Source organism: Lawsonibacter celer, assembly GCF_014281125.1.
Classification (GTDB): Bacteria; Bacillota; Clostridia; order Oscillospirales; family Oscillospiraceae; genus Lawsonibacter_B; species Lawsonibacter_B celer.
In genome coordinates this window covers 228632-286302 of sequence record NZ_JACOEA010000001.1, presented here as the reverse complement: position 1 = coordinate 286302, position 57671 = coordinate 228632, and the positions used below count along the sequence as shown (strand labels likewise).

The window sequence follows — 57671 nt, the reverse complement described above, 5'->3', positions numbered from 1 at the left end:
GAGCCGTGGGCCAGGATCTCCTCCTCCGTCAGCGAAAAATACTGGGGACAGGTTTCACAGGTGATCTGCACCCCCTTGCGCTTATAGCGGCGCACCAGGCCCACCGCCTTTGCGGTGGAGATATGGCAGATGTGCACCGCCGCACCGGTCTCTTCCGCCAGCATGGCGTCCCGGGCCACCATAATCTCCTCCGCGATGGCGGGCCTTCCGGGCAGGCGCAGCTGGCGGGAGATCCGCCCCTCGTTCACCGCGTAGTTTTTTACCATGTCCGCATCTTCACAGTGGGAGAGGATGGTCAGCTCCTGCCGGTGGGCCAGGATCAGAGCGTCCCGAACCAGGTTGGCGTTTTGCACCGGCATCCCATCGTCGGACAGGGCCACCGCGCCCGCAGCCTTCAGCGCCTCAAAATCCGTCAGTTCCTGGCCCTTCTCGCCCCTGGTCACCGCCCCAATGGGCCATACATGCACGCCGCAGGCCTGCGCAGCCTTTTGCCGGATCCACTCAATCTGTTCCGGACTGTCGGCAGCCGGCTTGGTATTGGGCATGCAGGCAATGGAGGTAAATCCGCCCCGCGCCGCCGCCAAAGCCCCGGTGGCGATGGTCTCCTTATACTCAAATCCTGGCTCCCGCAGGTGGACGTGCATATCCACCAATCCTGCGCACACCACCAGTCCCCGGGCGTCAACCACCTGGGCCCCATGCTCTCGAATATCACTGCCGATGACGGCCACCCTGCCGTCCTCCACGAGAATGTCCATTACGCCGCCGATGCCCCCCACGGGGTCGACCAGCCGACCTTGGCGTATGAGCAGCTTCACTTGAACACTCCTTTCTAAACCGCGGAGATCCCCGCGCCGCGGCGGAATCTCTGCATAGCAAAAGGGCTTGGGTCTCCCCCGCCCCTTTCTGTCAGCAAACAAACTTTGTCCGTTACATTATATATGGAATCGCATTTTTTAGCAACGGATTTTTCCGGATTTTCGGGCACAATATCACTGTCAGTCAGAAAGGAGTGCTGGATATGACCAAGACGACATTTTGGGAAGGCATGGGCCTGGGCGTGCTGGCAGGCGCTGCCATCGGCATTGTAGTGGCCGCCAAACGGCCGGATGCCATGCGGGACATGCGGAGGGCCGCACGCCGGACGGCCTGCAAGGTGGACCAGTTCAAGGACGATCTGGCCGACACAATGGGTCTGTAACCAAAAAGAGGCGCGGCACAGGCCGCGCCTCTTGACCTTTCCCCCTTCTGGCCTTATGATAAGAAACAAAGTACAGGAAAAAGATAAGGTCAGGAGGAATTTTCTTGCTCACTCCGATTCTGGATCACTCGTCCAAGCAGCCCCTCTATGAGCAGATTTACCACCATATCCGGGGAGAGATGGAGGCTGGCCGCCTCCGTGCCGGAGAACGGCTGCCCTCTAAACGGGCGCTGGCGGCCCACCTGAAAGTGGGCGTTATTACCGTAGAGGGGGCGTACAGTCAGCTGCTGGCTGAAGGGTATCTTCGTTCCGAGCCCAAACGCGGTTTCTTTGTCCAGCCGCTGGAGGCCCTGCCCACGTCCCCTCCGGCCTGCCGTCCGATTCCGTCTGCCGCGGAGCTGGCGGTTTCGCCCCCATTTCAATATGACTTTTCCACCAGCCGGGTAGACACCGGGCTTTTTCCGTTTGCCACCTGGGCGAAGCTCATGCGCGAGGTGCTCTCCGCCCGGGAGGCTGCGCTGCTCTCCTCCACCCATCCCCAGGGCTCGCCCGAGCTGCGCCGGGCCATTGCAGAGCATTTATACCGTTTCCGCGGAATTCAGGCAGATTCGGAACAGGTTGTGGTGGGGGCCGGGTCCGAGTATCTGATCGGCCTGCTGGTGCAACTGTTGGGCCGTGAGGGCGGCTACGGAGTGGAAAACCCGGGCTATACAAAGCCGGCCCGGATCTTTGCCAGCAACGGCGCCCAAGTGGTCCCGCTCCCGCTGGATGGACAGGGCCTGCGGGTGGATGCCCTGGAGGCCGCCCCGGTCCGGGTGGCCCATGTGACACCCGCCCACCACTTCCCCATGGGCATCATTATGCCCGTGACCCGGCGCAAAGCGCTGTTGGCCTGGGCCATGGAGTGCCGGGAGCGCTATATCATCGAGGACGACTACGACAGCGAATACCGCTTCTCCGGCCGCCCCATTCCCGCCCTCCAGAGCCTGGACGGCGGCGAGAGGGTCATCTATTTAAATACGTTTGCAAAGAGTCTGGCCCCTTCTCTGCGAATCAGCTATATGGTTCTTCCGCCCCATCTGCTGGAGCGCTACCGGAGGGAACTGCGCTTCTATTCCTCCACAGTCCCGGCTTTTGAACAGTATGCCTTGGCTCTGTTTATGGAGCGGGGGCACTTCGAGCGGCATCTCTCCCGCACCCGTATCCGCTATAAAGCCCGGCGCGAAGCCCTGCTGGCCGCAGCCAAAGAAACCGGCCTGCTGAAGGTCGGGGCTTTTTCCGGAGGCGACGCGGGGCTGCACCTTCTGCTCCGGCTGCATGACTGCCGCTCAGAGGCCGAACTGGCCGCGCTGGCCGCCAAGGCCGGGGTAGGAGTCGCCCCGCTGGACGGCTGTTATCTCACACCGCCGCCCCCCAATCAGGACCCCTGCCTGATCCTGGGCTATACCCGTACCCCGCCGGAGGCTATGGAACCCGCCCTGCGCCGGCTTAAATCGGTCTGGAATTTTTAGCCGTACCAGTGCGGATTTTTCCAGTATGACTGCCCCGCCCGCCGTACATGCTAAGGGCGAGGTGACCAAACAATGAGACATCCCTACGCGGATTTGTATTCTCTTTTCCGCCATGAGCCGCGGGCCGAGGAGTACTTTAACCGTCTGCCCGACTATGTACAGGACCAGATCACGGCCCGCTACCGCTCCGTGGACTCCCTGGAACGCCTGCACGCCTTTGCCGCCCAATGCCAGCGGGGCCCTTCTGCGGAAGAGCCCTCCCCCATACCGGAGATCGGCCGGCAAACCTATCTGCCGCCCCCCTTGTGGCTGTAAAGGCTAGCCCCGCCCTTTCCCCCGAGAGGCGGGGCTTCACTTTGCCCTCTGTTCCGTCATTTCTTACAATTTTAAATTGTAAATTTTATGTGAATCTTACAAACAACCCCTTGCACTTTACAAGAAACTATCGTATACTGGGTCCACAATACAGAGAAAGGAGGAATGTACAGTATGGTATGGTACAAGGGTATCAGCTCCTTGGATGTAGACGACCTCATCTTTGGAAGCGATGACCAGGTCATCCGCAGTGAGCGGTAATTTGGTTTCCGAAAAGGCCACACCGAAGGGTGTGGGTTTTTTGTTTTATAAGACTTAAAAAAATCTTAAGCAAATTACCGTGGCGGCGGACAGAAAAATGTGGTAGCCTAGCGTTGGAATCAAAATGGGGTGAACGCTCATGAAACGACTCAACCGGCTTCTCATTTTTCTGTCCGCCGTTCTGCTGCTGGGCGGCGCAATCGTTTTGTGGCGGACAGGCTTCTTTCAGGCCATGTCCTCACTGGCCGCCATGCGCGACTATATTGACCGCTTGGCTCCTTACTCCCATCTGGCCTATTTTCTTATCCAGCTGCTCTCGGTGATCCTCGCGCCCATCCCCAGCAATATCACCGCCCTGGCCGGGGCCATGCTCTTCGGAACCTGGCCCGCTTTCCTCCTCACGACAGCCGCTGTCTGCGCCGGCTCCATGCTGGTATTCGCCCTTGCCAGGGTGCTGGGCCGCTCGTTTGCCGATCAATTGGTCAGTCAAACCATTTCCGCCCGGTATCTGGACGTCATTCGCCGCAAGCGGGATGTGTTTCTCTTTTTGGCGTTTCTCTTTCCCTTCTTTCCCGACGACCTGCTGTGTATTCTGGCCGGGCTCACCGATCTCCCTTCCGGCCGCTTTTTTCTCATGGTTCTGCTGGCCCGGCCATGGGGCCTGCTGGCCGCCTGCGCGCTGGGCGGCTCGGCCCTGTCTCTGCCTCTCTGGGCCATGCTCCTGCTGGGCGCGGGTGGCCTTGCGCTGTTCCTGATCGTACTCAAATATGGGGACAAATGGGAGGCCGCCTTGTTGGCCCGTTTTGGAAAGTAGGGGCCTGACCACATTAGATCTGCATTCCGGAGCGCAGCAATCAAAAAACACCCCGGCTGACGCCGGGGTGTTTCTGTGTTGCGATGGTTAGTTGCAGCAGGCTTTGAAGTCGCGATATCCATCGCCGCAGGGGCACATGCTGTTGGGCGGGAAGAACTCATCAACCGGGAATCTCACGTGGCGGAAAATCTCACAGGGATCTTCCTCACCACCGCAGGCACATTCCTTCTCCGGCATGCAGTAGTCATAGACCGGCATCAGCAGTTGGGAATCCCGCTCCAGGCGGATGATGGAGAACTGGCCCAGCGTAACGTAGATCCGCTTGCCGTCGTTTCCAAAGCACAGGTCACAGCCAAAGCAGGCACAGATGCAGGGCGGAATCTCAGTCAGCTCACAGTCGCATGGACGGCACTCGCAGACATCTACCAGCTTCATGTTGAGCACGATGGGGTCTACCGCCTCCACCACAGCGGTGGGCAAATTGCTCTTGCGCATATTCTGCTCATCCAGGGCTTCGAACGCGGTCTCAGAAGAGAATACCTTCGCGGAGCCCTCGCTTCCGAAGAGGATAACCCGTTTGTCAAAGACGCACAGGCCGGTAACCTCCACCGGGCGGGCAGCTCCGACAAAGGCGTCGGCGGTGACGCGGTAGAAATAGCGCACATCTACGGTGTAAAAACCACGGTTAAAGCCGATGGGCTCCACATCAATGTACACATACAGCAGCTCGGCCTTGCCGGCCTTGATGCTGATCGCCCGATCAATGGCGCACTGGGAATTCTGGGTGGGGTAGAACCGCAGATCCTCGATACAATCCTTATCTTTACAGGAATCGTAGATCTTTTTCGTGTGTATGCACACAGCCTCGCGGATGCAGTCGGTATCCTGCACGGGGCCGGGCACGACCTTATCAGGCATTGCAATACCTCCCGATAGTTAAGATGCAAAAGGGCGCCTACCGTTCATCCGGGTATGCTCCCTTCCGTTCCATTCTATGAGAGGGCGCGGGTTTGGTGCGGACTACAAGAAGCGCCCGGTCATAGCGGCCGGGCGCTGAACACAGCTTTTCCTATTCAAATGCCACACTGCTGTCCAGCGGGACAATGTTGACATATGTATGGCCAACACCGAATACAATGGGATTCCCACTCAGATCTGTGTACTCCAGCTGTCCGTCCGGATAGGACTTGCTCCACAGCAGATCAATCACCTTTCCGCCGCAGGCAAAATAGCCTGTGCCGCCGCTGGACAAGTCCACCGTGATGTGCCCATACCGATCTCCCGTATTCCGGCAGGCGGTCTTGATCACCACCACGTTGGTCACAGCCACCTGCTCGCCGCTCTCTCCGTCCACATAGGGCGCTCCGTACTCTTCCACCCAATACTTGCGGCTGTCCGGGTCATAGAGAAACACGCCGGTTTTATAGTTGGAGAAGGGCACGGTGATTTTCTCCGCAGATGCCCCTCCCGCCGGGGTGCCGTTTTCTGTAAAGGACATGTCATAGACGTATCCCTCCGGGTGCTCCTGCCGCAGAGCGGTATAGCCGGCAAACCGCTCAATGATGGCGTTACCGGTGGTGACCACCGTATGCTCCAGGCTGTAGTTCTTCCGCCGCTGGGGGTCGCGCCACATCAAATTGCCGTTTTCCGTATTGCTCATATAAGGGCCGCGCACGCCGTCCAGGGAGGCAACGCCCCATTCCTTGATTTTGGCGTAGGCGTCCTCGCTTCCGCCCGCGTGGATGTAGATCGCGTCATGCCCCAGGGCCAGCTCCATATAGTAAGGCCGCGCGGAGCGGATCGAGCCGATGCGCCCCACTCCCTCTACGCTCTGGTATACCCCCAGCATCCGGGTGATACCACCCTCAGCGGGTACCTCATAGAGAATATCTGCCTGAGACTGGCCCAGCTGCGGCAGGGCTTCCCGCAGGTTGTTGAGCATGATGGCCACCGGGCGCTTGTGGAGCCACGCCTCGTCCATGGGCTCTCCGGTCAGCGGATTGACGGGTCCGTCATAGACCTCCGGCTCCGACGTAGGCTCTGCAGACGGCTCAACCGGGCTTTCCGATGCAGGCGCGGAGGTCTCCGGCGGCACGTCCTCTCCCCCGCTCCTGCCGCAGGCGGACAGCGCCAGCAGAAGTGCCAGGGCCAGAAGAATCAGTCTTTTACGCATAGCGGTATGCCTCCCCGTCCTCAATTTCTTCCATCATACGACAGCCCAGCGTCTCCTGTCAAGCGAGGAGAAGCTGCCTTCCTTTTTACTTTTGGACTGACGGGTTCTAACTCCGTCATTTTCACTATGCATTGATGAAAGCAGAAAAATATGATAAAGTAAACCGAACGATAAATCCCGATTTGAAGGAGGGTAATTCTTGTGTCTGACTGGCGACTTAATGGACAGGGAGAACATCTGTCTAATAGAACGCTTTATAAGATTACTTTCCCTATATTTTGGGAAATTGCGTACAGAAGTAAAAATGTCTTTTTTCAAAAAATCGAACGATATGCTAAACTGTTTGTTGAAACCACAAATTGCGGCCACGAATTTCTCGAAGGAGATAAAATTCAACACTTTTGGCATGCGCATTGTGAATTCTGTTGGGAGAAGGCATTAACAGACAAAGCTTGTACATTCTATTGCACGGAAGATATGGATTATTGGATATGTGAAGAATGCTTCCACGATTTTATAGAAAAGTTCAACTGGCAGGAAAAAGCGGCAGAAGATTTATTTCCCAACTTAGCATTATAATAGCAATTACTTAACGACTTCCAATTTATCAGGCTGTTTAGTTCTTAAATCAGTCCAAAGGCTAAAAGGGAGGAAACTGCCCCTTGTGATTTCCACGGGTTTTCGGTATAATGCGAAAGGAGACCATCGCATTTGGAAGGGAGCAGCACCCATGGCCCGATACGGCTTTATCCACGACAAACTGGACATCAAATTTCTCATTCTTTACCTCATGGCCCGTGCGGCGGCCCCAATTGATTTCCCTACCCTCACCGATCTGACCATGTGTGACGACGGTGTGGACTACTTTGAGTTTACGGAAGCAGTTGCAGAGCTGGTGGAGACCGATCATTTGACGCTGGAAGATGGGCTGTATTCCATCACGGATAAGGGCCGCCGGGACGGCGCGGCCTGCGAGAGCAGTCTCCCCTACTCCGTGCGGCGCAAGTGCAACGGAAACCTTGCCAGGCTCAACGGGGTTCTGCGCCGCAACGCACAGGTGCGTGCCCAGGTGGCCGCCCGGGAGGGCGGCGGCTTTGACGTGCGCATGACTCTGGATGATGAGAGCGGAAACCTGCTTTCCCTTTCCCTCTTCTCACCTTCACAGGAGCAGGGTGAGCGTCTGGCTGCCGCGTTCCGGGAGCGCCCGGAGCGCATCTATAATGAAATTCTTTCCTCTCTCCTGGAAAGCGGGGAATCGGAAGCTGGAACCTGAAAAACCTCCGCAGGCATAAGCCTGCGGAGGTTTTTTTACAGCAGAGGGGCCAACACCCGCAGCACGGAGCGCAGCAGCTGGCGCCCCTGGGAATGGCGTCTGCACTCCTCCAAGGTAATCTCCTCGCTCTTCTCCTGTGTGAGCAGGAAGTCCCGCTTGATCTCCCGTATCACCGGGTCTCCGAAGAGAAGCACGCCGTCCTCAAAATGGAGAAACATACTGCGGTAATCCAGATTAATGGTCCCCACCGTGGCATAGCGGTCATCCACGACAAAATTCTTCGCATGGACAAAGCCGGGCGTGTACTCGTAGATCTTTACGCCCGCATCCAGCAGGGGTTCATAGTGCGCGCGGGTGAGCTCAAACACCAGTTTCTTGTCCGGAATATGCGGGGTGATAATCCGCACGTCCACGCCGGATTTTGCCGCGTTGCGCAGTGCGGTGTTCACGCTGTCGCTTACCACCAGATAAGGCGTCATAATATACACATAGCGGTGGGCCTTGCTGATGAGATTCAGGTAGACCGTCTCTCCCACCGGCTCATTATCCAGGGGAGAATCCGCATAGGGCTGGACATAGAACCCCCGGCCCAGCTCCGCCTCAGCGGGCAGGCGCTCCGGCCGGAAGCGGCTGAATTCCTCATCGGTCTCCCGGTTGTACTCCCACATGGTCAGAAACATCACCGCCATGCTCCAGGCCGCCTCCCCCTTCACCATGACGGCGGTATCCTTCCAGTGGCCAAAGCGTAGCTTCCGGTTGATATATTCATCCGCCAGATTGATTCCGCCCGTAAAGGCCGTGTGGCCGTCAATGATGCAGAACTTCCGGTGGTCCCGGTTGTTCATGCGGATGGACAAAATTGGTTTGAAGCGGTTGAACACACAGCAGGGAATGCCGGTTTCCCGTTCCAACCGCTTGGCGTAGTTCATGGGCAGAGTGCGCAGGCTGCCCACGTCGTCATAGAGAATGCGCACATCCACGCCGGAGGCGTGCTTTTCCTTGAGTACCTCCAGAATCGAATTCCAGAACAGGCCCTGGCCGATGATAAAAAACTCGATGAAGATATACTTCTCCGCCTTTTTCAGCTCCTCCATCAGCTTGGGGAAGAGATCGTCTCCCAGGGGAAAATACTCCGTGTAGGTGTTGGTATACACCGGACACCCGGCGTATTGCTCCAGATAGCGGGCCTGGGTGACCGCGTCCTCGCCGTAGACGAAAAGCTGTTCCGCCTTACAGTCCGGCTCCAGCTCCTGCAACATCTTTCGGTTGCCCCCCCGGAGTTTGCGGCGCATCCGCCTGGACACCCGGTTTCCGCCGCAGATCAGGTAGACCAGCCAGCCGAACATGGGGAAAATCAGGATGGGAATAATCCAGCCGATCTTATAGCCCGGATCCGTCTGCCGGCTGACAATGATCAGCACAGCCAGAATCGAGAGCACCACACACGCCCAATATACATACATGTAGGCGCTGGAATAGAGCACGGCCGTACCGATCAGAAACGCCGACTGGAGAATAATCAGCACCGCGATAATCACCGCTCGGTTGAGCACCATAGAGGTAATGTTTTTGATGTTGAATCCCTTACGCTTCACTGCTTCACCACCACATTCTCATCGCCCAGCAGCTCTCTGAGCTCCGCGATCAGCGCCCTGTGCACCACGCATACCGTTCCAAACAGCTTTCCAGTGTCTTCACAGCGTACCTTCAGCTGCTCCTCCCCCGGAAACATGGTGAGAATCAGCTTGATCTTCTCCCAGCGCGGGTCATTCAGGCTGGGAATCCGAATGTAAAGGCGTTTCGCTTTCTCGCCTTCTCCCCCCCCCGTGCCGGGCTGCCCGGTCAGGGCGCTGATGGGACGGATGCGGTCGCACATAATCTGCGGGGCTTTCTCGTCCCGCACGGAGATGCGCCCGTCTGCTAGGATGGGCATCCCCTCTTTCAAATAGGGTGCACACTCGGCCAGAACCCGGGAAAACACCAGCATCTCTATGGATCCCGTGTCATCCTCCACTGTGGCGTAGGCCATCAGGGTGTTGTTCCGGGTGGTCTTGGTCTTGGACGCCGCCACCACACCCGCCACCGTGACCCGCTGGTCATCATGGTAGATCTCCGGCCCGCCCTCCCGGTCAAAGTCCGACAGGATCGAGCCAACGGGAGCTGCTCTGTATTGTTTGGCAATTTCCCTGTATTCATCCATCGGGTGGCCGGTGAGGTAAAGGCCGGTGGTCTCCTTCTCCATGCGCATCAGCTCCCGGCGCGTATACTCCGGGATGTTTTTCAGCTGCATCGCCGGGGCAGACTGAGGCTCGTCCCCGCCGCCGCCGAAGAGATCGTACTGCCCCTCCAAATTCTTACGGCGGGTCTGGGCAATGGAGTCCACCACCTGCTCATAGGCGTCCAGCAGCTGAGAGCGGTAGGCGCCCATCCCGTCAAAGGCCCCGCACTTGATCAGGCTCTCCAGCACCCGCTTGTTCATGTCTGCGTCAAACAGCCGCTGGCAAAAGTCCGGGAAAGATGTAAAGGGTCCGCCCTTTTCACGTTCGGAGAGCACGGCGTTGATAAAGCCGCGGCCCACCCCCTTTACGGCCACCAGGCCAAAGCGGATCCGCTCGCCCGAGACTGTAAAATCCGCGCCCGACTCATTGATATCCGGGGGCAGAAGCTGGATCCCGCACTCCTTGCACTCGGCAATATATTCGGCCACCTTTTCGCTGTAATCCAGAACAGAGGTGAGCAGAGCGGCCATATATTCCCGAGTATAGTGGCATTTAAACCAGGCGGTTTGATAGGCCACAATGGCGTAGGCCACCGCGTGGGCCTTATTGAAGGCATACTGGGCGAAGGCCTCAATCTCGTCGTAGATGTCTTCCGCCACCTGGGCTGGAATACCGTTGGCCACACAGCCGGCAATCCCCCGCTCCGGGTCGCCGCGGACAAAGGAGGCGCGCTCCTTCTCAATCTGGGCCCTTTTCTTTTTGGAGATGGCCCGGCGTACCATGTCTGCCTGACCCATGGTATAGCCGCCCAGCTTGCGGAATATCTCAATGACCTGCTCCTGATAGACGATGCACCCGTAGGTGACGGAGAGAATGGGCTCCAGGCTGGGGTGCTTGTACTTCACCTTATCCGGGTTCTGCTTGCAGGCAATGAAGCGCGGGATGGAATCCATAGGGCCGGGCCGGTAGAGGGCGATAATGGCGGTGATGTCCTCGATGTTCTGAGGCTTGAGGCCCACACACACGCCGGTCATACCCGCCGACTCCATCTGGAACACACCGGAGGTGCGCCCGTCGGAGAGCATCTGGAACACTTCAGGATCGTGGTCCGGAATAGCACTCAGTGTAAAGTCAGTCTGCTTTGCACGCACCAGCTTCACCGTATCGTCCAGGATAGTCAGGTTGCGCAGGCCCAGGAAGTCCATCTTGAGCAGGCCCAGCTCTTCCAAGGTAGTCATCACATACTGGGTGACCACCGATTCGTCATTTTTCGCAAGCGGCACATAGTCCACCACCGGCTTGCGGGTAATGACTACGCCCGCAGCGTGGGTGGAGGCGTGGCGTGGCATCCCTTCGATGGCCTTGGCCGTGTCAATAAGGGTCTTGATGCGTTCATCGCCCTCATAAGACTCCCGCAGCTGCTTGGAGAGCTTGATCGCCTCATCCAGGGTGATATGGAGGGCGCCCGGACCGCTGGGCACCTGCTTGGCCACCGCGTCCACATCGGCGTAGGGCACATTCAGTGCCCTACCCACGTCACGGATGGCGCCCCGGGCAGCCATGGTGCCGAAGGTAACGATCTGAGCCACATGGTCGGCGCCGTACTTGTTCTGGACATATTCGATCACCTCCTGCCGCCGGCGGATGCAGAAGTCGATGTCAATATCGGGCATGGTAACCCGCTCCGGATTCAGAAAGCGCTCGAAATACAGGCTGTACTTCATAGGGTCCACATCGGTGATGGACAGGCAGTAGGCCACCATGCTTCCCGCGGCCGAGCCGCGGCCCGGGCCCACAGGGATATCCCGGCTCTTTGCATAGCTGATGAAGTCAGAGACAATCAGGAAGTAGTCCACAAAGCCCATCTGCCGGATCACGCCCATCTCGTATTCCAGGCGTTCCATGTAGTCTGCGGGGGCATCCGGGTAACGGCGGACAAAGCCCTCCCGGCACAGCTTTTCAAAATAGGCGTCCCCGTCCTGATAGCCCTCGGGCAATTTAAACTCCGGCAGGTGGTGAACGCCGAACTGGAACTCCAGATTGCAGCGCTCTGCAATGCGTACGGTATTCTCCACCGCCTGGGGATAGTCCGGGAAGAGGGCGGCCATCTCCTCCTCCGACTTGATGTAGAACTCCTCAGTCTCGAACTTCATCCGGCCTGGGTCATCCACAGTCTTGCCCATCTGAATGCACATCAGGGTGTCCTGCATTCTGGCGTCCCCGCGGGTGAGGTAGTGGGCGTCATTGGTCACCACCAGGGGAATACCGGTCTCCTGGTGGAGGCGCAGGATACCCTGGGCGGCCTCCCGCTGGGCGGGGATCCGGTGATCCTGAAGCTCCAGGTAGTAGTTCTCCGGTCCGAAAATCTCTTGCATCTCCAGGGCGTACTCCCTGGCCCCGGCATAGTTCCCCCCCAGAATGAGCCGTGGTACCTCTCCGGCCAGGCAGGCAGACAGGGCAATAAGGCCCTCACTGTGGGCCTTCAGCAGTTCTAGGTCCACTCTGGGCTTGATATAGAATCCCTCAGTAAAGCCGGCGGATACCAGCCGGCAGAGGTTATGATAGCCCGTTTCGTCCTTGCACAACAGCACCAGATGGCGTGCCTCCGCATCATACTCGTGGACTCGGTCCGTACGCCGCCGGCCCCGGGGCGCCACATAGACCTCACAGCCAATAATGGGCTTGACGCCTTCCGCCTTGGCCGCCTTATAAAAGTCCACCGCGCCGTACATCACCCCGTGGTCTGTGATCGCCACGGCGGTCTGTCCCAACGCCTTGACCCGCTTCACCAGGCCCTGGATACGACAGGCGCCGTCCAGCAGGCTGAACTCTGTATGCACATGCAGATGGACAAAGGACATGGGGGACCTCCTCTTCTTTCTCTTGGGTTACAGATAGTGTTTTACAATGGGCAGGCTGTCCAAAAAGTCGACGGCCTGCCGCAGCCGCGGCACCGGCTCCCAGTCATAGGGAACCACGATCACGGTCCGCCCTTTTTGCTTCAGGCAGATGGCGGTTCTGTTCAGTGCCGCCCCGCCCGGCTGCCTGGCGGTCGTCCAGGTACGGCGGAGTATGGCCTCCATTGCAGCATAGGAATAGGTATGCCTCGAAAAAAAGGTGTGCTCCGTAACCCTGTCTGCGTAAAAGCAGATACAACGGCGGGAACGTAGGCGGGCCCAGGACAGCACGCCGGCCAGTGCAGCCGCAGCCAGTATGCACAGGGACCAGGCGGTCATTAACATTCCAGTGACCCCCAACACCACCAGGAAAAAGCCGGAGCACAGTGCCAGGTATGCCGTCCCCCACACGGGCGGACGGAGCACGATCGGAAACGGACCAGAATCCATGGCGTGCTACTTCAGCGTGTAGGTCTGATCACACTTGGGGCAGGTGATCTCCCCCTCCAGCCGCGCTTTCAGGGCCTCCTGAATGAGCACCTTGCCGCACTCCGGACAGCGGAGCTTGGCCGTGGCCATCACACATACCACGATCCCCGCCAAAAGTCCTAGTGCGAAAAGTAGAATCAGCCGCGTCAGAAGGCTGAGTATAATCAAAACCGCACAGGCTGCGGTACACCCCCAAAATAAATCTTTCCACCGTTTGCTCAGCGTTATCATATTCTTCTCTCCTCTCGCTTCCTGCTGCCCCATTTCTTTGACCTCCTCAGGTAATCGGAATTCGCCCTGCGGGAACGCCTGCGGCGTTCTGCGCGCCAAAAGGCGCGGCTCTGCACCCCGCCCCCGGCCGCTACTGGTCCGCCAGCGCCATCAGCTTGCGCAGCCGGTGGTTAAACGCCGACTTGGTCACCGGCGGGGTGCAGAGGGCGGCCAGCTGGGAGAGGGTGAGCTCCGGGTGGGCCATGCGCAGGTCCACCGCCTCCTTGAGCTTGTCCGGCAGCTCCAGCAGTATGCCACGCTCCTCCAGCACGCGGATGGCCTCCATCTGCACCTGGGCGGCATCCACCGTCTTATCCAGGTTGGCCGCGTCGCAGTTGACCCGGCGGTTGACGCTCCCCCGCAGATCTTTCTCCGCCTTGGCGTTCATCAGCTCCATGGCCGCCAGGGGCGCGCCGATGGCGGTGAGGAAATCCTCAATCGCCTCGCTCTGCTTAAAATAGGTCACATAGTTGGCCTTACGGGTGGTCTCCTTGGGATGAAAACCCGCCTCCAGCATCAGGGCGTGCAGCTCCCGGCTGATGTGGTAGTGGGGGGTCGTCAATTCCAGATGATAGCGCTTGGCCGGGTCCGTAACCGAGCCCCCCGCCAGAAAGGCGCCCCGGAAAAAGGCGGTGCGGCAGTGCTCGTCCTCCAGCACAGCGAAATTGATGTGGTGGGACACGGTCTCCTCCGGATCATAGCCGAAGGCGTCAAAGAGCACCCAGAGCTTGTCCCGGTCCGTGAGGGCGAAGGTGCGCTTCCCTTCGCCTCCCTCCGGCCTGCGGTCAAACTCCACCCGAAAGGCCTTTCGGAAGAGGATGGGCAGCCGTTCGGCAAAATCCGCCGATTCGGTGGTAATGCGCACCTCACGCCCGGAAAACTGATTGCAGTAGAGCAGCACCCCGTAGGCCTCCGCCTGGGCACAGCACCGGCGGGAAATCGCCGTGCGGCACAGCTCCCGCTTTGCCTGAGAGGAAAATGACACGGTTCTCCCCCTTTTCAATAGATTCTGGTGTCTGCCCGCTCCCGATAGATCTCCATGACGGCCTCTGCCAGACGGGCGACGGAGTGGCGGGCGTAGTCCTGGGTCTCCGAGGCCAGGGGCCGGGTGAGCACCTCCACCCCCAGCGCCTCAATGGCGGCCCTGTCCACCACAATGGGTGCGGCATCCTCCTCCCGGTAGCGCTCCAGCAGGCCCGCCCGCACCGGCGCGGAATTACACAGGCAGATGTCCACCAAATGCGGCCCCGAGTGCTGCAGCAGCGCCCGCACATGATCGGAGGCGGTCATTCCCTCCGTCTCCCCGTCCTGGGTCATGATGTTGCAAATGTACATCTTCAGCGCCTGGGAGGCGCACACCGCCTGGGAGATGCCATCCACCAGCAGGTTAGGGATCACACTGGTGTACAGGCTCCCCGGCCCCAGAAGGATCAGGTCGGCCTCCTCAATGGCGTGCACCGCCTCGGGCAAGGCCTTCGGGTGCTCCGGCAGCAGGCGCACGCTTTCAATCCGGCAGTCCTGCTCCTTTTTAAAGGCAAAAATTTTGGACTCACCCAGCACGTTTGCGCCGTTTTCAAAGGTGGCCTCCAGGGCCACGTCGGCGTTGGTCACCGGCAGGACCCGGCCGGTGATGGCCAGGACCTGGCTCATCTTCCCCACCGCCTCGTCAAAGGAATCGGAGACGCCGTTGAGGGCGGCCAGAATCAGGTTGCCGAAGGACTGGCCTGTAAGCCGCCCTGACTCCTTGGGAAAACGATAGGACAGCAGCTGCTGCATCACCGGCTCTGCATTGGCCAAGGCCTCCATGCAGTGGCGGATGTCTCCCGGAGGGGGCATGCCCAGGTCCTCCCGCAGCATGCCCGACCCGCCCCCGTCGTCTGCCACGGTGACGATCGCAGTGATGTTCTTGGTATGGACCTTCAGTCCCCGCAGCATGGTGGACAGCCCGGTGCCGCCGCCGATGGCCACCACCTTGGGGCCCTGCTCCCAGCGCTTCCCGGCGGGATTGCCTTCACTCATCCGTCTGCCTCCTTACGCCCGGGTCATGTCCCGGTGGTTCTCACTGGCCGGATAGCCCTTCTGCCGGATAAAGTCCGCCAGGGCGCGGGTAATGGCCACGCTGCGGTGCTGCCCTCCGGTACAGCCCACGGCGATCACCAGCGCCGCCTTGCCCTCGTCCACATACCGGGGCAGCAGAAATCCCATCAGGTTCTCCAGGTGGGTCATAAAATCTCTGGTCTGCTGATAGCCAAAGACAAAATTGTACACGCCCTCGTCCAGTCCGGTCTGACTGCGCAGCTCCGCAATGTAGTATGGATTGGGCAGAAAGCGCACGTCGAACACCAGGTCCGCCTCAATGGGGATGCCGTATTTAAAGCCGAAGGAGATGACGTTGACGCTCATGGCCGGCGCGGCCCCGCCTCCGCCGAAGAGCCGGAGCACCTCCCCCCGCAGCTTGGCGGTGGAGAGGGCGGTGGTGTCGATAATGTACTCCGAGCGCTGGCGCACCGGCGCAAGCACCGTGCGCTCCTGCCGCACCGCCTCGTCCAGGGAGCGGACGGTCTCCGCCAGGGGGTGTACCCGGCGGGTCTCCTTATAGCGCTTGATGATGGCCTCCACGCTGGCCTCTACAAAGAGGATCTGATAGTCGCAGCCCATCTCATGGAGGGCGGAGAGGGCGTCAAAGAGCCCATCAAAGGTCTGCCCGCCGCGGATATCGGTGACCAGGGCCACCCGCTCATAGCGGCCGGGCGCGGCCATGCACAGCTCGGCAAATTTGGGGATCAGGGCCGCCGGCAAATTGTCCACCACGTAGAACCCCATATCCTCCATAAAGGAGGCGACCTTGCTCTTCCCCGCCCCGGACATGCCGGAGACAATGATAAATTCCATCTGTTTTCCCTTCCCCGCCGGGCGGCCTACCGCCCCAAAAGCTTGACTTCCGGCTCCAGCGCCACGCCGGTCTGCCGGAACACAGTCTGCTGAATGTGCTCGATCAGCCGCAGCACATCCCCGCAGGTGGCCCCGCCCCGGTTGATCACAAAGCCCGCGTGCTTTTCCGACACCTGGGCGCCGCCCACGGCGCAGCCCTTCAGGCCGCACCGGTCGATCAGCGCGGCGGCAAATTGCCCCTCCGGCCGCTTGAAGGTGCTGCCGGCGCTGGGATACTCCAGGGGCTGCTTCTCCTTCCGACGGGCGGACAGCTCCTCCATGCGGGCGCGGATGGCCGTCGGGTCCCCCGGCCGCAGCCGGAGGGATGCGCCCAGAATCAGGCGGCGGCCGTCCGAAAAGGTGGAGCGCCGGTAGGAGAAGTCCTGCGCCTGCCCCCGTACCTGCTCCAGCTCCCCGGAGGCGGTCAGGCAGACGGTGGAGACCACCACCTGCTTCATCTCCCCGTCGTAGGCCCCGGCGTTCATGGTCACCGCGCCCCCCAGGCTTCCGGGAATGCCGTGGGCAAATTCCAGGCCGGTGAGGGAGTTCGCCAGGGCAAAATTGGCCAGCCGGGAGAGCAGCACTCCGCTGCCCGCCGTGACGCCCCCCGCGCCGTCGGTTTCCAGGCGATTCAGACCGTCAAAGGTTTTTACCACAAATACCTCCGCGCCCTGGTCGGCAACCAGCAGATTGCTGCCGTTGCCCATGAAAAAGGGGGGCAGCTCCAGCTCGGCGGCGGCACGCACCGCCTGGGCGGCCTCTTCCTCGCTCCTCGGCAGTGCCATCAGCCGCACCGGGCCGCCGATCCGGAAGGAGGTATGGCGGCTCATCGGCTCCTGCTCCCGCAGCTCCAAGCCCGGAACTCGGCGGCGCAGCATCTGGATCAGTGTTTCAAATCGGTCCATGGCGGCCTCCCAAATGGAAAATACTTTGATTTTTTATTATACCAGATCCAGTCGGAAAATAGAATAGGGCAGGGCAAAAAAGCGGCCGTCTCCGGACGGCCGCTCTTTCTATTCGGCAAGGCCAAAGGCGTCAAACTGGTCACGACTGCCCCGAAACACATTCAGGTCAATGCGCCCCTCGCTGCCATAATAGCCCTCCAGCCTGGCCGTGTGGGAGTACTGCCAGAAGCGCCACCCTGGCGTCAGCGGAAAGACCAGTGGGCTGGAGCACCAGATGGGATAGCCCGCGTAGTCTCCGCCCGCCAGATAGCGGTAATAGGACCGGTAGGTGACATACAGAATGGGCTTCACCCCGTAATGTGCCTCCAGGCGCGCCAGCAATGGGTCTAAAATCTCCTTCACCTGGGCCCGCTCCGGAGGATTCTTCAGGTAGTCCCCATAAAACTCCAGGTCGATTACCGGGGGAAGCATTCCTGGCTCAACGGGTACCTCGGCGATAAAGTTGTCCGCCTGGGTCTCGCCCGGGCTGTCATAGCTGAAAAAGTGGTAGGCTCCTGCACGGACGCCCGCCTGACGCGCCCCCGCCCAGTTGGCCGTAAACTGCCGGTCCTGGAGGCCCGACCCCTCTGTAGCCTTGATGAACGCGAAGTCCACCCCCTGCCCGGCCAGGGCAGACCAGTCCACCACGCCCTGATAAGAGGACACGTCCACGCCAAAGACTTCCCACTGCTTCGGATCGGCCTCGTGGGGCAGGAGGATGAGCCCCCGCCAGCGCAAAAACGCCAGCGTCCCCAGCACGATCAGTGCTACGGCCAGAACGGCCAATACCACCCGCCGGAAAACCCGTAAAGCCCGCTTCACCCCCATCCCCCTTTCCCCTGTATTCCGCTGTAATCATACCCACCTGCGTGGCCTGTAAGACAATTGGCCGCAGGAATCATCGTCTCTTCCATGGGCCTATTTTACCACCGCTGTCAATCCGCTGGGTACAAAGGCAGCCGCACAGGCCAAGACCGTGCGGCTGTCAGCTTGTTTTATTCCAGATTGGTGTATCCCATCAGATATGTGTCCACGGCCCGGGCGGCCTGCCGACCCTCCCAGATGGCCCACACCACCAGGGACTGTCCCCGGTGCATGTCGCCTGCGGTGAATATTTTGGGCACGCCCGTTGCATAGTCGCCCGCCTGGGTATGCACCGCGGCGCGTGGGGTGAGCTCCACGCCGAAGGCCTCAGCCACATAGCTCTGCGCCCCCAGGAAGCCTGCGGCGATGAGCAGCAGGCCGCACTCCAACGTCTGCTCGCTGCCCTCCACCGGGCTTAGATCCGGATGGAGCCTCACCGTCTTGACCGCCTTGATATTCCCCTTTCCGTCTCCAATCAGCTCGGTAAGCGTGGTCTGGTAGATGCGGGGGTCGTGGCCGAACACCGCGATCGCCTCCTCCTGGCCGTAGTCGGTCTTACAGACCTTGGGCCATTCCGGCCAGGGATTGCGCTCCGCGCGCTGATCCGGGGCCTTGGGCATCATCTCCAGCTGCACCACGCTCTTGCAGCCGTGGCGGATACAGGTGCCCACACAGTCGTTGCCCGTGTCGCCGCCGCCTACGATGACCACGTCTTTTCCCTTGGCGGAGGGGAAGGTACCCGGCGCCAGGCCGGAGTCGAGCAGGCTGCGGGTGGTCTCCTTCAAAAAGTCCACGGCAAAGTACACGCCGTTCACATCCCGGTTCTTTACCTTCAGATCCCGCGGGTTGGAGGCGCCGCAGCAGAGCACCACCGCATCGAAGCCGTCCAGCAGCTCCTGCGCCTCTTTTTCCCGGCCCACATCCGTACCGGTGACAAATTCCACTCCCTGGGCGGCCATCAGGTCCAAGCGACGCTGGACAATCCGCTTTTCCAGCTTCATATTGGGTATACCGTACATGAGCAGGCCGCCGGGGCGGTCCTCCCGCTCAAAGACGGTGACGGCGTGTCCCCGCTTGGACAGCTGGTCGGCGCAGGCCAGCCCGGCCGGGCCGGAGCCCACCACCGCCACCTGCTTGCCCGTGCGGGTCTTCGGCGGACAGGGGGCGACCAAGCCCCGCTCCCAGGCGTCCTCAATGATGCCCAGCTCATTCTCCTTGATCGTCACCGGGTCTCCGTGGAGGCCACAGGTGCAGGCTGCCTCGCACAGGGCGGGACACACCCGACCGGTGAACTCCGGAAAGTTGTTGGTCTTCATCAGGCGCTCCAGGGCGTGGCCGAAGTTGCCAGTGTATACCAGGTCATTCCACTCGGGAATCAGATTGTGCAGCGGGCAGCCGGACACCATGCCGCCCAGCACCGCGCCGGACTGGCAGAAGGGCACGCCGCACTCCATGCAGCGGGCGCCCTGGCGGCGGCGGTCCTCCCGGCCCAGCCGGGGGTGAAACTCATCATAGTGCCCGATGCGCTCCAGGGGCGCCTGGGCCGGGTCGCCCTGGCGCTGATACTCTAAAAATCCAGTGGGCTTTCCCATCCCTCACTCTCCCTTTCTGGTGTTGACGTAAAAGGCCTCGACCTCAGCTTGCGCGCGGGTCATGCCCTTTTCCTCATATTGGGCAATGGTGCGCATCATCCGGTCGTAATCGCGGGGCAGAATTTTTTTGAACAGGGAAAGATAGCGCTCAAAATCCGCTAAAATTTCCATGCCCCGCCGGGACCCGGTGGCCGCCACGTGCCCCTGGATGAGGGCCTTGAGCTCGGCGACGTCGTGCTTTTCCGTCACCAGCTCCATGGACACCAGCGCCTTGTTCAGGCGCATATACAGGTCTCGCCCCTCGTCCAGCACAAAGGCCACGCCGCCTGACATACCCGCGGCAAAATTCTTGCCTGTGGGGCCCAGGACCACCACCCGGCCGCCGGTCATATACTCACAGCCGTGGTCGCCCACGCCCTCTACCACCGCCGTGGCACCTGAATTGCGCACACAGAAGCGTTCCCCGGCCACGCCGTTGATGAACGCCTTGCCGGAGGTGGCCCCGTAGAGGGCCACGTTGCCCACAATGATATTCTCCTCCGGCTGAAACGCGCTCTCCCTGGGCGGATAGACCACCAGCCGGCCGCCGGAAAGGCCCTTTCCGAAGTAGTCGTTGGCGTCCCCCTCCAACTCCAGGGTCAGTCCCTTGGGGATAAACGCGCCGAAGGACTGCCCGCCGCCGCCGCTGCATTTGATGGTGAAGGTGTCGTCGTCCAGGCGATTCCCGTGGAGGCGGGTGATGTCCGAGCCCAGGATGGTCCCCACGGCCCGGTCGGTGCTGGACACCGCCAGCTCGACGCGGCGCTTCTCCCCCTTCTTCAGGGCGGCGGAGAGCTGCCGCTCCAGCAGGCGCAGGTCCACGGTCTGATCCAAGTGGAAGTCGTACCCGTCCTCCGGATCAAAGTGGCGCTTGGCCGCGCCCGCGTAGGGGTTGTCCAGGATGGCGGACAGGTCCACCGTGGCCGCCCGGCCGTTGACCGCCGGGACGCGCTGCTTCAGCAGGTCTGTGCGGCCCACCAACTCCTCTACGGTGCGCACGCCCAGGCGCGCCATGTGCTCCCGTAGCTCCTGGGCGATGAAGCGCATGAAGTTGACCACATACTCCGGTTTGCCCCGGAAGCGCTTGCGCAGCTCCGGGTTCTGGGTGGCCACGCCCACAGGGCAGGTATCCAGGTTGCACACCCGCATCATCACACATCCCATGGTCACCAGAGGCGCAGTGGCGAAGCCGAACTCCTCCGCCCCCAGCATACAGGCGATCGCCACGTCCCGGCCGCTCATGAGCTTGCCGTCGGTCTCGATGACCACCCGGGAGCGCAGGTCATTCTGGATCAGGGTCTGGTGGGTCTCCGCCAGGCCCAGCTCCCAGGGCAGGCCCGCATTGTGGATGGAGGTGCGCGGCGCAGCGCCGGTACCGCCGTCATAGCCGGAGATAAGCACCACCTGGGCACCCGCCTTGGCCACGCCGGCGGCGATGGTGCCCACGCCCGCCTCGCTGACCAGCTTGACAGAGATACGGGCCTGCCGGTTGGCGCTCTTCAGGTCGTAAATCAGCTGGGCCAGGTCCTCAATGGAGTAGATGTCGTGGTGGGGCGGCGGGGAGATCAGCGTGACGCCCGGAGTGGAGTGGCGGCACTTGGCAATCCAGGGGTAGACCTTGCCGCCGGGCAGGTGGCCGCCCTCACCGGGCTTGGCCCCTTGGGCCATTTTAATCTGGATCTCCTTGGCGCTGACCAGATACTCGCTGGTGACGCCGAAGCGGCCGGAGGCCACCTGCTTGATGGCAGAGCTGCGGGCAGGGTCGGCCAGGCGGTCGGGCTCCTCGCCCCCCTCGCCGGAGTTGGACTTGCCCCCCAGCAGGTTCATGGCGCGGGCCAGGCACTCGTGGGCCTCCTGGGAGATGGAGCCGTAGCTCATGGCTCCTGTCTTGAAGCGCTTTACGATGGAGTCCACGCTCTCCACCTGGTCCAGAGGGATGGGTGTGTCCAGGTACTGCATCTCCAGCAGACCCCGGAGCGTGTGGGGCTTGGTCTCGTCGTCCACCAGGGCGGTGTACTGCTTGAAGAGCCCATAGTCACCCCGGCGGGTGGACTCCTGAAGCAGATGGATGGTCTGGGGGTTGTACATATGGTCCTCCCCATTGGCCCCGGCCCTGGCCTTGTGGGCCCCTCTGGAATCCAGGGTCAGGTCGGTGCCCAGGCCCAGGGAATCAAAGGCTCTGGAATGGTTGCGCTCCACCATCCGGGCGATCTCCTCCAGCCCGATCCCCCCCACCCGGGAGACCGTGTTGGTGAAATACTCCTCCACCACGTCCCGGTTGATGCCGATGGCCTCGAAAATCTGGGCGGACTGGTAAGACTGGAGGGTGGAGATGCCCATTTTGGAGGCGATCTTCACGATACCGTGGAGAATGGCGGAGTTATAGTCGTCCACCGCAGTGTGGAATTCCTTGTCCAGCAGGCTCTCCTCAATGAGCTCCACAATGGTCTCCTGGGCCAGATAGGGGTTGATAGCCCGGGCCCCGTAGCCCAGGAGGGCGGCAAAATGGTGCACATCCCGCGGCTCGGCGGACTCCAGGATGATGGAAACCGCCGTGCGCTTCTTCGTCCGCACCAGATACTGCTCGATGGCGGACACCGCCAGCAGGGACGGGATGGCCACATGGTTCTCGTCTACGCCCCGGTCGGAGAGAACCACAATGTTGGCCCCGTCCCGATAGGCCCGGTCCACCGCCACGAACAGGCGGTCCAGCGCCCGCTTCAGCGGGGTGTTTTTGTAGTAGAGGATGGAGACCGTCTCCACGTGGAAGCCCGGCTGCTTCATCGCCTTGATTTTCATCATATCCGTGGAGGTGAGGATGGGGTTGTGAATCTGAAGCACCCGGCAGTTCTCCGGCCGCTCCTCCAGCAGATTGCCGTCATCCCCCACATAGACGGTGGTGTCGGTAATGATCTCCTCCCGGATGGCGTCGATGGGCGGATTGGTCACCTGTGCAAAGAGCTGCTTGAAGTAGTTGAACAGAGGCTGTTCCTTATCGTCCAGCACGGCCAGGGGGATGTCGATTCCCATGGCTGCGGTTGGCTCGGCCCCAGTGCGTGCCATGGGGAGAATGGTGGTGCGCACGTCCTCATAGGTATAGCCAAAGGCCTTCTGCAGGCGGGCGCGCTGCTCCTTGGAGCGTATCTCCACCCGGTGGTTGGGAATCGGCAGGTCGGACAAATGGAGCAGATTCCCGTCCAGCCACTCGCCGTAGGGCTGGCGGGAGGCATAGCGGGCTTTGAGCTCATCATCCCCTATGATGCGGCCCTCCCGGGTGTCCACCAGGAGGATCTTACCCGGCTCCAGACGGGATTTTTTTATAATCTTGTCTGGCGGCAGCTCCAGCACCCCCACCTCGGAGGAGAGAATGAGCTGGCCGTCGCTGGTAATGTAGTAGCGGGAGGGCCGCAGGCCGTTGCGGTCCAGGACCGCCCCCACCACGTCGCCGTCTGAAAACAGAATGGAGGCCGGACCGTCCCAGGGCTCCATCAGGGTGGCGTAGTACTGATACAGATCCCGCTTGGCGCGGGAGATGGTCTTGTCCCCGTTCCAAGGCTCCGGGATGGCGACCATCACCGCCAGGGGCAGCTCCATACCGGCCATCATCATAAATTCCAGGGTGTTGTCCAGCATGGCGGAGTCGGACCCCGCCACGTTGACCACCGGCAGCACCTTTTCCATATCCGGCTCCAGCAGCTTGGAGGACATGGTCTCCTCCCGGGCCAGCATGCGGTCCGCATTGCCCCGGATGGTGTTGATCTCCCCATTGTGGGCGATGAGGCGGTTCGGATGGGCCCGCTCCCAGGAGGGGTTGGTGTTGGTGGAGAAGCGGGAGTGGACCAGGGCCACGGCGGACTCGTAATCCCGGCTGCACAGGTCGGGATAGAAGCGCCGCAGCTGCTCCACCAGAAACATACCCTTATAGACGATGGTGCGGCTGGATAGGGAGACCACATAGGTATCCCCGCTGGACTGCTCAAACACACGGCGTGCCACATAGAGCTTCCGGTCAAAGTCGATGCCGGAGCGCACCTGCGCCGGCCGGGCCACAAAGCCCTGCTCAATAAAGGGCATTTTTGCCAGAGCCTTATGCCCCAGGATCTCCGGGCAGACCGGCACCGTGCGCCAGCCCAGGAACTCCATCCCCTCCTTCTGCACAACGACCTCGAACATCTTCTTGGCCTGGCTGCGCTTGAGGGTGTCCTGTGGGAAGAAGAACATGCCGACGCCGTAGTCCCGCTCCCCGCCCACTGCAAAGCCGCATTTCTTAATCGCCTTGGCAAAGAATTTGTGGGAGATCTGGACCAGGATCCCCACACCGTCGCCGGTTTTACCCTCGGCGTCTTTCCCGGCGCGGTGCTCCAGCTTTTCCACAATCTTCAGCGCTTCATCCACGGTACGGTGGCTTTTCCGCCCTTTGATGTCCACCACCGCGCCAATGCCGCAGGCGTCGTGCTCAAAGCGGGGCGAATACATACCCCGCTGCGGATAGCCCTCTGTTCTGATTTCATCCATATTGACCAACCCCTTTCCCGGGTAATAAAAAACGAGGCACGGCGTGCCGCACCGGCTTCCACTCAGCCGGTGCGGTCATCCGTACCTCTTTGTACGCGGTTTTGGTTGTTACAGGGCTTCTTTAATCCGCTTCACCGCTTCGGCGGTAGCCTCCGCCCCGCCAAAGGCGGTCAGGCGGATGTACCCCTCCCCGCTGGGGCCAAAGCCCGCGCCGGGGGTGGTGACGACGTTGGCCTTCTGCAGAAGCAGGTCAAAAAAGCCCCAAGAGGCCATCCCATCCGGGGTCTTGGCCCACACATAGGGGGAGTCCGTCCCGCCGGATACTGTGAGCCCGGCGGCGGCCAGCCCCTCCCGGATGACCTTGGCGTTATTCTGGTAGAAGGCGATGGTCTCCATCACCTGGGCGCGGCCCTCCGGGGTATAAATAGCCGCCGCGCCCCGCTGAACCACATAGGGCACGCCGTTGAATTTGGTGGTCTGCCGACGGTTCCAGAGGGCGTTCAGACTGGCGCCGCCCCGCTCCAGTTCCTTGGGCACCACGGTGTAGGCACAGCGGTTTCCGGTGAAGCCGGCGGTCTTGGAGAAAGAGCGGAACTCAATGGCGCAGGTCTTGGCCCCCTCGATCTCAAAGATGGTGTGCGGAATCCCGGGCGTGGTGATAAAGGCCTCGTAGGCGGAATCGTAGAGGATCACCGCCCCGTTGGCGTTGGCATAGTCCACCCAGGCCTTGAGCTGCTCCCGGGTCGCCACCGCTCCGGTGGGGTTGTTGGGGAAGCACAGGTAGATCAGGTCTACCCGCTCCTCCGGAATGGCGGGGGAAAAGCCATTTTCCGCCGTGCAGGGCATGTAATGCAGCCTGGTCCACCTGCCGCTGCGCTCGTCGTACTCCCCAGCCCGGCCCGCCATGGCGTTGGTGTCCACATAGACCGGATAGACCGGGTCGCACACGGCCACCACATTCTCCACACCGAAGATATCCCCGATGTTGCCGCAGTCGCTCTTCGCGCCGTCAGAGACAAAGATCTCATCCGCCGCAATCGCCACCCCGCGGGTCTGATAATCCTGTGCGGCAATGGCCTCCCGCAGGAAGGCATAACCCTGTTCCGGCCCATAGCCGTGGAAGCCCTCCGCCGTCCCCATCTCGTCCACAGCCGCGTGCATCGCGGCGATCACCGCCGGGGCCAAGGGACGGGTCACGTCGCCGATGCCCAGCTTGATGAGGGTTTTCTCAGGGTGCGCCTCGGAATAGGCGGCCACCCGGCGGGCAATCTCGGAAAACAGATAGCTGCCCGGCAGCTTCCGGTAATTTTCATTGATCTTCGTCATCTTGCTTGCTCCTTTGCATTCTTATTCTATTGGGTATTCCCCATTGAATACCGTTACGGCGGGGCCGGTCATATCCATGGTCCCCTCCTCCGTCTCCCAGCGGATGTCCAGCTCTCCTCCGGGCAGCTCCACGCGGGCCTGACGCCCGCACAGCCCGCGGGACGCCGCAGCAGCAACGGCGGCGCAGGCGCCGGTACCACAGGCCAGGGTCTCCCCGCTTCCCCGCTCCCACACGCGCATCCGCAGCCGGTCCGCGGCAAGCACCTGCACAAATTCCGTATTTACCCGATGGGGGAAGCTGGGGTGGCACTCAAAGCCGGGCCCCAGTGCGGACAGATCCAGACCTGCCAGCTGATCCAAAAACAGCACCGCATGGGGATTTCCCATATCGACCGGAGTTACCGTAAAGTCCATCCCGTTTACAGATATGGTCCGGGGCTCTTCCACGCGGGGCACTCCCATCCCCACTGTCACGGCGCAGACCGCTCCGGCCTCGGTGTGAAGCCGCAGGGTCTTGATCCCCGCCAGTGTCTCAATCAGCAGCCTGGTCTGCCGCGTCAGGCCCTGGTCATACAGGTATTTGCCCACGCATCGAATTCCATTCCCACACATCTCGCCCTCAGAGCCGTCTGCGTTGAATATGCGCATCCGGACGTCCGCGCAGCCGGAGGGGCAAATGCAGATCAGGCCGTCCGCCCCAACGCCGAAGTGCCGGTCAGACATGCGCCTGGCCAGGTCCGGCAGATGCTCTGGCTCGCCCTCCAAGCAGTTGAGGTAGATATAATCGTTGCCCAGGCCCTGCATCTTGGTGAATTTCAAATGGAACACCCCCGCATAATAGCATAAGGGCGGCAGTCAAGTGATCTGACTGCCGCCGTAAGACAGCTTCGTCTTATGCTATATGCGTATGAAGTTCAGGTTCCTTCTAATACCAGCTGCGCCGTCTGGATCAACTTGGCGCCGCTGTCCATGCTCCTCTTCTGGAGGAAGCGGTGGGCCTGGGCCTCCGTCATGCCGTGCCGCTCCATCAGCACTTCCTTGGCCTGGCGGATGATCGCCTGCTCCTCTTCGCTCCGCCGGGGCTTGATAAACCGCTCCAGCCGGTGGCCCACCTGAAGGAGCATACGCACAGAAGCAATCAGATCCCCTTTGGATACCGGAGAGGAGAGCTTGAAAATGTCCTCATTCTGGCACAGATCCAGCAGGCTCTGCACCGCCACAACCAGCATGGCACACGATGTGGGGAGATCGTCGAAGAGCCCCTCCGCCGACTCGTCGGCCAGCTTATATCCACAGACCACAGTTGTAATGTGCAGCTTATTAACCGCCTGTTTCACCTGGTCGGCGGATTTGCATACGACGCAGGACGCTGTTCCGGAATTCTCTAAAAGCTCTTTGATCCGCCAACAGCTTTTATCATTTTCAAAGGCAACGATCACCTTTTCCATACTTCTTCAACTCCTTTTCTCTAAGGAGTACTCTGCACAATCGTCTGGGATGCCGTCAATAGTTGATGATGTACTTCTCACGCTCCCAAGAGCTGACGCGGGTGCGGTACTCATCCCACTCCTTGGTCTTGCCCTCGATGTAGTTCTCCGCCACATGCTCACCCAAGGTGTCCAGGACCAGCTGGTCTGCCTTCAGGGCCTTGATCGCCTCCTCCAGAGAGCCGGGCAGAGCGTCAATGCCCTTCCCCTCGCGGGTGGCCTCATCCATGGCAAAGATGTTCTCCGTGATTTCCGCCGGGGGCACCATGCCCTTCTCAATGCCATCCAGGCCGGCGGCCAGGCAGACGGCCAGCTCCAGGTAGGGGTTGCAGCAGGGGTCGGGGCTACGCAGCTCCACACGGGTGGACTGACCGCGGGAAGCGGGGATGCGGATCAGCGCGGAACGGTTGGAGGCGGACCAAGCCATGTAGCAGGGGGCCTCATAGCCGGGCACCAGCCGCTTGTAGGAGTTGACCAGGGGATTGGTGATGGCAGCCATCCCCTTCACGTGGTGGAGCAGGCCCGCGATGAAGCTGTACGCCTCCTTGGAAAGGCCCTTCTCGCCGTTGGGGTCGTAAAACGCATTCTTGCCGTCGCGGAAGAGGGACATGTTGGTGTGCATGCCGGAGCCGTTGATGCCGAAAATAGGCTTGGGCATAAAGGTGGCGTGCAGGCCGTTCTTCTGTGCCAGGGTCTTGACCGCCAGCTTGAAGGTCATGATCTTGTCGGCGCACTCCAGCGCGGGCGCGTACTTAAAGTCGATCTCATGCTGGCCCTCGGCCACCTCGTGGTGAGAGGCCTCGATCTCATAGCCCATCTGCTCCAGGGCCAGGCAGATCTCCCGACGGGTGGACTCGCCGTGATCCAGGGGGCCCAGGTCAAAATAGCCGGCCTCGTCGTTGGTCTTAGTTGTAGGCTTGCCCTCTTCGTCGGTCTGGAACAGGAAGAATTCGGCCTCGGGTCCTACGTTAAAGGTGTCATAGCCCATCTTCTTGGCCTTATCCAGCACCCGCTTGAGCACGCCGCGGGGATCGCCCACAAAGGGGGTTCCATCGGGATTGTACACGTCACAGATCAGGCGGGCCACCTTGCCGTGCTGGGGCCGCCAGGGGAACACAACAAAGGAATCCAAGTCCGGGTAGAGATACTGGTCGGACTCGTCGATGCGGACAAATCCCTCAATGGAGGAGCCGTCAAACATGATCTTATTCTCCACCGCCTTCTCGATCTGGGAGGCTGTGATCGCCACGTTTTTCAGCTGGCCAAAGATATCGGTGAACTGCAGTCGGATGAACTCAATGTCCTCCTCCCTTACCATGCGAATGATGTCTTCCTTGGTGTACGACATTGCAGGAATCCCCTTTCATCATTTCATTCTATGCTCAGCTCGCGGGAAGCAAAATAAAGGCGCTCCGCCCATGGGGTCGGAACGCCTTCGTTCTCAACTGATGGTATGAGTATACGAGGGAAAGCAGCTCCTGTCAAGGCATTTTTTGAAAGCCATTTTAACTTTGTTGCAAACATCAGCGGTCAGGCTCCGTTTTGGCCCGTCCTTTATGCAGTTTTTGCAGAGCATCAATGCAAACAGGGGAACTGCGTCAGATTTGGAGCGGATAGGTCCGCGTAAAGCACCCGTCACAGAAGCCGCAGTCGGTGTCCGGCGCGGATCTGATGCAGGGCATCCAGACTCAGGAAGCACAGGCTGTCCACGCCGATCATCCGGCGGATTTCCTCCAGAGAATAGCAGCAGGCGATCAAATACACCCGCCCAATCAGATCATAGCAACTCCATCCCTCAAAATACTACCACAGAGACTTTTGCATTACAATCGGTATTTTCGTGTGCTTTTTTCCTCCTCTGCCGGGAGCTTTCCAGCGAACTTGACGACAGGGCCGGGAAACAGAGGCGTGAAAAATGCATATACTAAGGGCGAACAAAGACGTCCTCTGAGAAAAGGGGCGTCTTTTCTTTTGGAGGGATGCATATGTGCGGAATTGCAGGACAAATTGATTTTGACGGGAGCTGCCGGAAATGGGAGCCGGCATACGGGGCGATGCAGGCCTCGCTGCGGCGGCGGGGCCCTGATCAGGAGGGCCTGTGGCTGACCCCTCAGGCAGCCCTGATCCACACCCGCCTGTGCGTGGTTGACATCGCGCGCGGGACCCAGCCCATGGTGCTCCGGCAGGGGGGCCGGGAGCTGGCGCTGGTCTACAACGGCGAGCTGTACAACACCGAGGAGCTGCGCGGTGAGCTGCTGGCCCTGGGGCACCGCTTTCAGGGCCATTCGGACACGGAGGTGCTCCTTCACTCCTATGCCCAGTGGGGCGCGGACTGCGTGGAAAAATTCAACGGTATCTTTGCCTTCGCCGTTTGGGACGCCGGGTCGCAGCGGCTGTTCCTGGCCAGGGACCGCATCGGGGTCAAGCCCCTGTTTTACGCGCTCCCCCAGGGCGGCGGGCTGCTCTTTGCCTCGGAGATCAAGGCCCTGCTGGCCCATCCGCTGGTACCGGCGCAGGCGGATGGACAGACCGTGGCGGAGGTCATGCTCCTGGGTCCGGGACGCACGCCCGGCTGCGGCGTGTTCCGGGGCGTGCTGGAGGTTCCCCCCGCCTGCTGCGGCTTTTATGACCGGGATGGGCTGCGCCTGCGCCGCTATTGGCGGCTCACCGACCAGGAGCACACCGAGGGCTTTGAGGAGACCGTGGAGCATGTACGCGACCTGGTGCTGGACGCCATTGAACGCCAGCTGGTCTCCGATGTGCCGGTGGGCACCTTTCTCTCCGGCGGGCTGGATTCCAGCCTGATCTCCTCCGTGGCCGCCCGCCGGTTCCGCGCGGAGGGGAAACTGCTTCAGACCTTTTCCGTGGACTATGCGGAAAACCAGAAATACTTTACGGCAAGCAAATTCCAGCCCACCAGCGACAGCGGTTATATCACGCAAATGGCGGACTATCTGGGCAGTGACCACCACCTCATCCAGCTGGACAGCGGGGACCTGGCCCAAGCGCTCGACGCCGCGGTGGAGGCGCGGGATCTGCCCGGGATGGCGGACGTAGACTCCTCCCTGCTGCTCTTCTGTGAAAAAATCAAGCCCCATGTCACGGTGGCTCTCTCCGGCGAGTGCGCGGACGAAATTTTTGGCGGTTACCCCTGGTATCGGGATCCGGAGATCCGGGAGCGATACGGCTTCCCCTGGGCCCAGTCCACCGAATACCGTGAGAGCTTCCTTACCCCGGAGTGGCGCGCCCGGCTGGACGGGGCGGAATTGATAGACGCGCGCTACCGGGCCACTCTGGCGGATACCGACCTCCTACCCGGCCGCGCGGGGGTGGAGAAGCGAATGAAGGAAATGGTCAACCTGAACGTTCAGTGGTTCATGCAGACCCTGCTGGACCGGAAGGACCGCATGAGCATGTACAGCGGCCTGGAGGTACGGGTCCCCTTTTGCGACTGGCGCATCGCGGAATACCTCTACTCCGTTCCATGGGAGTGGAAGGACTACCAGGGCGTGGAAAAGGGCCTGCTCCGCCACGCCATGGAGGGCTGGCTGCCGGAGGAGGTGCTCTGGCGCAAAAAGAGCCCCTACCCCAAAACCCACCACCCGGCCTATCTGGCCGCAGTGTCCGGGCGGCTGCGTCAGGTCCTGGACACCCCCAACGCGCCGCTGTTTCAATTTGTGGACCGCGCCGCACTGGAGCAGCTGCTCTCTTCCAGACGGGCCACCCCCTGGTATGGCCAGCTGATGACCACCCCCCAGACCATTGCCTATTTCGTCCAGGTCAACTACTGGCTGGAGCACTATCAAATCCGGCTGGTATAGGACAAAAGGAGCCGCCGCAGGACAATGTCCCGCGGCGGCTCTCTTCTGTTTTCAGGAAGTCTGCTCTCCCTTGATTTCGGCCCAATAGCGCCTGGCCGCCTGCTCGGTCTTATTATCGCCGTACTGATAATAATGGGCGTGTTTCAACAGGTCGGGCAGGTACTGCTGTTCCACCCAGTGGCGGGGATAGTCGTGGGGGTAGAGATATCCCTGCTCCCGCTCCATCCCCGCAGAGTCAGCATGGACATTCTGCAGGTGGCGGGGATAATCCCCGGTCTTTCCTTTCTTCACATCCGCCATGGCCCCGGCAATACCCAGGTACACGGAATTGGACTTGGGGGCCGTGGCCAGCAGCACCGCGGCCTGGGCCAGAGGCAGCCGCGCCTCGGGCAGGCCCAGCTGCATGGCGTTGTCCACCAGGGCCTTGACGATCAGGGCCGCCTGGGGATAGGCCATGCCCACATCCTCGCTGGCTGAGCAGAGCAGGCGGCGGATTGCGGTGATCATGTCCCCCGCCTCCAGCAGGCGGGCCAGGTAGTGGAGCGCCGCGTCCGGGTCGGAGCCCCGCAGGGACTTCATCAGGGCGGAGGCGATGTCGTAATGGTCGTCCCCCGCCCGGTCATACCGCATGGCGGAGCCCTGGGCCACAAGCCGGGCGTCGTCCAGGGTCACCCGGAGCGCCGCCCCCTCCCGCCGGGCGGAGGTGAGCAGCAGCTCAATGGCGTTCATGGCCTTGCGCACGTCCCCGCCGCAGGCGGAGGCGATGTGTTCCGCCACCCCCTCCTCACAGACCACCTCGCTCTCCAGCCGTCTGGCCATGAGAGCCACGCCCCGGTCCACTGCGGGGCGCACGTCGGCGGCGGTAAGGGGCTTGAACTCGAACACCGTGGAGCGGGAGAGCACTGCGTTGTACACATAAAAATAGGGGTTCTCCGTGGTGGAGGCAATGAGGGTGATCTTCCCGTTCTCCATAAACTCCAGCAGGCTCTGCTGCTGCTTTTTGTTAAAGTACTGGATCTCATCCAGGTAGAGCAGCACTCCTTCCGGGGCCAGCATGGTGCCGATGTCTCCAATGATACCCTTGATGTCCGCAATGGAGGCGGTGGTGGCGTTGAGCCGGTGGAGGGGCCGATTGGTGCGCTTAGCGATGATGTTCGCCACTGTGGTCTTACCCGTGCCCGAGGGGCCGTAAAAGACCAGATTTGGGATGTTGCCGCTGTCAATAATGCGGCGCAAGAGGCCGTCCGGCCCCAGAATATGGCCCTGTCCCACCACCTCGTCCAGGGTCTCGGGCCGTATTTCGTCCGCCAAAGGCCGGTATGTCATGGTGCAGACCTCCCTTAATCCGCCAGAATGGAGGGGAAATTTCCCCTCCATTCTAACACATGTTCGATTATCCGTAAAGGGTCAGTTCCGCTCCGTCCCCTGACCGGTGGTCAGGTCCGCCTGATACTGCTTCTCCCCCACAGAATAGGTAAAGGTGCGCTCATCCGTGCTCACTACCCAGTCCGAACCCGCGGACTTCCCGGACAAGGTCACGGTGCGCCCGTCCCGGCGGATGAACTGCAGGGTCTCATAGAAATGCATTCCGCCGCTGTAGTGCAGGGCCAAGACAGTGCCATAGGCGGTATCTGCCCGGAAATCCACAATGGACTCGGTCTGCCCCAGTCGGTAGAGGGAGGTCCACACTGCCCGCTCATAGGCGGCGTTCTCCAGCTTGGCCACATTTTCCTTGCTCCGGCTCACAGGCGCGTTCTCATGCAGCCGCAGAAAGGTGACCACCGCCTGCTCCCGGCTGTAGGTGCCCAGGGGTTCAAACACTTTGGCCCCAACGGAGGTGCTCCCCATCACACCCAGGCCCACCACAGTGGCGATGTCGTCCTTGGCCCAGTCGGCCATGGCGCCGTAGTCTCCATACTCGCTGTAGAGGGCCTGCCGGTAGTCCTCCGGATCCAGAATCTCATAGCTGCGGGCCAGCATGCAGGCCGCCTCCTGCCGGGTAATGGCGCCCTCCGGGTCGTAGACGCTGCCGTCCCCCTTGCCGTTGACGATGCCGATGAAATAGGCCGAATTAATGTAGCCCCGCTGCTCCCCCTGCGGCAGGTCGGTCAGGTAGAAGTGGCCCTCGTCGTCCGCAAAGCGCTCCCACCAGGTCAGGCCGTCGCCAAAGTCCTCCTCCCCCCAGAATTCTCCGTTACGGTCAGGCATGAGGGTCATATAATCGTTGACAAAGGCCGCGTCCTCCGTGTAGCCGTACTCCAGCGCCAGATAGCGGATTGCCAGCACGGCGAACTCCCCACGGGTGATGGGCTGCTGCCAGTCCCCCTGTACGGCCTTCGGAACCAGTCCCAACTGCTCCGCCCGGGATGTCTCCTCCGCCGCCCACTCCGATGGCGCGCCCGCTGCGGCGAATGCAGGCGTCAGGCAGGCACACAGCAGTGCCAGAGAAAGTGCAAGTGATACCAACCGTTTCATAATCAGTGCCTTCCTTTCTTTTTTCATTCTATCTGAAACAACACATTTTCCTGAGGATTAGTTTCGCCCTTCCCCCTATTTCCGGTCTCCGGCGGCCAGCCACCCTGTCGGCTCAGCCAGTCAATGTCGCCGGCCTGGATGGCCTCCAGGCTGTCCGCGATCCGCTCCTCGGACCAGTTCCACCACTGGAGCTCCAGCAGTCTGGAAATTACCTCGTCGGAAAAGCGCCTGCCCATGGGTCGGGCGGGAACACCGCCCACAATGGTATAGGGCGGCACGTCCTTTGTGACCAGCGCGCGGGCGCCGATCACCGCCCCGTCGCCAATGGTGACGCCGGCCAGGATAAGCGCTTCATAGCCGATCCACACATCATTTCCAATGACGATGTCGCCGCGGTTGTCCCATGCGTCCCCGACTTCTTCCGCATCCAGCCCCCACTCCTCGAAGAAAATGGGAAAGGGATAGGTGGACAGGGAGCGCAGGCTGTGGTTGGCACTGTTGAACAGGAACTTCGCCCCGCAGGCGATGGAGCAGAATTTGCCGATCACCAGCTGCTCATGGTTGATCGGATAATGGTAAAGCACGTTGTTCCGCTGAAAATCTCTGGGGTCGTTCACAAAATCGTCGTATATGGTGTATTCGCCCACATAGATGGACGGGTCGGTCACCGCATTCTGCAGGTAAATTGTGCTGTGTCCCTGAGAACGGGGATATATTTTCCACTGCGGGATCATCTTACTACCTCCTGAATCTTTCGGTGTTTATCTCCGGACGATCCCGCTGTGTACAATACACCGCTTCAAAGCATATCACCCTTTCCTCAGTGGCTGCCTAAATCATATCCTAATCTCCCTATTTTTTCAAGATAGCATTTGTCAAGGGGGATTTTTACAATCTGCTACGGCTTTATAAAAGCAGGGGGGCAACCCCTCTTGATTGCCATAATGCACCGTGGTAGGAAGCTGTCAAGAGTACCGTAGGCGGAGCCGGTCTCTTGACAGCTTCCCGGCTCGGCGCTGCCAACAGGGTGTAGGCCTGCTGGAGCGTCCCCATCAGAGAGCGCACAGCTGACGTCAGGCAGTACCACCTCCCGCTTGCGGGTGGTGAGTACGTGCGCCCTTGATGCCCTTGCCGTTGAACAGCAGGCACACATCTTGAAACCGTTTTCCCTGTGTGTTATAGTGTTAAAATCAGCAAAAAGGTTTTTTTCATATGAATCGAGGCCAAACGATGTTTTCCAATAAAGACCTGCGGAACTTGATTATTCCATTGTTTGTTGAACAATTCTTTCTTATGCTGGTTGGTATCGCCGACACATTTATAGTCAGCTTTTCCAGCGAGGCGGATGTCTCCGGCGTGTCGCTGGTCACATCTTTTAATACAGTACTCATTTTTCTGTTCACGGCGCTGTCCGCCGGCGGTGCGGTCATTATCAACCAGTATATCGGTAACAAGAATGAGAAAGCGGCTTCCCGTTCCTCCGGGCAGCTGCTGATGATTTCCGCAGTCATTTCCGTTATCATGATGATCTTGATCCTGTTGTTCCACACTCAGCTTTTAAGACTGCTGTTCGGCAAAATCGAAGAGGATGTGATGGTGGCCTGCGAATCCTATCTTTGGATCACAACGCTGTCCCTGCCATTCCTTGCGGTTTATGACGCAGGCGCGGCGCTGTGCCGAAGCATTGGGAAAACCAATGTGACCATGAATATCTCCATCGTTGCCAATGTCATCAATGTGGTCGGCAACTGCGTGGGCGTGTTTGTCTTAAAATTGGGTGCGGTGGGTGTAGCCTATCCGTCGCTGCTTTCCCGGATACTTTCCGCTGTTGCGGTTACGGTTTACTGCTTCAAAAAGCAAAATCCGGTGCGGTACAGACTTGCGGATATATTCACTTGGGACGGTAGCCTACTGAAAAAGATCATGGGCATCGCTCTGCCCAATGGCATTGAAAACGGCGTACATCAGCTTGTGAAAGTGGCGCTATCCAGTATGGTGGCGCTGTTCGGCACCTATCAGATCGCGGCGAATGGCTTGGCACAAAGCATCTGGTCGCTGGCTGCCATCATGGGGCTTGCGATGGGACCGGTTTATACAACGGTAATCGGACAGTGTATGGGAGCGCAGGATATTGATGCCGCCAACTTCTATTTTAAGAAGCTCAACCGGATCACGCTTGTGCTCTCGGTTGCGTGGAACACTTTCATTTTCGCCATTACACCACTGATTATCCGGTATTCCGCCATCTCGCCGGAGGCGAAGGAGCTGGTGGTTTGGCTGGTACTGATCAATAACATCTTCAACGGTCTGGCGTATCCCTTTGCCGGTCCCCTTGGCAATGGACTTCGGGCGGCCGGTGATGTGAAATTTACCATGATCGTATCCATCACGCTGACAATCGCCGCAAGGCTCCTGTTCTCGGTTCTGTTCGGCTTGCGGCTTAATTGGGGTGTCATCGGTGTGGCAATTGGTATGAGTATTGACCTTGTTTTCCGTGGCGCAATCTTTATCTGGAGACTGAAATCGCAGAAATGGACGCAGTTTCACCTGATTTGAAGATGAGCATAACGTGGATATCATCCACAATTCCCAACTGTTCAGTCTAAAAAAGCGGAGACATGACCGTCTCGGCGTGTCATGCTCCCGTCTGACTTTCGTCTGTCCCCCTTTCTGCTGATCTTCCACTTTACAACAAATGAGCCGCCAGCCATGTGTATTAGGTGGTAGAAATCACCTTTTACACAATACAACTCAATACCCTCACCAAGGAAGAATGTAACCCGTCTATTCAATCGACCTCGTATTTGAAACACAAAATTCTTGCAGCAGGCATACCCTTCATGATAAATTAGGAAAAACGACAGGCCCGCGGCCAGAAGGGAGCCTCTCTGATATGTCCAAAAAATACATTTGTGTGACTGGTGGGGTCATCCTCTGCGCCCTGCTGGCGTATGGGCTCCTCTCCTATCTCTTTACCCCGATCTATACCGATGTTTCCCTCTCCTACCCAGCCATCTGCTGCCGGGACGGGGCCGGCTTTGAGCCGGTCACAGTGACTTTTGAGGGACAGATCAAGGACGTGCGGGCCACGGGCAGCAGCCGGTTCATCGGGGAGTTGGCGGTTGGCAGCCGGACCGCCGTCTATGAGGACGTGGACACCGGCCTTGCCCTGGACCTGATCGGCCAGACCCGGCTCCCCCTGGTATTCAGCGACGAGCCCGCCGCCTCCGACGCCACCCACCTGCTCCAGTGGGGCCGTCTCTCCTTTGTGGTCATCGAGGAAATGGCCGCCCCGCCCGACGGCTCCGACATCCTCGTTTCCGAGGCCGTGATCTTTGCCCCTGCCTCCTCCCCGGAGGAGGCGCTGGAGCGGCTCCAGCCGCTGATCAGCAGCGAGTTCTCCTCCGCCAGCTATCTGCCGCTCTTTTTGGAGGAACAGATTTCCGGCAAAGCAAAATAAAGCAGGGGACGCCTCCGCATAGTGGAGGCGTCCCCTGTCTGCTTTATTTTATTCGTAGAGCGGGCATTTGGCGGTGAGCTGCGCCACTTCGGCCCGGATGGACTTGGCTTTGGCGTCAAAGTCCGTGGCCGCCTGCCAGATCAGCCGGCCGATGATCTTCATGTCCTCCTCCTTGAAGCCGCGGCTGGTGGCAGCCGGGGTGCCCACCCGGATGCCGCTGGTGACAAAGGGCTTCTCCGGGTCGTTAGGGATGGCGTTTTTATTGACCGTGATATTCACCTCATCCAGACGGCGCTCCATCTCCTTGCCGGTAATGCCTGCCTTGCGCAGGTCCACCAGCATCAGGTGGTTGTCCGTGCCGCCGGATACCAGGTCAAAGCCCTGCTCCACCAGAGTCTGAGCCAGGACAGCGGCGTTATTGATGATCTGCTGCTGATAGACCTTGAACTCCGGCTTGAGGGCCTCGCCCAAAGCCACGGCCTTGGCGGCAATGATGTGCTCCAGGGGGCCGCCCTGGCTGCCAGGGAAGATGGCGGAGTCGATTTTCTTGGCCAGCTCCTCTTTGCACAGGATCATGCCGCCCCGGGGGCCCCGCAGGGTCTTGTGGGTGGTGGTGGACACCACATCGGCATAGGGCACCGGAGAGGGGTGCAGGCCCGCGGCCACAAGGCCGGCGATGTGGGCCATATCCACGAAGAGATAGGCCCCCACCTCATGGGCGATTTCGGCAAAGGCCTTGAAGTCGATGACCCGGGGATAGGCAGAGGCCCCTGCCAAGATCATTTTGGGCTTATGCTGCCGGGCCAGGTCCCGCACCTGGTCGTAGTCGATGTAGCCCTGGTCGGTCAGGCCATAGGCCACCATATTGTAATTTTTTCCGGAGAAGTTCACCGGGGAGCCGTGGGTCAGGTGCCCGCCGTTGGCCAGATCCATCCCCAGCACGGTATCCCCGTGCTGGCACAGGGCCTGATACACCGCAAAGTTGGCGTTGGCCCCCGAGTGGGGCTGCACATTGGCGTGATCGGCACCGAAGAGCCGGCAGGCCCGCTGGCGGGCGATCTCCTCCACCACGTCCACACACTGGCATCCGCCGTAATAGCGCTTGCCGGGATACCCCTCGGCATACTTGTTGGTGAGCACCGTACCGGCCGCGGCCAGCACCGCCTCACTGACGAAGTTTTCCGAGGCAATCAGTTCAATGTTCCGGCGCTGCCGGTCATACTCGGCGCGTACCGCCTTCCCCACCTCCGGGTCCTGTGCTGTGAGAAAATCCATTATTTCCTTTACCATGCCAGCGCTCCCCTTTCAAGATCGTTGCATTTATTATAATCTATCTTTCTGTCAAAAACAATTGTCATCAAGTGAAAAACCATCTCGCTTTTTTCCCGTTCCTGTGGTATAATGTTATAATTCATATCCCCATATTCTTCGACGAGGTGATCCCAATGAAATCCCAGCAGGACGTTGTTGCCATTGTAGAGGCACTGAAGGAACTTTATCCGGAGGGCATCTGCTCCCTGGATTATCCCAAGCCCTATGAGCTGCTATTTTCGGTCCGTCTGGCCGCCCAGTGCACGGATGAGCGCGTCAACATGGTCACCCCTGCCCTCTTCGCCCGTTATCCCACTCTGGAGTCCCTTGCAGAGGCGGATGTCTCCGAGGTGGAAAGCTATATCCACTCCACCGGATTTTTCCGGGCCAAGGCCAGGGATATTGTAGCTGCCTCCCGCATGATGCTAGAGGAGTTCGGCGGCAAGGTGCCCAACAATATGGAGGACCTTTTGAAGCTGCCCGGCGTGGGTCGCAAGACGGCCAATCTCATTCTGGGGGACGTGTATCACACGCCCGGTGTGGTGGTGGCAGACACCCACTGCATCCGTATCTCCGGCAAGCTGGGGCTTACCGACGGCACCAAGGACCCGGTCAAGGTGGAGCAGCAGTTGCGTCCCATCCTGCCCCCTGAGGAGTCCAATGACTTCTGCCACCGTCTGGTGCTCCACGGCCGCGCGGTCTGTATGGCCCGCAAGCCGGACTGTGCCAACTGTACCCTGCGCCCCTGGTGCGATTTTTTCAATAAGAGCTGACCGCTTCCTCTACATATACAGAAAATGAGCCCGCCTGTCCGGCGGGCTCATTCTTTATGCAGGAGTTATAATACAGCGCTCCTTCCAGTGGCCGCGCAGATAGACCACCAGGCAGATGACCAGGCCGATGGCCCAGCCGATGCCATAGGACCAGTACAGGTTTTCCGCACCGAAAAAATAGGCCAGGAGATAGGCCATGGGCACCCGTGCGGCCCACATGGCGATCACAGAGGCCACCATGGGCACCACCGTGGAGCCCGCGCCTCTCAGTACGCTGGCCAGGTTGTTGAATACGGCCAGGACAAAGATGCAGGGCACCACCCGGATCAGATAGGCCTCGCCGGCGGCTACCACCGCCGGGTCCTGGTTGAAGATCATCAACAGGGGGCGGCGCAGGGGCAGAATCAGCGCCGTGGTCATCACGCTTACGCCCATGCACAGCGCCAAAGCGGTCCACATCCCTCTCCGGACGCGGTCCAGCCGCCCCGCCCCCATATTCTGCCCCACGTAGGTGGTGACGGCGGTGGCGAAGGACTGGATGGGCATGAAGGCAAAGGCGTCAATCTTATTGCCCACGGCAAACCCGGCCGTTACATTGGTTCCAAAGCCGTTGACCAGCGCCTGCATAATGAGCATGGCCACGGAAAACTGGCACTGCTGCACTGCGGAGGGGATGCCAAGCCGCAGCACCTGACGGAGCAGATCCCGGTCTATTTTATGTTGAAAAAACTTGATATGGATCATTGGATATCTGCGGTTGATGTAGAAGATCCCGAACACCCAGGAGCAGGCCTGGGCAATGATGGTGGCCAGGGACACCCCAAACACCCCCCAGTGGAACACCAGCACAAACAGCAGATCCAGAACAATATTGAGCACACAGGCCACGGCCAGGAAAATCAGCGGCGTCCGGCTGTCCCCCAGCCCCTGCATGATTCCGGTATTGATGTTATAGCCCAGGGTGCCGATCACGCCCGCAAACACCACCATACAGTAGACGAGGGCCTCCGGATAGACGTCCCCGGGCACCTGGATCAGCCGCAGCAGCGGGCCGCAGACCAGAACCCCCACCACGGTCAGCGGGAGGATCAGCACGGCAAAGGCACTGTAAAGGGTATCCACCGTATCCTTGACCCGGTCCAAGTCCCCGGCGCCCACATACTGGGCGATCATGACCGTGGCGCCCATAGAGAAGCCGATAAAAAGGGAGGCCAACAGGTATACAATGGGAAAGCCGGTGCCCACCGCGGCCAAGGCGGTGGCGCCCACGTAATTGCCCACCACAAACGAGTCCACCATATTGTACAGCTGCTGCAGAACATTCCCCGCCAACAGCGGCAAGGCAAAGGCCGCCAGCAGCCTTGCCGGCGACCCTGTCGTCATGTCCACAGCACCTTTTTTCTCTTTTGTCCGTGCGCTCACAGGCATTTCCTTTCTTCGGCCGCCTGCTCCCGCTCATAAATGATGCGCAGGCCATCCAACACCAGCTGGCTATCCACCACATCAATGAGATCGGTATTATCCGCCACCATGCGGGCCAGCCCCCCGGTAGCCACCACCTTGATCTCCGGGTATCCCATCTCCTCCTTGGTGCGGCGGATCAGATACTCAATGGAGCCGATATAACCCAGCACCGCCCCCGCCTGAATCTGTCCTGTAGCGGTGATGCCCAGCACCGTGTCCGGCTTGGCCAGCTCAATATGGGGCAGCAGGGCCGTCTTCTGAAAAAGCCCGTCAATGGATACCCGCACTCCGGCGGTAATACACCCGCCCAGATAGACGCCCTCCGGGCTGAGTGCGTCCACGGTGGTAGCGGTGCCGAAATCCAGCACAATCACCGGCGCGCCATACTTGGCAATGGCGGCGATATCCGCCACAGCCCGGTCAGGCCCCAGACGCTCGCCGCCCTCGTCGCTTACATAGGGCAGGCGGGGATCCAGGCCGTCGTCAATGATCAGCGGCGCTTTTCCCACATATTTGATGATGGCGCGGCTCAGGGTGTACATGATGGGCGGCACGACTGAGCCGATGACCGTGTCCTTCACCGCCCCCAGCTCCAGCCCGAAGCGCTGAAAGTATTCGCACAGATACAGTCCGATCTCGTCCGAGGTCCGATTGACGTCCGTTTTCAGACGGAAGCTCCCGATCAGTTTTTCCCCCCGGAAGATTCCGAACTCCATGTTGGTATTGCCTACGTCTACGGTGAGCAGCATTACCCTATGCCTCCTTTTTGCTTGCTAGACAGCGCCGATCCGGCAATCCGCCCTGCCGCCGCTGATCTCAATCACGCCGTATGTCCGCCGGAGCGGTCCCCGGATGGTGCCCGGGTTGAGCACCCAGAGGGCCCCCTGCCGGTCGCACAGGGGAAGGTGCGTATGTCCAAAGAGCAGAATATCCGCACCCGAGGACCGGGCGGCCGACAGGGCCAGATCCAGGCCTGATTTTACCCGATAGCTGTGTCCGTGGGTGAGCAGCAGCGTCCGTCCGCCCACGTGGAGCAGCCGCTCGTCCGGCACATCGCACCAGCCGTCACAGTTGCCGCAGACCTGGACCAGAGGGAGCTCCGGATACCAGTCCGACAGACGCTGGGCATCCCGCACCATATCCCCCAGATGGAGGAGCTGATCCGGCCGCTCCCGCTCCACCGCCTGGGACATGGAGTCCGTATCGCCGTGGGAATCGGAAAAAACCAAAAGTTTCACTGGAATCACCTTATCTGTATCGGTACATATAATGAAATGAACGCCATTATAATGGAATGAGACGGAGGGTATGCATATGGCAAATCCGCAATCCAATCTGGACGAACTGATGAAAGACCCCAAAGCAGCCGGGCTGCTGAAAAACAAAGAGGTCCTTCAGCGTCTGCTCACATCGCCGGACACCAAGCGGCTTATGGAGCTGCTCAGCAAAAACGCAGGTGACAGCCTGAAATCCGCAGCGGCCAAAGGCGACACCAGTGCCCTGGTGGGTATGGTCCAGCAGGTCATGGAGAGCAAAGAGGGCGCGCAGGTCATCGGACGCATCCGCCAGTCGGTACCAAAAGAGAAACAGTAGACAATTTAAGGGGGCGAGCGGCATGGCCGAGTTTGAGGAAAAACTGAATGCCATTCTCGGGGATCCGGAGGCCATGGGGCAGATCGTCTCCATCGCCAAGGCGCTGACTGGGGAGACGGCCAGCTCTGGAACCAGCCCCGCCCAGGAGCCAGCCGGGGAAGCGGCCTCCCCCCCGGAGGAGGCTGCTTCCTCACCGCCTCCCGATCTGTCGCCGCTGCTGGGACTACTGGGCGGTTCGGACGGCGATGCCAATCCGCTCTCCGTGCTGGGCGATCTGGACCCCAGGCTCATCCAGGCCGCCCTTACCCTTTTTGCAGAATACTCCGCCTCCGACGACCGCAAAGCCGCCCTGCTCAATGCGCTGCGGCCCTTTTTGAAGGAGACGCGCAGAGCCAAGGTGGATCAGGCGGTCAAGATCGCCCGGCTGGCCCGGGTCATTCGGGTCGCCTTCCAGCTCTTTAAGGGAGGCGGCGAGGAGGTGTCGGGCAATGTATAACCGCTACATTCCAAACGGCTCATCCTATACGCGGATTACCGAGGAGGACGCGCCTTCCCCCAATCCAAGGCAGGCCCCGCAGCCCACCCCCGAGCCGGACGCTCCCCCTTCCGGCGCGGCGCAGAAGGCCGACGAGAGCACACCCGCTAAGCACTCCGGCGCGCTGTCCGCGCTGCTGAAAAAGCTGAAACTGGAGGACCTGGACACAGGGGACGTACTCCTGCTGCTAATCCTTCTCTTTCTCTTTCTGGAGGGGGACGACCTGGAGCTGGTCATCACCCTGGGCCTGCTTCTGGTGCTGGGTTTGGAGTGACCGGCGCCCTATTCCGGCGGCAGAACGCCGGCCGGGCAGGGCCGCTCCAGGGCGTAGGAGTACATGCGGTAGGCCAGCTCCTCCCCGTCCCAGGTCTCGGCCGCCACCAGCAGCCCGGTGTCCACCGAGACCCAATAGCGCTCCCGGTAGCCCAACTCCTGGTCCGCCGCCTCCACAAAGATACAGGGCAGGCCGCCCTTTTCCTCATAGCCGGTGCCGGCAATGTCCTCTTTCTCCATGGCCAGCACGTCCTCGTATGTGGGAATACGCTGACCCTCCAAATCGGCTGAGTGCTCATCCGCCGGGCCGGTCAGAGGGGCCGCGCTGTTTCCATAATAGACGCTCACTCTGCCCTCGCCCACCAGTGAGGTGCGCACCACGCCGCTGGGGCTGGTGGACTCCACCTTGACCCAGCCGCTGTCCGCCCACACCTTGGCGGTGGTAGTGCCCGCCTCTCCGCCGCCCCAGTAGTCCTCAATGGTGACCACCCGGTAATAGCTTTCCGGCCGGACCAGGGCGGCAATGACGTTCTGCACCGTATCGGCGGTCACCTCCACCTGGACAGGGCCGTCCGTGGCCGACGGCTCCGTTCCCCCGCTGCCGGATGGCTCCGGGGCCGTGGCGGTGGGAAGGACGATCTGCGGCGTGTCTCCGGTGAACAGATTTAAACCAAAGCTGGAGAACACCGCCACTACGATGACAATGCCGATCAGGATCACCAGGATGGTGCGATTGCGCCGTTCCAAGTCCGTTTCCCACCTTTCCGCTCCCCCGCTGGGGCCGTTTCCTATGACTGAAACTCCGCAGGCGGAGTGTCCCGCAGGCCGAATTTCCACTCAATGGCATCGGCGATGCGGCGGCAGGCAAATCCGTCTCCATAGGGATTTACCGCATGAGCCATGGCCCGGTAAGCGTCGCTGTCCTCCAAAAGCCCGTCGGCCAGGGCCACAATGTCATCATACGCCACCCCGGCCACCTTCACCGTGCCAGCCTCCACCGCTTCCGGCCGCTCGGTCTCCCTGCGCAGGACAAGCACCGGCTTGCCCAGGGCAGGGGCCTCCTCCTGAAGTCCGCCCGAATCGGTCATCACCAGATAACAGCGGGCCATCAGATTGTGCATCTCCTCCACGTCCAGCGGGGGGATCAGGTGGACATTTCCAATGCCGTCCAGATGCCGGTGGGCGCACTCCTGCACCACCGGGCTCAGGTGCACGGGATAGACCAGCTCCACTTCCGGATGGGCCCCGGCCAGATGGGCCAGGGCGGCCATGATATCCTCCATGGGCCGGCCGTAGTTCTCCCGCCGGTGGCAGGTCACCAGTATCACCTTCCGTCCCGTGTAATCCAGCTGGTTAAGCAGCTGCGTCGTAAAGCGGAAATCCGGTGCGACCGTAGTTTTCAGGGCGTCAATCACCGTGTTTCCAGTGATGAACACCCCTTCACAGATCCCCTCTTTCCGCAGGTTCTCCCGGTTGGCCGCAGTGGGACAGAAGTGCAGGTCCGCGATATCCCCCACCAGCTTCCGGTTCATCTCCTCTGGAAATGGAGAATACTTGTCATAGGTGCGCAGGCCGGCCTCCACATGGCCCACCGCGATCTTCTGGTAAAAGGCCGCCAGGGCCCCGGCAAAGGTGGTGGAGGTATCCCCATGGACCAGCACCAGGTCCGGGCGCGCCTGCTCCAGCACGCCCTCCATACCCAGCAGGCATTTGGTGGTGATGGTGGACAGGGTCTGCCGCGGCTGCATGATATTCAGGTCATAATCCGGCTGAATCCGGAAAATCTCCAGCACCGCATCCAGCATCTGACGGTGCTGGGCAGTGACGCAGCAGATGGCCTCAATGCCGCTGCGGCGATGCAGTTCCGTCACCAGCGGGGCCATCTTGATCGCCTCGGGACGAGTCCCGAAAATAGTCATCACTCGGATGGGCTTCACGGCTTGTCCTCCCCCTCTTGTTCCGTCTGCGGGTCTTTTTCCGGAGCCCGGTTCCCGTCCAGCTTCTTTTCGTTGTTGTTCAGGAAGATGCGGGCGGAGAGCGCCCCGGCGGCGCACAGGGCCACCAGTAAAAGCATGGCCTTCAGCGCGCCGCTGGTGGTGAGCACAACGGCGGACAGGCCCAGGATCGCGCTGATGATATACAGCACCGCCACTGCCTGCTTCTGGTTAAAGCCCATGTCGATCAGACGGTGGTGCACATGGCTGCGGTCGGCGTGCATGGGGCTCTGCCCATGGGCGATGCGGCGGATGAAGGCAAAGCAGGTGTCGAAGATGGGCAGGCCCAGCATGAGAAAGGGCACGGCAAAGGAGATGATGGTATAGAATTTGAACAGGCCCTGAATGGACACCACCGCAAGCACATAGCCCAAGAAGGTGGAGCCGGTGTCCCCCATAAAGATTTTCGCCGGATTCATGTTATAGGGCAGAAAGCCCACGCAGGCCCCCGCCAGCGCCGCCATCAGGATGGCCACCGGCGTATCCGCCACCACCAGGGAGATGACCAGCAGCGTCATAGAGCTGATGGTGGACACGCCGCAGGCTAGACCGTCCAGGCCGTCGATCAGGTTGACCGCGTTGGTGATGGCCACAATCCAGATGACCGTCACCGGGATGCGCAGCCACCCCAGCTCCCAGTAGGGATTCGCCGAAAACACATTGGGATTGGACACAGCCTCGATCACGTTGCCGGACAGCACCGCCACCAGGGCCGCCGCAATCTGGATGAGCAGCTTGAATTTGGCCCCCAGGGCATAAATGTCATCAAAAATGCCCAGCACCACGATCACCACCGCGCCCAGCAGCATGCCCCGCAGCTGGGTGGTCAGATCTGCAAACAAAAGCACGGACAAAAGAAAGCCCAGGAAAATGGCCAGCCCCCCCATGCGGGGAATGGGGTGGTCGTGCATGCGGCGGCCGTCCTTGGGCACGTCCACGGCGCCCACCCGGAAGGCCAGATTCTTAATCACTGGTGTGGTTACCAGGGCCACCAGCAGCGCCACCACCAGGGCCGCCGCCACCACGCCAATCAGCTGTAATTCGATCTTCATTCCTATGAAATACTCCTTTGGCGTGAACTCAGCGAGGCAGGAAGCCCACCTTTTTGTAAACCTTGCGCAGGGTCTTGTTGGCAATGTAGCCGGCCCGCTCCGCGCCGGCGCGGTAGACGTTCTCCAGATAGGCCTTGTCCGCCAAAAGACGCTCGGTCTCTTCCCGGATGGGGCGCAGCAGCTCCACCACCGCCTCGCCCACCACGGGCTTGAACGCACCGTAGCCCTTGCCGTCGAACTCCCGCTCGATTTCGTCAAAGCTTTTGCCTGTCACAGCCGAGTAAATGCTCATCAGGTTTGCCACGCCGGGCTTTTCCTGGGGGGCGTAGCGGACGCAGCGCTCCGTATCGCTGTCCGTGACGGCCCGCTTGAACTTGCGCATGATATCCTCCGGCTTCTCCATCATGAACACACAGCCGTCGGGGCCGGACTTACTCATCTTGCTCTCCGGGGCGTTCAGGCTCATGACCCGGGCTCCGGTTTTGGGAATATAGGGCTCCGGCACCGTGAACACGTCGCCGTACACGTGATTGAAGCGGTTGGCCACATCCCGGCAGATCTCCACGTGCTGCTTCTGATCCTCCCCCACGGGCACAAAGTCCGGCTGGTAAAGCAGGATGTCCGCCGCCATCAGGCAGGGGTAGGTAAACAGGCCCGCGTTGATGTTGTCGGCGTTTTTGGCGGACTTATCCTTGAACTGGGTCATACGGGAGAGCTCGCCGAACATGGTGTAGCAGTCCAGCACCCAGCCCAGCTCCGCATGGGCGGGCACGTGGCTCTGGACAAAGATGGTATTCTTTTCCGGGTCCAGGCCGCAGGCAATGTAGGTGGCGATCTGGGTCAGGGTGCGCCGGCGCAGGTCCGCCGGGTTCTGCCGCACGGTAATGGTGTGCATATCAGCCATAAACCAATAGCACTCAAACTGGTCGGACAGCTCCGCCCAGTTTTTGATGGCCCCCAGATAGTTGCCCAGATGCAGGTCTCCGCTGGGCTGAATCCCGGAGAGCAGCGTTTTCTTTCCGTTTTCCATAAATAAAACACACCTCTTGTGCCGTATTTTTTCCTTGTAGGGCCTATGAACCCATGTTGAAATATCATACCATATTCAAAGCCCCTTGACAATCCTCCCCTAAAAAAATAGAATAGTGGGACAGATGCTGACAAAAGGAGTTTTTTCCTATGGATATGAAATGGTTTGAGGAGATGGAGGCGCGCATACCCAAGGGAGAGGTGCGCACCCGCTTCGCCCCTTCCCCCACCGGATACATGCATGTGGGCAACCTGCGCACCGCCCTGTACACCTGGCTCATCGCCCGCCATGGCGGCGGAAAGTTCCTGCTGCGCATTGAGGACACCGACCAGGGCCGTCTGGTGGAGGGCGCCACCGAGGTAATCTACCGCACCCTGCGCCAGTGTGGGCTGGACTGGGACGAGGGGCCCGACGTGGGCGGCCCTGTGGGCCCCTATATCCAGACTGAGCGCCGTTCCTTCTACGGGGAGTACGCCAGGCTGCTGGTGGAGCGGGGCCACGCCTACTACTGCTTCTGCGAAAAGACCGAATCCGAGGAGGACTCCGGCGACTTTCAGCGGGCCGACGACCCCTGCCGCGGCCTGAGCCGTGCGGAGGCGGAGGCGCGGCTGGCCGCAGGCGCGCCCTATGTGATCCGCCAGCGCATCCCACACGAGGGGCAGACCACCTTCCACGACGCGGTCTACGGCGACATCACCGTGGACAACGACACCCTGGACGACCAGGTGCTCATCAAGCGGGACGGCCTGCCTACCTACAACTTCGCCAATGTGGTGGACGACCACCTGATGGGCATCACCCACGTGGTGCGGGGCAGCGAATACCTCTCCTCCGCGCCCAAATACAACCTGCTCTATGAGGGCTTCGGCTGGGAGATCCCCGCCTATGTCCACTGTTCCCCGGTGATGCGGGACCAGCACAACAAAATGAGCAAGCGCCACGGCGACCCCTCCTATGAGGACCTGCTGGAGCAGGGCTTCCTGTCCGAGGCGGTGGTCAACTACGTGACCCTGCTGGGCTGGTCTCCCAAGGGCGAATACGCCGAGCGGGAGTTCTTCACCCTGAAGGAGCTCTCGGAGATCTTTGATCTGGGCGGCATCTCCAAGTCCCCCGCCATCTTCGACCTGGAGAAGCTCAAATACTTTAACGCCAACTACCTGCGCGCCCTCTCCCCCGAGGACTTCTTCGCCGGGGCGGAACCCTATCTCAGACAGGCGGTGACCAATCCGGCCGTTGACCTGCGCCTTGTCGCCCCTCTGGTGCAGCCCCGGTGCGACACCTGGCTGGATATCGCCCCCCAGGTGGATTTCATCGACGCGCTGCCCGCCTACTCCAACGAGCTGTACTGCCACAAGAAGATGAAGACCAATGAGGAGAACTCCAAAGAGGCCCTGGAGCAGGTGCTCCCGGTGCTGGAAGGGCTGAATGAGTGGACCTATGACGCCATCCACGGCGCGCTCATCGGCCTGGCGGAGCGATTGGAGCTGAAAAACGGCCGCATTATGTGGCCGGTGCGCACCGCCCTCTCCGGCAAGGCGGTCACCCCCGGCGGCGCGGTGGAGCTGTGCCACATTCTGGGCAGAGAGGAGTCCCTGCGCCGCATCCGCAAGGGCATCGAGCAACTGAGCGGAAACTGAGACAAGGCCCCCCGGCATAGCCGGGGGGCCTTGCTTTTTTTGGAACCTGTGCCTATTCGCCGAACACCTTGATATAGTCGGCCTTGAACTTCTCAATGCCCTGGTCGGTCAGGGGGTGCCGTACCATCTGCTCAATGACCTTATAGGGAACCGTGGCGATGTCGCCGCCCGCCAGCGCGCACTGGGTCACATGGGTTGTGTTGCGGACGCTGGCGCAGATGATCTGGGTCTTGATATCGGGGTAGTTGCCGAAGATCTCCACAATCTCTTGAATCAGGCTTGCGCCGGACTCGTTGATGTCGTCCAGGCGGCCCAGAAACGGACTGACATAGCTTGCGCCTGCCCGGGCGGCGAGCAGGGCCTGATTGGCGGAGAAAACCAGGGTGCAGTTGGTCGGGATGCCCTCGGCGGAGAGGGCCTTGATGGCCTTGAGCCCCTCGGCGGTCATGGGAATCTTGACTACCATGTGGGCCGGGTCCAGGGCGTAGATGGCACGCCCCTCCTCAATCATGGTCTGAGCGTCTTCCGTCGTGGCCTTCACCTCGCCGGAGATGGGGCCGTCCACGATGGCCGCAATCTCCTTCAGGGTCTCGGCATAGTCGCGACCTTCCTTTGCGATCAAGGACGGGTTAGTCGTGACGCCGCAGATGACCCCCATGTCGTTTGCCTTTCGAATCTCTTCCACATTGGCGGTATCCAGAAAGAATCTCATTGGTATAGCTCCTTTCGTCTCAATTAAGCTACGTTCAGCATACACCAAACCGTTCTTTTTGTGAATCACTTTTTCCCTGTGTTGGGGCACTTTATTTTGATTCGATCCAAAACCGCCGGGGCCAGTTCACTCTCTTGCCGCCTGTTTTCTTTTGGCCTCATCTATCATGCGGTGCAGGCAGGCCAGCGCGTCGGACAGGCCCCCGATCTGGTCGATCAGGCCGATCTCTACCGCCTCCTCCCCATAGATGACACTGCCCACATCCGCCGCCAGCTCCCCGGTCTGGAGCATCATCTTCGTAAAGGTTTCCCGCTTTACGGCGCTGTTCTGTGTGACAAAGTGGATGATGCGTTCCTGAATCCGCTCAAAATAATTGAACGTCTGCGGTACGCCGATGACCAGGCCGTTGAGCCGCACCGGGTGGATAGTCATGGCCGCAGAGGGGGCGATAAAGGAGCGTTTGGCGGACACGGCCAGGGGCACGCCGATGGAATGCCCGCCTCCCAGCACCAGAGACACCGTCGGTTTGGACATGCCGGCGATGAGCTCCGCAATGCCCAGCCCCGCCTCAATGTCTCCCCCCACGGTGTTGAGGAGCACCAGCAGGCCGTCCACCTCGTCGCTCTCCTCCACAGAGGCCAGGAGGGGCATCACATGCTCATACTTTGTGGTCTTTGCCGTGGGCGGCAGAATCTGGTGCCCTTCGATCTGCCCCACAATGGTCAGCGTGTGGATGGTCCCCCGCTCGGTGCGAATGGTGGCGGAACCCATATCCACAATCTGCTGCTGGAGCGGTGAGGATCCGTTTTCCTCGTCGCTGCCGGTCTCTCCGGTCGGTCTCGTCTCATCCATAACAGCTGCCTCCCTGTGTATCATTTGACTCAGTTTGCCCTGTCTCTCCGGGTTTGATACGGGAGCAATCCGCCGGCCATCTCGGGACAAGAAAAGATAAAAAAAGAGGAAAATCCGCCTTCCCGCGGATTTTCCTCTTTTCGCTTTTTTCTTATTTGGCCTCAAAGACCGCCTTCATGCCCTTATAGGTCATATAGCAGTCCAGCTTGGCCACGGTCTCAAAGGGGGCGTGCATACTCAGCACGGGCACGCCCGCGTCCAGGGTGTCAATGTCCCGCTCGGCCATATAGACCGCCACAGTGCCGCCGCCGCCCTGGTCCACCTTGCCCAGCTCGGCCATCTGCCAGACCACGCCGGCCTCATCCAGCACGCCCCGCACATAGGCCACCAGCTCCGCCGTGGCGTCCGAGGCCCCGGATTTGCCCCGGGCGCCGGTGTATTTGCACAGGCCCATGCCGTAATTGGCCCGGGCGCTGTTGCGCTTCTCATAGACCTCGGCAAAGTTGGGGTCATAGGCCGCGGTCACGTCGGCGGACAGACAGAAGGACTTCTCATAGCAGGCCTTCAGGGGCACCCGCTGGGCGTCGCACAGGTCGCTCATAAAGGTATCAAAGGCGGCCGACTTCATGCCGGTGACGCCCTCGGAGCCGATCTCCTCCTTGTCGGCCAGCATGCACACGGCGGTGCGCTCCGGAAGCTCTAGGGCCAGCAGGGCGGCCAGGGCGGCGTAGCCGCACACCCGGTCGTCGTGGCCGTAGGCGCCGATGAGGGAGCGGTCAAAACCGATGTCCACGGCCTTAAAGGCGGGCACGGCGATGAGCTCGGCGGAGATGAAGTCCTCCTCCACAATGCCATATTTCTGGTTGAGCAGGTCCAGGATGGCCAGCTTTACCCGCTCCGAGCCCTCGTCGCCCTTGAAGGGGCGGCTGCCCACCAGCACATTCAGGTTCTCTGCGGGCACAGCTTCGCCCAAGGGCTTCTTGGACTGTTCTGCGGCCAGATGGGGCAGCAGGTCCGTGACCGTGAACTGGGGCTCCCCTTCGGATCCGCCCACGCACACGTGCACGACCCGGCCGTCCTTCAGGGCCACCGCGCCCCGCAGTTCCAGGGGGATGGTCACCCACTGGTACTTCCGGATGCCGCCGTAGTAGTGGGTCTTGAAGAACGCCAGCTCCTCCGCCTCGTACAGGGGATTGGGTTTCAGGTCCAGGCGGGGGGAGTCGATGTGGGCCGCACCGATGTTCGCGCCCTCGCTCAGGGACTTCGCCCCCACCACGGCCAGCATGACGGACTTACCCCGGTTAACCCGGTAGAGCTTATCCCCGGGCTGAATCCCCATCCCCCGGGTAAAGGGCTTGAAGCCCTTGGCCTCGGCCAGGCGCACCGCCTCCTCCACACACTCCCGCTCGGTCTTGCCCGCGTCCAGGAAGTGCTTGTACTCCTCGCAATAGGCCTGCATGGCGGCCTCGTCTTCCGCGCTCATGCGGTCGTAGCCGTTCTTGGGCTGATAGAACAGAGCCTCCCTGCGCAGCTCGCCCGGGGTCTTTTGCTTGCTCTCCATTTGGATTCCTCCTAATCGTTTTGATCTTGAATGATGGATCGGAACAGCTCTAGGGCCCGTCGCTTCACTGGCTCCGGATCCCCGTCCCGGCCGTTGTCCAGAATATAGCCGCAGTTGTCTCGGAAAAAGGCGTCTCCCTTCTGGGCCTCCACCCGCTGCCGGGCATAGGACTCCGGGATGCCCTCCCGGCGCATGATCCGGCGCACCCGCAGCTCCGGCGGCGCCAGCACCCCAACGATTACGCCGCAGGTCTCCCCCACACCGCTTTCAATGAGGGCAATGGCATCAATGCCCACCGCCGGGCAGCCCCGGGCCTCCGCCTGGGCACACCGGCGGTCAATCTCCTCGAGAATAAAGCGGTGGGTAATGGCGTTCAAATCCTCCAGCGCCGCCGGGTCTCCGAATACCACGCCCCCCAGGCGCTTGCGGTCCACCCGTCCCTCCCGGTCCAGAATCTCCGGTCCAAAACGGACGGTCAGGGCCTGCCGGAGCGGCCCGCTGCGCTCCAGCAGATCGTGGTACACCGCGTCGCAGTCTATGATCTCCGCGCCCAGCGCCTCCAGTACGCCGAGCACCGTGGTCTTGCCCGCCCCCGTGGGACCGGTAATCCCGATGCGCTTCATCTCTCCGCCTCCCTGCCGCTGCGCTTCTCATGCCTCGCCGGTACGTCTCCTATCATAGCATACTGCGCCGGCAATTTGTTGTCTGTTTGTAAATTTTTGCGCGCCGGCCCCTGGGTCCCTACTTCCCGGCCTGCACAATGTGGAATCCGGCCGCCTTGTTCAGCCGGTTGGCCACCGCCAGACCCAGGCCGGACTCCTCCGGACACATGGCCCAAATATGGGAGACCGGCGTGCCGTCGAAATAGCGCAGGGCGTCAAATACCCGGCGGGCCTGCTCCGCCTGGTCCGCCTCCGGCCCCATGGGCTCCACCGGGTGCCCCTCGAACAGGGGGACAAATTCATTGAAGCAGATGACCCCGTCCCCGTCGGCCAGATGCCGGCGGATATACCGGGCCGCGGCGGCCCCGTCCCCCTTCACCACCGTAACCGGCGCCTTGGGGGCATAGTGGCGGTATTTCATCCCCGGGGCCCGGGGCTGCTCATCTCCGCGCAGAAGCTGCCGCACCGCCTTGTCCACCGCCACGCTCCCCACCACGGCCTCCAGCTGCTCCAGGGTCACGCCGCCGGGCCGCAGCAGCCGGGGCGGGGTAAGCGTCAGGTCCAAGATGGTGGACTCCACCCCCACGGAGCAGGGGCCTCCGTCCACAATGGCGTCCACCTTTCCGTCCATATCCTCCAGCATGTCCGCCACATTGGTGGGGCTGGGCCGGCCGGAAGTATTGCCGGAGGGGGCGGCCACCGGAACGCCGGCCGCCGCGATGATGGCCCGGGTGACCGGATGGGCCGGGCAGCGCATCCCAACCGTGTCCAGGCCGGCGGTCACTGCGTCGGGCACCAGGACCTTCCGCTTCAGGATCAGGGTCAGCGGCCCGGGCCAGAAGCGCTCTGCCAAGGCATAGGCCTCAGGCGGGATCTCCTCACAGTAGCGCTCCAGCCAGTCCGCCGAGGGAATATGCAGAATGAGTGGATTGTCCTGGGGGCGGCCCTTGGCCTGAAAGATGTGGGCCACCGCCTCCGGGTTCAGCCCATCGGCCCCCAGGCCGTATACCGTCTCCGTGGGAATCCCCAGCAGGCCACCTGCGCGCAGCACGGCCCCCGCCTCTTCGATCCGGGTTTCATCCAATACCTTTGTGCGCATGTTCAGGACTTCCTCACCGCGTTCTGTCGTTTCCCAGGGCACCGGAGATCAGTCCAAGCACCCCTGCGGCCAGCAGGGCCGCGCCGGAGACAATCTGTAAAATACCAATGCTCAGCTTCATGGGTCCACACTCCTTTTATTCATAGATTCCCACCGGGGTGCCCGCCAGTTCAATGGTGGTCTCCGCCGGGAACCGGCTCTTCTGCAGATACTCCTTAACGGCCAGGATGCCGTACTTGGGATTCCGGCGCTCATCCTCCAGCTCCAGCTCCACCCAGCCAGCCTGCGCCGTCTGTCCGGAGCCGGTAAGCCAGCCGGAATCCTCCAGCACATAGTCCAGCTCCGCTTTCATCCGGTCCAGGTCCATTCCCTCGGGCAGGCCCTTGAAATGAATCATCAATTCCATGTCGTTTCTCCTCCCGGCGGCAGGGTGCTCAGCCCTCCTGCTCGCTGTTTCTCAGACGCTCGGCCTGGTCGGCGGTCACCAAGCCGTCAATGATTTCGTCCAGGTCGCCGTTCATGACCGCGTCCAACCGGTAAAGGGTCAATCCGATCCGGTGATCGGTCAGCCGCCCCTGAGGGAAATTGTAGGTGCGGATGCGCTCGTTCCTCATGCCGGTGCCCACCTGGCTGCGGCGCTGGGCGGTCACCGCGTCCTCCTGCTGGCGCACCTTTTCCTCATAGAGGCGGGAGCGCAGCAGCTGCATGGCCTTGTCCCGGTTCTGGAACTGGCTGCGCTCCTGCTGGCACTCCACCACCGTGCCCGTGGGCTTATGGATCAGGCGCACGGCGGAGGAGGTCTTGTTCACATGCTGGCCTCCGGCACCGGAGGAGCGGAACACCTGCATCTCAATATCCGCCGGGTTGAGCTCAAAGTCCACCTCGTCCACCTCAGGCAGCACCGCCACGGTGGCGGTGGAGGTGTGGATGCGCCCGCCGGACTCGGTCTCAGGCACCCGCTGCACCCGGTGGACGCCGCTTTCAAATTTCAGGCGGGACCAGGCCCCATCCCCCTCAATTGTAAAGCAAATTTCCTTTATACCGCCCAGCTCCGTGTCATTGACGGAGTCCACCTCCACCCGCCAGCGGCGTGCCTCGGCGTACATGGAGTACATGCGGAACAGGGAGTGGGCGAACAGGGCCGCCTCCTCCCCACCCACACCGGCGCGGATCTCCACAATGACGTTTTTGGCGTCGTTGGGGTCCCGGGGCAGGAGCAGAAGCTTGAACTCCTCCTCCAGCCGCGCCAGGTCCTCCCTGGCCTGGGCAAACTCCTCCTGGGCCAGCTCCTTCATATCCGGCTCGGACAGAAGGGCCTGGGCGTCGGCCAGGTCCTTCTGCCGCCTGACATACGCCCGGTAAGCGTTCACCACCGGCTCCAGTTCCCGCTGCTCCTTGTTCAGTCTGGCCACCAGCGCCGGGTCATCATAGGTCTCCCCTGCGCCCAGCCGGGCCTGTACGTCGTCGTAGTGGAGAGACAGGCCCCTGAGTTTTTCCATCATATCCAAAGTCCATCACCTGTCAAACAAAAAGGATTTTACCAGCGCCAGGGGCTCCCGGAAAAACATCTGCACCCGGGAGGGCACGTGGGAGACCGGGGCTGCCAGGGTAGAGGTATGCTCCGACGTTCCGGCTGCCCGCGCCCAGAGCATTTTGATGCGGGTCAGGTGAAAATCATTGGATACCAACAGCATGTCAGCCGTCACATCATATCCCCGCTCCGCCAGGAGGGCCAAGGTCTTGTCGATATTCTGCCGGGTATTGCGGGACTGATCTTCCAGCAGAATCTGCCCTCCGTCCACCCCGTGCTCTGTCAGGTAGTCGTACATACACTGGGCCTCGGAGATGTGCTCGTCATCCCCCTGGCCGCCGGAGACCACCACGGTCATATCCGGGTGATCCTCCAGGTAGTCCAGGGCGGTATCCAGCCGGTCCTGGAGCAGGATAGACGGCCCCCAGGGCTTCACCTGACAACCAAAGATCACCATGATCTCCGGTTCCCCGCTGATCTGGGTCCTGGCACCGCTGAATACCACGGCCTCCAGCGCTCCGAAGGCCACGACAACGGCCAGCAGCAGCGCCAGGAGAACCTTCACCCAGGTGTGAAGTCTTTTTCCTTTATAGCCTTTCATCCCTGCAGCTCCTCCAGCTCCGCCGCCAGTGTCTCCCATTTGGTGTAAAGGCTGGCGATCTCCTCCTCCAGTACCTTCTGCTCCTCGCAGACCTTCTGAAGCTCCAGATAGTTGCTGGCCACCTCTTCCGCCCTCTGGGAGAGCTCATACTGCCGCTCCTCCGCCTTGGCCACCGCCCGCTCCGCGGCCGCCACCTGCTTTTCCAGCTCCTTGGTCCCGCCGGGGCGCTTGGGGCGTTCCTTTTTGGACTTCTCCGGCTCCGCGGCCGGGGCGGGGGCCTTTTGTGCCCGCTCTCGGGCCGCCAAGAACTGGGCGTAGGTGCCCCGGAAATCCGTGACGCCGCCGTTTTCCAGCATCCAGATGCGGTCGGCAAAGCGGTTGATAAAATAGCGGTCGTGGGAGACGAAGAGCAGGTTGCCCTCATAGCTTTCCACCGCCTCTTCGATCCAATCCCGGCTGGCTACGTCCAGGTGGTTGGTGGGCTCGTCCAGGATCAGCAGATTGATCTTCTCATCCATGAGCATGCAAAGCCGCAGGCGGCTGCGCTCTCCGCCAGAGAGGGCGGAAACCGGCTTGAACACATCCTCCCCACGGAAATTAAAGGCCCCCAGGCGGTTGCGTGCCGTCTGGGTGGAGCAGTCCTGGTCATAGATCATGGTGTCCACCAGATTGCGCTCCATGTGATCAAAATGGACAATCTGGGGCAGATAGCCGATTTTCACCGTGGGGCCGAAGCGGATCTTTCCCCCGTCCGGCTGTTCCTCCCCCAGCAGAAGCTTCAGCAGGGTGGATTTTCCCGTGCCGTTGTCCCCCAGCAGGCCGATGCGCTCCCCGCCGACAACCTCCAGATTCACATGCTCAAACAGGGTACGCCCTTCAAAGGACTTGCTCAGCTCCTTGACCGTGAGCACCTCGTCCCCCCGAAACTCCCACTCCCCGAATTTCATGTCCAGGCGGCGCTCCTTGGTGGGCTTGTCCGTGGTCCGGATGCGCTCAATCCGCTTTTCCATGGACTGAGCCCGCTTGAAGATCTTGTCATTGCCGGAATAGGCCCAGATCCGCAGCTGCTCCGCCGCCTTCTCCAGCTGCTCGATCTTGGCCTGCTCCTTCTCGTACTGCCTGAGCTTTTCCTCATAGCGGCGCTCCTTCTCCTCCACATAGAAGGAGTAGTTGCCCGCATAGAACTCCGCCCGGCCGTCCTGTATCTCGATGATGCGGGTGACCACCTGATCCAGGAACCAGCGGTCGTGGGAGATGGCCAGCACCGTCCCCTTGTAGCGGGTGAGATAGTCCTCCAGCCACTCGGTGGCGCGGAGGTCCAGATGGTTAGTGGGCTCGTCCAGCAGGAGTATGTCCGTATCCTCCAGGATCAGCCGGGCCAGGTTCACCCGGGTCTTTTCTCCCCCGGACAGGGAGGAAAAGAGCTGCCCGCGCATTTCCTGGGAAATCTCCAGGCCGCTGCACACCTTGTTCAGCGGCGTGCTGGTGTCATAGCCCCCAGCCGCCTCAAAGGCGGCGGAGACCGCACCGTAGCGCTTTAAAAGCGCCGGGTCCGAATCCCGCTCCATTTGAGCGGTCAGCCGGGCCATCTCCTGTTCCATGGCGTGGATGGAATCAAAGGCGGTCTGGAGCACATCCTCCACGGCGTAGTCCGCCGGATAGACGGGAATCTGGGAGATAAGCCCCACCCCCTTGCCGGGGGCGATCGCCACCTCTCCCGCGTCATAGTCCAACTCCCCGGTGAGGATCTTGAACAGGGTGGTCTTGCCCGCCCCGTTTCTGCCCAGCAGACCCACCCGCTCTCCCTGGTCCACCTGAAAGGAGAGGCCGTCCAGTATTTTTTTGCCTACCTCGAATTCTTTAACCAGATTCGAGACGGAAAGATCGATCATCTTGTTTCTTTACTCCCAATGCACATTGTGGTATGATAACACTCGAATTGAACAGAATGAGGAGGTTCCCCATATGGAAGCCATCCGTTGGGAAGGGAAAACACTTTACCTACTGGATCAGACCAAGCTCCCCGTAAAAGAGGAGTGGATCGCCTACACCGACTACCGCCCGGTGGTGGACGCCATCCGCGCTATGGTGGTGCGGGGCGCGCCGGCCATCGG

The 57671-nt window shown here is 60.8% G+C and carries 54 protein-coding genes (2 of these 54 running past the window's edge); 15 read left to right on the top strand and 39 right to left on the bottom strand.

The annotated features are described in order from the left end of the window. Window positions 1-818, bottom strand: partial view of a dihydroorotase gene (locus tag H9Q75_RS01315; protein ID WP_186564362.1) — the 5' portion only. 466 nt of this gene lie to the left of the window's left edge; 818 of the gene's 1284 nt are visible here — the first part of the coding sequence; it begins with the start codon at window positions 816-818; the stop codon falls past the left edge of the window. 203 nt (window positions 819-1021) lie between these two features. Between H9Q75_RS01315 and H9Q75_RS01310 the strand changes: the two genes are divergently transcribed. From H9Q75_RS01310 to H9Q75_RS01295, 4 genes are all read left to right on the top strand, one after another. Next, window positions 1022-1201: a hypothetical protein gene (locus tag H9Q75_RS01310; protein WP_186564361.1), complete on the top strand. Its 180-nt coding sequence runs from the start codon at window positions 1022-1024 to the stop codon at window positions 1199-1201. Between the two features lie 104 nt (window positions 1202-1305). Beyond that, window positions 1306-2712 carry a MocR-like pyridoxine biosynthesis transcription factor PdxR gene (pdxR, locus tag H9Q75_RS01305; RefSeq protein WP_186564360.1) on the top strand — a complete coding sequence of 469 codons (1407 nt, stop codon included), beginning with the start codon at window positions 1306-1308 and terminating at the stop codon, window positions 2710-2712. A 72-nt stretch (window positions 2713-2784) separates the two neighbouring features. After that, window positions 2785-3027, top strand: a complete 243-nt coding sequence (locus H9Q75_RS01300) for a hypothetical protein (RefSeq protein WP_186564359.1) — start codon at window positions 2785-2787, stop codon at window positions 3025-3027. 400 nt (window positions 3028-3427) lie between these two features. Next, on the top strand, window positions 3428-4102 hold the full coding sequence (locus H9Q75_RS01295; protein ID WP_186564358.1) for a TVP38/TMEM64 family protein: 675 nt from the start codon (window positions 3428-3430) through the stop codon (window positions 4100-4102). Between the two features lie 87 nt (window positions 4103-4189). Here the strand turns inward: H9Q75_RS01295 and H9Q75_RS01290 are convergent, their stop codons facing one another. Continuing rightward, window positions 4190-5020: a hypothetical protein gene (locus H9Q75_RS01290; RefSeq protein WP_186564357.1), complete on the bottom strand. Its 831-nt coding sequence runs from the start codon at window positions 5018-5020 to the stop codon at window positions 4190-4192. A 151-nt stretch (window positions 5021-5171) separates the two neighbouring features. Continuing rightward, window positions 5172-6275: a DUF3048 domain-containing protein gene (locus H9Q75_RS01285; protein WP_186564356.1), complete on the bottom strand. Its 1104-nt coding sequence runs from the start codon at window positions 6273-6275 to the stop codon at window positions 5172-5174. Window positions 6276-6476: 201 nt separating this feature from the next. On the opposite strand from H9Q75_RS01285, the gene H9Q75_RS01280 reads away from it, so the two are divergent. Together H9Q75_RS01280 and H9Q75_RS01275 are read left to right on the top strand one after the other, a co-directional pair. Further along, complete coding sequence (locus H9Q75_RS01280; RefSeq protein ID WP_186564355.1) at window positions 6477-6854, top strand: hypothetical protein; 378 nt, start codon at window positions 6477-6479, stop codon at window positions 6852-6854. 151 nt (window positions 6855-7005) lie between these two features. After that, a complete protein-coding gene (locus H9Q75_RS01275) occupies window positions 7006-7548 on the top strand; it encodes a DUF4364 family protein (protein ID WP_186564354.1) in 543 nt (180 codons plus the stop codon). Window positions 7549-7583: 35 nt separating this feature from the next. On the opposite strand, the gene cls is transcribed toward H9Q75_RS01275, so the two are convergent. The 16 genes from cls to H9Q75_RS12740 all read right to left on the bottom strand — a co-directional run bounded on the left by cls (window position 7584) and on the right by H9Q75_RS12740 (window position 28879). Beyond that, the gene (gene cls, locus H9Q75_RS01270) at window positions 7584-9122 is read right to left on the bottom strand and encodes a cardiolipin synthase (RefSeq protein WP_480175505.1); all 1539 of its coding nucleotides are present in this window, start codon (window positions 9120-9122) and stop codon (window positions 7584-7586) included. 17 nt (window positions 9123-9139) lie between these two features. Then, window positions 9140-12628 (bottom strand): DNA polymerase III subunit alpha, encoded by a 3489-nt coding sequence (locus tag H9Q75_RS01265; protein ID WP_186564353.1) that lies wholly within the window; start codon window positions 12626-12628, stop codon window positions 9140-9142. A 27-nt stretch (window positions 12629-12655) separates the two neighbouring features. Beyond that, a complete protein-coding gene (locus H9Q75_RS01260) occupies window positions 12656-13114 on the bottom strand; it encodes a hypothetical protein (protein ID WP_186564352.1) in 459 nt (152 codons plus the stop codon). A gap of 6 nt (window positions 13115-13120) precedes the next feature. Continuing rightward, window positions 13121-13417 (bottom strand): hypothetical protein, encoded by a 297-nt coding sequence (locus H9Q75_RS01255; RefSeq protein ID WP_186564351.1) that lies wholly within the window; start codon window positions 13415-13417, stop codon window positions 13121-13123. A gap of 97 nt (window positions 13418-13514) precedes the next feature. Continuing rightward, the gene (gene whiA, locus H9Q75_RS01250) at window positions 13515-14408 is read right to left on the bottom strand and encodes a DNA-binding protein WhiA (RefSeq protein ID WP_186564350.1); all 894 of its coding nucleotides are present in this window, start codon (window positions 14406-14408) and stop codon (window positions 13515-13517) included. 14 nt (window positions 14409-14422) lie between these two features. Continuing rightward, window positions 14423-15442, bottom strand: a complete 1020-nt coding sequence (locus H9Q75_RS01245; RefSeq protein WP_186564349.1) for a gluconeogenesis factor YvcK family protein — start codon at window positions 15440-15442, stop codon at window positions 14423-14425. Between the two features lie 12 nt (window positions 15443-15454). Then, on the bottom strand, window positions 15455-16315 hold the full coding sequence (gene rapZ / locus H9Q75_RS01240) for an RNase adapter RapZ (RefSeq protein WP_186564348.1): 861 nt from the start codon (window positions 16313-16315) through the stop codon (window positions 15455-15457). 26 nt (window positions 16316-16341) lie between these two features. Continuing rightward, window positions 16342-17259, bottom strand: a complete 918-nt coding sequence (gene murB / locus H9Q75_RS01235; RefSeq protein WP_186564347.1) for a UDP-N-acetylmuramate dehydrogenase — start codon at window positions 17257-17259, stop codon at window positions 16342-16344. A 108-nt stretch (window positions 17260-17367) separates the two neighbouring features. After that, window positions 17368-18120 (bottom strand): GH25 family lysozyme, encoded by a 753-nt coding sequence (locus H9Q75_RS01230; protein WP_186564346.1) that lies wholly within the window; start codon window positions 18118-18120, stop codon window positions 17368-17370. A 173-nt stretch (window positions 18121-18293) separates the two neighbouring features. Continuing rightward, complete coding sequence (locus tag H9Q75_RS01225) at window positions 18294-19754, bottom strand: glutamate synthase subunit beta (protein ID WP_186564345.1); 1461 nt, start codon at window positions 19752-19754, stop codon at window positions 18294-18296. A gap of 3 nt (window positions 19755-19757) precedes the next feature. Beyond that, entirely contained in the window at window positions 19758-24308 is a 4551-nt protein-coding gene (gene gltB / locus H9Q75_RS01220) for a glutamate synthase large subunit (protein WP_186564344.1), read from the bottom strand. A 108-nt stretch (window positions 24309-24416) separates the two neighbouring features. Further along, complete coding sequence (locus H9Q75_RS01215) at window positions 24417-25634, bottom strand: LL-diaminopimelate aminotransferase (RefSeq protein WP_186564343.1); 1218 nt, start codon at window positions 25632-25634, stop codon at window positions 24417-24419. A gap of 21 nt (window positions 25635-25655) precedes the next feature. Next, window positions 25656-26453 carry a diaminopimelate epimerase gene (gene dapF, locus H9Q75_RS01210; protein WP_279287621.1) on the bottom strand — a complete coding sequence of 266 codons (798 nt, stop codon included), beginning with the start codon at window positions 26451-26453 and terminating at the stop codon, window positions 25656-25658. Between the two features lie 95 nt (window positions 26454-26548). Next, window positions 26549-27082 carry an ANTAR domain-containing response regulator gene (locus H9Q75_RS01205; RefSeq protein WP_186564342.1) on the bottom strand — a complete coding sequence of 178 codons (534 nt, stop codon included), beginning with the start codon at window positions 27080-27082 and terminating at the stop codon, window positions 26549-26551. A 55-nt stretch (window positions 27083-27137) separates the two neighbouring features. Next, window positions 27138-28469, bottom strand: a complete 1332-nt coding sequence (glnA, locus tag H9Q75_RS01200; protein WP_186564341.1) for a type I glutamate--ammonia ligase — start codon at window positions 28467-28469, stop codon at window positions 27138-27140. Between the two features lie 287 nt (window positions 28470-28756). Further along, on the bottom strand, window positions 28757-28879 hold the full coding sequence (locus tag H9Q75_RS12740; RefSeq protein ID WP_279287620.1) for a hypothetical protein: 123 nt from the start codon (window positions 28877-28879) through the stop codon (window positions 28757-28759). A 227-nt stretch (window positions 28880-29106) separates the two neighbouring features. Between H9Q75_RS12740 and asnB the strand changes: the two genes are divergently transcribed. Further along, window positions 29107-30942 carry an asparagine synthase (glutamine-hydrolyzing) gene (asnB, locus tag H9Q75_RS01195; RefSeq protein WP_186564340.1) on the top strand — a complete coding sequence of 612 codons (1836 nt, stop codon included), beginning with the start codon at window positions 29107-29109 and terminating at the stop codon, window positions 30940-30942. A 51-nt stretch (window positions 30943-30993) separates the two neighbouring features. Here the strand turns inward: asnB and H9Q75_RS01190 are convergent, their stop codons facing one another. The 3 genes from H9Q75_RS01190 to H9Q75_RS01180 all read right to left on the bottom strand — a co-directional run bounded on the left by H9Q75_RS01190 (window position 30994) and on the right by H9Q75_RS01180 (window position 34151). Continuing rightward, complete coding sequence (locus H9Q75_RS01190) at window positions 30994-32268, bottom strand: replication-associated recombination protein A (RefSeq protein ID WP_186564339.1); 1275 nt, start codon at window positions 32266-32268, stop codon at window positions 30994-30996. An 81-nt stretch (window positions 32269-32349) separates the two neighbouring features. Then, window positions 32350-33417 carry an S-layer homology domain-containing protein gene (locus tag H9Q75_RS01185; protein WP_186564338.1) on the bottom strand — a complete coding sequence of 356 codons (1068 nt, stop codon included), beginning with the start codon at window positions 33415-33417 and terminating at the stop codon, window positions 32350-32352. A 23-nt stretch (window positions 33418-33440) separates the two neighbouring features. Further along, window positions 33441-34151, bottom strand: coding sequence for a CatB-related O-acetyltransferase (locus H9Q75_RS01180; protein WP_186564337.1), 711 nt, complete (start codon window positions 34149-34151; stop codon window positions 33441-33443). Window positions 34152-34647: 496 nt separating this feature from the next. On the opposite strand from H9Q75_RS01180, the gene H9Q75_RS01175 reads away from it, so the two are divergent. Next, window positions 34648-35973, top strand: a complete 1326-nt coding sequence (locus H9Q75_RS01175) for an MATE family efflux transporter (protein ID WP_243200635.1) — start codon at window positions 34648-34650, stop codon at window positions 35971-35973. Window positions 35974-36310: 337 nt separating this feature from the next. Next, window positions 36311-36877, top strand: a complete 567-nt coding sequence (locus tag H9Q75_RS01170; protein ID WP_186564335.1) for a hypothetical protein — start codon at window positions 36311-36313, stop codon at window positions 36875-36877. 48 nt (window positions 36878-36925) lie between these two features. Here the strand turns inward: H9Q75_RS01170 and H9Q75_RS01165 are convergent, their stop codons facing one another. Beyond that, on the bottom strand, window positions 36926-38167 hold the full coding sequence (locus H9Q75_RS01165) for a serine hydroxymethyltransferase (RefSeq protein ID WP_279287619.1): 1242 nt from the start codon (window positions 38165-38167) through the stop codon (window positions 36926-36928). 155 nt (window positions 38168-38322) lie between these two features. Between H9Q75_RS01165 and nth the strand changes: the two genes are divergently transcribed. Further along, window positions 38323-38961, top strand: coding sequence for an endonuclease III (nth, locus tag H9Q75_RS01160; protein WP_186564334.1), 639 nt, complete (start codon window positions 38323-38325; stop codon window positions 38959-38961). Window positions 38962-39015: 54 nt separating this feature from the next. On the opposite strand, the gene H9Q75_RS01155 is transcribed toward nth, so the two are convergent. The 3 genes from H9Q75_RS01155 to H9Q75_RS01145 are packed head-to-tail and all read right to left on the bottom strand — an operon-like array spanning window position 39016 to window position 41663. Further along, window positions 39016-40344: an MATE family efflux transporter gene (locus H9Q75_RS01155; RefSeq protein WP_243200634.1), complete on the bottom strand. Its 1329-nt coding sequence runs from the start codon at window positions 40342-40344 to the stop codon at window positions 39016-39018. Window positions 40345-40379: 35 nt separating this feature from the next. After that, complete coding sequence (locus H9Q75_RS01150; protein ID WP_186564332.1) at window positions 40380-41174, bottom strand: type III pantothenate kinase; 795 nt, start codon at window positions 41172-41174, stop codon at window positions 40380-40382. A 24-nt stretch (window positions 41175-41198) separates the two neighbouring features. Beyond that, the gene (locus tag H9Q75_RS01145) at window positions 41199-41663 is read right to left on the bottom strand and encodes a YfcE family phosphodiesterase (RefSeq protein ID WP_186564331.1); all 465 of its coding nucleotides are present in this window, start codon (window positions 41661-41663) and stop codon (window positions 41199-41201) included. A 76-nt stretch (window positions 41664-41739) separates the two neighbouring features. On the opposite strand from H9Q75_RS01145, the gene H9Q75_RS01140 reads away from it, so the two are divergent. From H9Q75_RS01140 to H9Q75_RS01130, 3 genes are read left to right on the top strand one after another with little or no spacing between them, the layout of a single operon-like run. Further along, entirely contained in the window at window positions 41740-42018 is a 279-nt protein-coding gene (locus tag H9Q75_RS01140; RefSeq protein WP_186564330.1) for a hypothetical protein, read from the top strand. A 22-nt stretch (window positions 42019-42040) separates the two neighbouring features. Next, a complete protein-coding gene (locus H9Q75_RS01135) occupies window positions 42041-42514 on the top strand; it encodes a hypothetical protein (protein WP_186564329.1) in 474 nt (157 codons plus the stop codon). Beyond that, entirely contained in the window at window positions 42507-42827 is a 321-nt protein-coding gene (locus H9Q75_RS01130) for a hypothetical protein (RefSeq protein WP_186564328.1), read from the top strand. The genes H9Q75_RS01135 and H9Q75_RS01130 overlap by 8 nt, the downstream gene beginning before the upstream one ends. An 8-nt stretch (window positions 42828-42835) precedes the next feature. Here the strand turns inward: H9Q75_RS01130 and H9Q75_RS01125 are convergent, their stop codons facing one another. From H9Q75_RS01125 to trpS, 4 genes are read right to left on the bottom strand one after another with little or no spacing between them, the layout of a single operon-like run. Further along, a complete protein-coding gene (locus tag H9Q75_RS01125; protein WP_186564327.1) occupies window positions 42836-43573 on the bottom strand; it encodes a hypothetical protein in 738 nt (245 codons plus the stop codon). 41 nt (window positions 43574-43614) lie between these two features. Then, window positions 43615-44763, bottom strand: coding sequence for a non-hydrolyzing UDP-N-acetylglucosamine 2-epimerase (wecB, locus tag H9Q75_RS01120; RefSeq protein ID WP_341480875.1), 1149 nt, complete (start codon window positions 44761-44763; stop codon window positions 43615-43617). Next, complete coding sequence (locus H9Q75_RS01115) at window positions 44760-45872, bottom strand: MraY family glycosyltransferase (RefSeq protein WP_186564326.1); 1113 nt, start codon at window positions 45870-45872, stop codon at window positions 44760-44762. Before H9Q75_RS01115 ends, wecB begins: the two co-directional genes overlap by 4 nt. A 28-nt stretch (window positions 45873-45900) precedes the next feature. Then, window positions 45901-46902, bottom strand: a complete 1002-nt coding sequence (trpS, locus tag H9Q75_RS01110; RefSeq protein WP_186564325.1) for a tryptophan--tRNA ligase — start codon at window positions 46900-46902, stop codon at window positions 45901-45903. Window positions 46903-47051: 149 nt separating this feature from the next. Here trpS and gltX point away from each other — a divergent pair, with 149 nt between their 5' ends. Further along, the gene (gene gltX / locus H9Q75_RS01105; RefSeq protein WP_186564324.1) at window positions 47052-48539 is read left to right on the top strand and encodes a glutamate--tRNA ligase; all 1488 of its coding nucleotides are present in this window, start codon (window positions 47052-47054) and stop codon (window positions 48537-48539) included. Window positions 48540-48591: 52 nt separating this feature from the next. Here the strand turns inward: gltX and fsa are convergent, their stop codons facing one another. The 9 genes from fsa to abc-f all read right to left on the bottom strand — a co-directional run bounded on the left by fsa (window position 48592) and on the right by abc-f (window position 57449). After that, window positions 48592-49251 carry a fructose-6-phosphate aldolase gene (fsa, locus tag H9Q75_RS01100; protein ID WP_186564323.1) on the bottom strand — a complete coding sequence of 220 codons (660 nt, stop codon included), beginning with the start codon at window positions 49249-49251 and terminating at the stop codon, window positions 48592-48594. Window positions 49252-49377: 126 nt separating this feature from the next. Next, window positions 49378-50103 carry a ClpP family protease gene (locus H9Q75_RS01095; protein WP_186564322.1) on the bottom strand — a complete coding sequence of 242 codons (726 nt, stop codon included), beginning with the start codon at window positions 50101-50103 and terminating at the stop codon, window positions 49378-49380. Between the two features lie 151 nt (window positions 50104-50254). Next, window positions 50255-51664, bottom strand: coding sequence for an aminopeptidase (locus tag H9Q75_RS01090; RefSeq protein WP_186564321.1), 1410 nt, complete (start codon window positions 51662-51664; stop codon window positions 50255-50257). 11 nt (window positions 51665-51675) lie between these two features. Beyond that, entirely contained in the window at window positions 51676-52287 is a 612-nt protein-coding gene (coaE, locus tag H9Q75_RS01085) for a dephospho-CoA kinase (protein WP_186564320.1), read from the bottom strand. Between the two features lie 118 nt (window positions 52288-52405). After that, window positions 52406-53425, bottom strand: coding sequence for an L-threonylcarbamoyladenylate synthase (locus tag H9Q75_RS01080; protein ID WP_186564319.1), 1020 nt, complete (start codon window positions 53423-53425; stop codon window positions 52406-52408). Window positions 53426-53561: 136 nt separating this feature from the next. Beyond that, on the bottom strand, window positions 53562-53831 hold the full coding sequence (locus H9Q75_RS01075; RefSeq protein WP_186564318.1) for a hypothetical protein: 270 nt from the start codon (window positions 53829-53831) through the stop codon (window positions 53562-53564). A gap of 28 nt (window positions 53832-53859) precedes the next feature. Continuing rightward, window positions 53860-54927, bottom strand: a complete 1068-nt coding sequence (gene prfA / locus H9Q75_RS01070; RefSeq protein ID WP_186564317.1) for a peptide chain release factor 1 — start codon at window positions 54925-54927, stop codon at window positions 53860-53862. A gap of 12 nt (window positions 54928-54939) precedes the next feature. Continuing rightward, window positions 54940-55557, bottom strand: coding sequence for a YdcF family protein (locus H9Q75_RS01065; RefSeq protein WP_186564316.1), 618 nt, complete (start codon window positions 55555-55557; stop codon window positions 54940-54942). After that, a complete protein-coding gene (gene abc-f, locus H9Q75_RS01060) occupies window positions 55554-57449 on the bottom strand; it encodes a ribosomal protection-like ABC-F family protein (protein WP_186564315.1) in 1896 nt (631 codons plus the stop codon). The genes H9Q75_RS01065 and abc-f overlap by 4 nt, the downstream gene beginning before the upstream one ends. Window positions 57450-57522: 73 nt before the next feature. Here abc-f and mtnA point away from each other — a divergent pair, with 73 nt between their 5' ends. Then, window positions 57523-57671, top strand: the 5' portion of a protein-coding gene (gene mtnA, locus H9Q75_RS01055) for an S-methyl-5-thioribose-1-phosphate isomerase (RefSeq protein WP_186564314.1). It continues 841 nt past the right edge of the window; only the first 149 of its 990 coding nucleotides appear in the window; the start codon lies at window positions 57523-57525; its stop codon lies beyond the right edge, outside the window.

Coding starts and splice junctions, on each gene's coding strand:
- trpS (WP_186564325.1), bottom strand. CDS start 46,902: ATGGAAAACGGAAAGAAAACGCTGCTCTCCGGGATTCAGCCCAGCGGA.
- gltX (WP_186564324.1), top strand. CDS start 47,052: ATGGATATGAAATGGTTTGAGGAGATGGAGGCGCGCATACCCAAGGGA.
- abc-f (WP_186564315.1), bottom strand. CDS start 57,449: ATGATCGATCTTTCCGTCTCGAATCTGGTTAAAGAATTCGAGGTAGGC.
- H9Q75_RS01300 (WP_186564359.1), top strand. CDS start 2,785: ATGAGACATCCCTACGCGGATTTGTATTCTCTTTTCCGCCATGAGCCG.
- coaE (WP_186564320.1), bottom strand. CDS start 52,287: ATGAAGCGCATCGGGATTACCGGTCCCACGGGGGCGGGCAAGACCACG.
- H9Q75_RS01140 (WP_186564330.1), top strand. CDS start 41,740: ATGGCAAATCCGCAATCCAATCTGGACGAACTGATGAAAGACCCCAAA.
- H9Q75_RS01130 (WP_186564328.1), top strand. CDS start 42,507: ATGTATAACCGCTACATTCCAAACGGCTCATCCTATACGCGGATTACC.
- H9Q75_RS01205 (WP_186564342.1), bottom strand. CDS start 27,082: ATGGAAAAGGTGATCGTTGCCTTTGAAAATGATAAAAGCTGTTGGCGG.
- H9Q75_RS01075 (WP_186564318.1), bottom strand. CDS start 53,831: ATGGAATTGATGATTCATTTCAAGGGCCTGCCCGAGGGAATGGACCTG.
- H9Q75_RS01225 (WP_186564345.1), bottom strand. CDS start 19,754: ATGGGAAAGCCCACTGGATTTTTAGAGTATCAGCGCCAGGGCGACCCG.
- H9Q75_RS01255 (WP_186564351.1), bottom strand. CDS start 13,417: ATGGGGCAGCAGGAAGCGAGAGGAGAGAAGAATATGATAACGCTGAGC.
- rapZ (WP_186564348.1), bottom strand. CDS start 16,315: ATGGAATTTATCATTGTCTCCGGCATGTCCGGGGCGGGGAAGAGCAAG.
- H9Q75_RS01295 (WP_186564358.1), top strand. CDS start 3,428: ATGAAACGACTCAACCGGCTTCTCATTTTTCTGTCCGCCGTTCTGCTG.
- H9Q75_RS01170 (WP_186564335.1), top strand. CDS start 36,311: ATGTCCAAAAAATACATTTGTGTGACTGGTGGGGTCATCCTCTGCGCC.
- H9Q75_RS01190 (WP_186564339.1), bottom strand. CDS start 32,268: ATGACATACCGGCCTTTGGCGGACGAAATACGGCCCGAGACCCTGGAC.
- H9Q75_RS01265 (WP_186564353.1), bottom strand. CDS start 12,628: ATGTCCTTTGTCCATCTGCATGTGCATACAGAGTTCAGCCTGCTGGAC.
- H9Q75_RS01180 (WP_186564337.1), bottom strand. CDS start 34,151: ATGATCCCGCAGTGGAAAATATATCCCCGTTCTCAGGGACACAGCACA.
- glnA (WP_186564341.1), bottom strand. CDS start 28,469: ATGTCGTACACCAAGGAAGACATCATTCGCATGGTAAGGGAGGAGGAC.
- H9Q75_RS01115 (WP_186564326.1), bottom strand. CDS start 45,872: ATGAAGATCGAATTACAGCTGATTGGCGTGGTGGCGGCGGCCCTGGTG.
- murB (WP_186564347.1), bottom strand. CDS start 17,259: ATGGACCGATTTGAAACACTGATCCAGATGCTGCGCCGCCGAGTTCCG.
- H9Q75_RS01260 (WP_186564352.1), bottom strand. CDS start 13,114: ATGGATTCTGGTCCGTTTCCGATCGTGCTCCGTCCGCCCGTGTGGGGG.
- gltB (WP_186564344.1), bottom strand. CDS start 24,308: ATGGATGAAATCAGAACAGAGGGCTATCCGCAGCGGGGTATGTATTCG.
- H9Q75_RS01155 (WP_243200634.1), bottom strand. CDS start 40,344: ATGACGACAGGGTCGCCGGCAAGGCTGCTGGCGGCCTTTGCCTTGCCG.
- H9Q75_RS01310 (WP_186564361.1), top strand. CDS start 1,022: ATGACCAAGACGACATTTTGGGAAGGCATGGGCCTGGGCGTGCTGGCA.
- H9Q75_RS01275 (WP_186564354.1), top strand. CDS start 7,006: ATGGCCCGATACGGCTTTATCCACGACAAACTGGACATCAAATTTCTC.
- nth (WP_186564334.1), top strand. CDS start 38,323: ATGAAATCCCAGCAGGACGTTGTTGCCATTGTAGAGGCACTGAAGGAA.
- H9Q75_RS01285 (WP_186564356.1), bottom strand. CDS start 6,275: ATGCGTAAAAGACTGATTCTTCTGGCCCTGGCACTTCTGCTGGCGCTG.
- H9Q75_RS01215 (WP_186564343.1), bottom strand. CDS start 25,634: ATGACGAAGATCAATGAAAATTACCGGAAGCTGCCGGGCAGCTATCTG.
- prfA (WP_186564317.1), bottom strand. CDS start 54,927: ATGATGGAAAAACTCAGGGGCCTGTCTCTCCACTACGACGACGTACAG.
- H9Q75_RS01080 (WP_186564319.1), bottom strand. CDS start 53,425: ATGCGCACAAAGGTATTGGATGAAACCCGGATCGAAGAGGCGGGGGCC.
- H9Q75_RS01090 (WP_186564321.1), bottom strand. CDS start 51,664: ATGGAGAGCAAGCAAAAGACCCCGGGCGAGCTGCGCAGGGAGGCTCTG.
- H9Q75_RS01095 (WP_186564322.1), bottom strand. CDS start 50,103: ATGGATGAGACGAGACCGACCGGAGAGACCGGCAGCGACGAGGAAAAC.
- H9Q75_RS01065 (WP_186564316.1), bottom strand. CDS start 55,557: ATGAAAGGCTATAAAGGAAAAAGACTTCACACCTGGGTGAAGGTTCTC.
- H9Q75_RS01135 (WP_186564329.1), top strand. CDS start 42,041: ATGGCCGAGTTTGAGGAAAAACTGAATGCCATTCTCGGGGATCCGGAG.
- H9Q75_RS01185 (WP_186564338.1), bottom strand. CDS start 33,417: ATGAAACGGTTGGTATCACTTGCACTTTCTCTGGCACTGCTGTGTGCC.
- H9Q75_RS01290 (WP_186564357.1), bottom strand. CDS start 5,020: ATGCCTGATAAGGTCGTGCCCGGCCCCGTGCAGGATACCGACTGCATC.
- asnB (WP_186564340.1), top strand. CDS start 29,107: ATGTGCGGAATTGCAGGACAAATTGATTTTGACGGGAGCTGCCGGAAA.
- H9Q75_RS01150 (WP_186564332.1), bottom strand. CDS start 41,174: ATGCTGCTCACCGTAGACGTAGGCAATACCAACATGGAGTTCGGAATC.
- H9Q75_RS01165 (WP_279287619.1), bottom strand. CDS start 38,167: ATGGTAAAGGAAATAATGGATTTTCTCACAGCACAGGACCCGGAGGTG.
- H9Q75_RS01245 (WP_186564349.1), bottom strand. CDS start 15,442: ATGAGTGAAGGCAATCCCGCCGGGAAGCGCTGGGAGCAGGGCCCCAAG.
- fsa (WP_186564323.1), bottom strand. CDS start 49,251: ATGAGATTCTTTCTGGATACCGCCAATGTGGAAGAGATTCGAAAGGCA.
- H9Q75_RS01175 (WP_243200635.1), top strand. CDS start 34,648: ATGTTTTCCAATAAAGACCTGCGGAACTTGATTATTCCATTGTTTGTT.